The organism is Flavobacterium sharifuzzamanii, assembly GCF_003254585.1.
GTDB classification, from domain to species: Bacteria; Bacteroidota; Bacteroidia; order Flavobacteriales; family Flavobacteriaceae; genus Flavobacterium; species Flavobacterium sharifuzzamanii.
In genome coordinates this window covers 115,343-173,013 of the sequence record NZ_QJGZ01000036.1, presented here as the reverse complement: position 1 = coordinate 173,013, position 57,671 = coordinate 115,343, and the positions used below count along the sequence as shown (strand labels likewise).

Annotated in this window: 49 protein-coding genes and 2 pseudogenes (2 of these 51 running past the window's edge); 22 read left to right on the top strand and 29 right to left on the bottom strand. The window is 32.9% G+C overall.

All coding sequences use genetic code 11. From position 1 onward, the window contains the following. From DMA14_RS07380 to DMA14_RS07345, 8 genes are all read right to left on the bottom strand, one after another. Positions 1-1,097, bottom strand: the 5' portion of a protein-coding gene (locus DMA14_RS07380) for an SH3 domain-containing protein (protein WP_111424118.1). It extends 58 nt beyond the left edge of the window; 1,097 of the gene's 1,155 nt are visible here — the first part of the coding sequence; the start codon lies at positions 1,095-1,097; its stop codon lies beyond the left edge, outside the window. A gap of 98 nt (positions 1,098-1,195) precedes the next feature. Beyond that, positions 1,196-2,311: an SH3 domain-containing protein gene (locus DMA14_RS07375; protein WP_157957687.1), complete on the bottom strand. Its 1,116-nt coding sequence runs from the start codon at positions 2,309-2,311 to the stop codon at positions 1,196-1,198. After that, positions 2,298-4,976: a hypothetical protein gene (locus DMA14_RS07370; protein ID WP_111424116.1), complete on the bottom strand. Its 2,679-nt coding sequence runs from the start codon at positions 4,974-4,976 to the stop codon at positions 2,298-2,300. Before DMA14_RS07370 ends, DMA14_RS07375 begins: the two co-directional genes overlap by 14 nt. A gap of 11 nt (positions 4,977-4,987) precedes the next feature. Then, positions 4,988-5,482: a DUF4280 domain-containing protein gene (locus DMA14_RS07365; RefSeq protein WP_111424115.1), complete on the bottom strand. Its 495-nt coding sequence runs from the start codon at positions 5,480-5,482 to the stop codon at positions 4,988-4,990. A gap of 52 nt (positions 5,483-5,534) precedes the next feature. After that, positions 5,535-6,608, bottom strand: coding sequence for a LysM peptidoglycan-binding domain-containing protein (locus tag DMA14_RS07360; RefSeq protein ID WP_111424114.1), 1,074 nt, complete (start codon positions 6,606-6,608; stop codon positions 5,535-5,537). A gap of 16 nt (positions 6,609-6,624) precedes the next feature. Next, entirely contained in the window at positions 6,625-7,605 is a 981-nt protein-coding gene (locus DMA14_RS07355) for a TssN family type VI secretion system protein (protein WP_111424113.1), read from the bottom strand. 2 nt (positions 7,606-7,607) lie between these two features. Continuing rightward, positions 7,608-8,552 (bottom strand): type VI secretion system baseplate subunit TssG, encoded by a 945-nt coding sequence (locus DMA14_RS07350; protein ID WP_111424112.1) that lies wholly within the window; start codon positions 8,550-8,552, stop codon positions 7,608-7,610. Next, a complete protein-coding gene (locus DMA14_RS07345; RefSeq protein ID WP_238989928.1) occupies positions 8,536-9,177 on the bottom strand; it encodes a C40 family peptidase in 642 nt (213 codons plus the stop codon). The genes DMA14_RS07350 and DMA14_RS07345 overlap by 17 nt, the downstream gene beginning before the upstream one ends. Before the next feature lie 335 nt (positions 9,178-9,512). Between DMA14_RS07345 and DMA14_RS07340 the strand changes: the two genes are divergently transcribed. Beyond that, positions 9,513-10,565: a PKD domain-containing protein gene (locus tag DMA14_RS07340; RefSeq protein WP_111424110.1), complete on the top strand. Its 1,053-nt coding sequence runs from the start codon at positions 9,513-9,515 to the stop codon at positions 10,563-10,565. Between the two features lie 8 nt (positions 10,566-10,573). After that, complete coding sequence (locus tag DMA14_RS07335; protein ID WP_111424109.1) at positions 10,574-13,036, top strand: AAA family ATPase; 2,463 nt, start codon at positions 10,574-10,576, stop codon at positions 13,034-13,036. Positions 13,037-13,086: 50 nt separating this feature from the next. On the opposite strand, the gene DMA14_RS07330 is transcribed toward DMA14_RS07335, so the two are convergent. The 10 genes from DMA14_RS07330 to ychF all read right to left on the bottom strand — a co-directional run bounded on the left by DMA14_RS07330 (position 13,087) and on the right by ychF (position 25,526). Further along, positions 13,087-15,807: a DNA gyrase/topoisomerase IV subunit A gene (locus DMA14_RS07330; RefSeq protein WP_111424108.1), complete on the bottom strand. Its 2,721-nt coding sequence runs from the start codon at positions 15,805-15,807 to the stop codon at positions 13,087-13,089. A gap of 45 nt (positions 15,808-15,852) precedes the next feature. Next, positions 15,853-17,721: a DNA topoisomerase IV subunit B gene (locus DMA14_RS07325; protein ID WP_111424107.1), complete on the bottom strand. Its 1,869-nt coding sequence runs from the start codon at positions 17,719-17,721 to the stop codon at positions 15,853-15,855. 162 nt (positions 17,722-17,883) lie between these two features. Continuing rightward, positions 17,884-19,059, bottom strand: a complete 1,176-nt coding sequence (gene pncB / locus DMA14_RS07320) for a nicotinate phosphoribosyltransferase (RefSeq protein ID WP_111424106.1) — start codon at positions 19,057-19,059, stop codon at positions 17,884-17,886. Positions 19,060-19,143: 84 nt separating this feature from the next. Beyond that, the gene (locus DMA14_RS07315) at positions 19,144-20,115 is read right to left on the bottom strand and encodes a transglutaminase domain-containing protein (protein WP_111424105.1); all 972 of its coding nucleotides are present in this window, start codon (positions 20,113-20,115) and stop codon (positions 19,144-19,146) included. A 45-nt stretch (positions 20,116-20,160) separates the two neighbouring features. After that, positions 20,161-21,141, bottom strand: a complete 981-nt coding sequence (locus DMA14_RS07310) for a transglutaminase domain-containing protein (protein ID WP_111424104.1) — start codon at positions 21,139-21,141, stop codon at positions 20,161-20,163. Further along, on the bottom strand, positions 21,142-21,666 hold the full coding sequence (locus DMA14_RS07305) for an NADPH-dependent FMN reductase (protein WP_111424103.1): 525 nt from the start codon (positions 21,664-21,666) through the stop codon (positions 21,142-21,144). Between the two features lie 31 nt (positions 21,667-21,697). Continuing rightward, the gene (locus DMA14_RS07300; RefSeq protein WP_111424102.1) at positions 21,698-22,612 is read right to left on the bottom strand and encodes a YihY/virulence factor BrkB family protein; all 915 of its coding nucleotides are present in this window, start codon (positions 22,610-22,612) and stop codon (positions 21,698-21,700) included. Between the two features lie 74 nt (positions 22,613-22,686). Continuing rightward, positions 22,687-23,379: a hypothetical protein gene (locus DMA14_RS07295; RefSeq protein WP_111424101.1), complete on the bottom strand. Its 693-nt coding sequence runs from the start codon at positions 23,377-23,379 to the stop codon at positions 22,687-22,689. 8 nt (positions 23,380-23,387) lie between these two features. Beyond that, entirely contained in the window at positions 23,388-24,065 is a 678-nt protein-coding gene (locus DMA14_RS07290; RefSeq protein WP_111424100.1) for a TIGR02117 family protein, read from the bottom strand. Positions 24,066-24,431: 366 nt separating this feature from the next. Next, positions 24,432-25,526, bottom strand: coding sequence for a redox-regulated ATPase YchF (gene ychF, locus DMA14_RS07285; protein WP_111424099.1), 1,095 nt, complete (start codon positions 25,524-25,526; stop codon positions 24,432-24,434). A 294-nt stretch (positions 25,527-25,820) separates the two neighbouring features. On the opposite strand from ychF, the gene DMA14_RS07280 reads away from it, so the two are divergent. After that, positions 25,821-28,454, top strand: a complete 2,634-nt coding sequence (locus DMA14_RS07280) for a TonB-dependent receptor (RefSeq protein ID WP_111424313.1) — start codon at positions 25,821-25,823, stop codon at positions 28,452-28,454. 89 nt (positions 28,455-28,543) lie between these two features. Here DMA14_RS07280 and DMA14_RS07275 read toward each other — a convergent pair whose 3' ends face one another. Both DMA14_RS07275 and DMA14_RS07270 read right to left on the bottom strand, forming a co-directional pair. Further along, positions 28,544-29,707, bottom strand: a complete 1,164-nt coding sequence (locus tag DMA14_RS07275; RefSeq protein WP_203418272.1) for a hypothetical protein — start codon at positions 29,705-29,707, stop codon at positions 28,544-28,546. Positions 29,708-29,878: 171 nt separating this feature from the next. After that, positions 29,879-30,229: a 4Fe-4S dicluster domain-containing protein gene (locus DMA14_RS07270; protein ID WP_111366760.1), complete on the bottom strand. Its 351-nt coding sequence runs from the start codon at positions 30,227-30,229 to the stop codon at positions 29,879-29,881. A gap of 192 nt (positions 30,230-30,421) precedes the next feature. Here DMA14_RS07270 and DMA14_RS07265 point away from each other — a divergent pair, with 192 nt between their 5' ends. From DMA14_RS07265 to DMA14_RS07235, 7 genes are all read left to right on the top strand, one after another. After that, the gene (locus tag DMA14_RS07265; RefSeq protein WP_111424097.1) at positions 30,422-31,489 is read left to right on the top strand and encodes an acyl-CoA reductase; all 1,068 of its coding nucleotides are present in this window, start codon (positions 30,422-30,424) and stop codon (positions 31,487-31,489) included. Between the two features lie 93 nt (positions 31,490-31,582). Continuing rightward, positions 31,583-32,653, top strand: a complete 1,071-nt coding sequence (gene serC, locus DMA14_RS07260; RefSeq protein WP_111424096.1) for a 3-phosphoserine/phosphohydroxythreonine transaminase — start codon at positions 31,583-31,585, stop codon at positions 32,651-32,653. A gap of 153 nt (positions 32,654-32,806) precedes the next feature. After that, the gene (locus DMA14_RS07255; protein ID WP_111378598.1) at positions 32,807-33,757 is read left to right on the top strand and encodes a D-2-hydroxyacid dehydrogenase; all 951 of its coding nucleotides are present in this window, start codon (positions 32,807-32,809) and stop codon (positions 33,755-33,757) included. A 101-nt stretch (positions 33,758-33,858) separates the two neighbouring features. Further along, complete coding sequence (locus DMA14_RS07250; RefSeq protein WP_111424095.1) at positions 33,859-34,422, top strand: DUF937 domain-containing protein; 564 nt, start codon at positions 33,859-33,861, stop codon at positions 34,420-34,422. Positions 34,423-34,590: 168 nt separating this feature from the next. After that, positions 34,591-35,037 (top strand): DUF6146 family protein, encoded by a 447-nt coding sequence (locus tag DMA14_RS07245; RefSeq protein WP_111424312.1) that lies wholly within the window; start codon positions 34,591-34,593, stop codon positions 35,035-35,037. A 31-nt stretch (positions 35,038-35,068) separates the two neighbouring features. After that, positions 35,069-35,371: a DUF6787 family protein gene (locus DMA14_RS07240; RefSeq protein ID WP_111424094.1), complete on the top strand. Its 303-nt coding sequence runs from the start codon at positions 35,069-35,071 to the stop codon at positions 35,369-35,371. 360 nt (positions 35,372-35,731) lie between these two features. Then, entirely contained in the window at positions 35,732-38,512 is a 2,781-nt protein-coding gene (locus DMA14_RS07235; RefSeq protein ID WP_111424093.1) for a T9SS type A sorting domain-containing protein, read from the top strand. 36 nt (positions 38,513-38,548) lie between these two features. Here the strand turns inward: DMA14_RS07235 and DMA14_RS07230 are convergent, their stop codons facing one another. Then, positions 38,549-38,833, bottom strand: a complete 285-nt coding sequence (locus DMA14_RS07230) for a hypothetical protein (protein WP_111424092.1) — start codon at positions 38,831-38,833, stop codon at positions 38,549-38,551. Between the two features lie 198 nt (positions 38,834-39,031). Between DMA14_RS07230 and DMA14_RS23100 the strand changes: the two are divergent. The 3 genes and pseudogenes from DMA14_RS23100 to DMA14_RS07220 all read left to right on the top strand — a co-directional run. After that, positions 39,032-39,244 (top strand): annotated as a pseudogene (locus tag DMA14_RS23100) (ATP-binding cassette domain-containing protein); the annotation flags it as partial. A 216-nt stretch (positions 39,245-39,460) separates the two neighbouring features. Next, positions 39,461-39,910: pseudogene (locus DMA14_RS23095) on the top strand (ABC transporter ATP-binding protein); the annotation flags it as partial. 118 nt (positions 39,911-40,028) lie between these two features. Continuing rightward, the gene (locus DMA14_RS07220; RefSeq protein ID WP_111424090.1) at positions 40,029-40,793 is read left to right on the top strand and encodes a TIGR02757 family protein; all 765 of its coding nucleotides are present in this window, start codon (positions 40,029-40,031) and stop codon (positions 40,791-40,793) included. A gap of 17 nt (positions 40,794-40,810) precedes the next feature. Here the strand turns inward: DMA14_RS07220 and DMA14_RS07215 are convergent, their stop codons facing one another. Continuing rightward, positions 40,811-41,428 (bottom strand): hypothetical protein, encoded by a 618-nt coding sequence (locus DMA14_RS07215; RefSeq protein ID WP_111424089.1) that lies wholly within the window; start codon positions 41,426-41,428, stop codon positions 40,811-40,813. A 210-nt stretch (positions 41,429-41,638) separates the two neighbouring features. Between DMA14_RS07215 and DMA14_RS07210 the strand changes: the two genes are divergently transcribed. After that, positions 41,639-42,985: a DEAD/DEAH box helicase gene (locus DMA14_RS07210; protein ID WP_111424088.1), complete on the top strand. Its 1,347-nt coding sequence runs from the start codon at positions 41,639-41,641 to the stop codon at positions 42,983-42,985. 145 nt (positions 42,986-43,130) lie between these two features. Here DMA14_RS07210 and DMA14_RS07205 read toward each other — a convergent pair whose 3' ends face one another. Further along, a complete protein-coding gene (locus DMA14_RS07205; RefSeq protein ID WP_111424087.1) occupies positions 43,131-44,243 on the bottom strand; it encodes a lactonase family protein in 1,113 nt (370 codons plus the stop codon). 253 nt (positions 44,244-44,496) lie between these two features. Here DMA14_RS07205 and DMA14_RS07200 point away from each other — a divergent pair, with 253 nt between their 5' ends. The 5 genes from DMA14_RS07200 (at position 44,497) to DMA14_RS07180 (ending at position 49,524) form a co-directional block, all read left to right on the top strand. Then, the gene (locus tag DMA14_RS07200) at positions 44,497-46,425 is read left to right on the top strand and encodes a BatA domain-containing protein (RefSeq protein WP_111424086.1); all 1,929 of its coding nucleotides are present in this window, start codon (positions 44,497-44,499) and stop codon (positions 46,423-46,425) included. 157 nt (positions 46,426-46,582) lie between these two features. Further along, a complete protein-coding gene (locus DMA14_RS07195) occupies positions 46,583-47,833 on the top strand; it encodes a dihydroorotase (protein WP_111424085.1) in 1,251 nt (416 codons plus the stop codon). A 4-nt stretch (positions 47,834-47,837) separates the two neighbouring features. Beyond that, complete coding sequence (locus DMA14_RS07190; RefSeq protein ID WP_111424084.1) at positions 47,838-48,167, top strand: hypothetical protein; 330 nt, start codon at positions 47,838-47,840, stop codon at positions 48,165-48,167. 107 nt (positions 48,168-48,274) lie between these two features. Continuing rightward, positions 48,275-48,919, top strand: coding sequence for an alpha/beta hydrolase (locus tag DMA14_RS07185; protein ID WP_111424083.1), 645 nt, complete (start codon positions 48,275-48,277; stop codon positions 48,917-48,919). A gap of 35 nt (positions 48,920-48,954) precedes the next feature. Beyond that, positions 48,955-49,524 carry a cysteine hydrolase family protein gene (locus DMA14_RS07180; protein ID WP_111424082.1) on the top strand — a complete coding sequence of 190 codons (570 nt, stop codon included), beginning with the start codon at positions 48,955-48,957 and terminating at the stop codon, positions 49,522-49,524. A gap of 128 nt (positions 49,525-49,652) precedes the next feature. Here the strand turns inward: DMA14_RS07180 and DMA14_RS07175 are convergent, their stop codons facing one another. From DMA14_RS07175 to DMA14_RS07165, 3 genes are read right to left on the bottom strand one after another with little or no spacing between them, the layout of a single operon-like run. Then, entirely contained in the window at positions 49,653-50,081 is a 429-nt protein-coding gene (locus DMA14_RS07175) for a hypothetical protein (RefSeq protein ID WP_238989927.1), read from the bottom strand. A gap of 47 nt (positions 50,082-50,128) precedes the next feature. Then, positions 50,129-50,632, bottom strand: a complete 504-nt coding sequence (locus tag DMA14_RS07170; RefSeq protein ID WP_111424081.1) for a hypothetical protein — start codon at positions 50,630-50,632, stop codon at positions 50,129-50,131. 12 nt (positions 50,633-50,644) lie between these two features. After that, positions 50,645-51,409, bottom strand: coding sequence for an MBL fold metallo-hydrolase (locus DMA14_RS07165; protein ID WP_111424080.1), 765 nt, complete (start codon positions 51,407-51,409; stop codon positions 50,645-50,647). Positions 51,410-51,499: 90 nt separating this feature from the next. On the opposite strand from DMA14_RS07165, the gene DMA14_RS07160 reads away from it, so the two are divergent. Beyond that, positions 51,500-52,963 (top strand): TonB-dependent receptor, encoded by a 1,464-nt coding sequence (locus tag DMA14_RS07160; protein ID WP_111424079.1) that lies wholly within the window; start codon positions 51,500-51,502, stop codon positions 52,961-52,963. 306 nt (positions 52,964-53,269) lie between these two features. On the opposite strand, the gene bcp is transcribed toward DMA14_RS07160, so the two are convergent. Then, complete coding sequence (bcp, locus tag DMA14_RS07155) at positions 53,270-53,722, bottom strand: thioredoxin-dependent thiol peroxidase (RefSeq protein ID WP_111424078.1); 453 nt, start codon at positions 53,720-53,722, stop codon at positions 53,270-53,272. Between the two features lie 280 nt (positions 53,723-54,002). Between bcp and DMA14_RS07150 the strand changes: the two genes are divergently transcribed. Beyond that, positions 54,003-54,665 carry an endonuclease III domain-containing protein gene (locus DMA14_RS07150; protein ID WP_111424077.1) on the top strand — a complete coding sequence of 221 codons (663 nt, stop codon included), beginning with the start codon at positions 54,003-54,005 and terminating at the stop codon, positions 54,663-54,665. Between the two features lie 59 nt (positions 54,666-54,724). On the opposite strand, the gene DMA14_RS07145 is transcribed toward DMA14_RS07150, so the two are convergent. Both DMA14_RS07145 and DMA14_RS07140 read right to left on the bottom strand, forming a co-directional pair. After that, positions 54,725-55,789: a tetratricopeptide repeat protein gene (locus DMA14_RS07145; protein WP_111424076.1), complete on the bottom strand. Its 1,065-nt coding sequence runs from the start codon at positions 55,787-55,789 to the stop codon at positions 54,725-54,727. A gap of 744 nt (positions 55,790-56,533) precedes the next feature. Further along, positions 56,534-57,118, bottom strand: a complete 585-nt coding sequence (locus tag DMA14_RS07140) for an RNA polymerase sigma factor (RefSeq protein WP_111378620.1) — start codon at positions 57,116-57,118, stop codon at positions 56,534-56,536. Between the two features lie 524 nt (positions 57,119-57,642). Between DMA14_RS07140 and uvrA the strand changes: the two genes are divergently transcribed. After that, positions 57,643-57,671 carry the 5' end (the start) of an excinuclease ABC subunit UvrA gene (gene uvrA / locus DMA14_RS07135; RefSeq protein WP_111424075.1) on the top strand. The gene runs 2,767 nt beyond the window's last position, so only the first 29 of its 2,796 coding nucleotides appear in the window; it begins with the start codon at positions 57,643-57,645; its stop codon lies beyond the right edge, outside the window.

The following is a 57,671-nucleotide window of genomic DNA, read 5'->3' as shown; positions in this document are numbered from 1 at the left end:
ATCAGCCACCAATTACCTGAATTGTCTAATACTTCAACTTCAGTATTATTATTTATTTTTTGTAAAATTTCTGAAGAAGAATTTTTCTCTTTTCTAAGATTCGTAAATCCATCTGGATCTGAGATTTTAAAAATCGTACTTACTTCATCTGAATCTGAATCTCCTCCATAAACATTCTCAACATAATCCCTCAACCTCGTAAGATTAAAGTAATTATTTTCCTTTAAAAAAGTTTTATACTTTGAATTCTCACTCAAATTAGATTCTATATGACCGACTACACCAACTCTTAAATCTTTCTCATATAAGAAAGCAATGTATTTTTCGGCATCCAAATAATTGTTTGAGTTAGTTCTGATTTTTTCAATTATATCTGAAAAACTGTTATAACCATTACCTTCTTTTGCATCTGTATAGCCCTCAACTGTTCCTTTATAGACAATATTTTCAATATCATTTAGAATGTTTTCTCTTAAAATATTCTTTTTAGATTTTACATCGTACGTGAAAATTAAATCATGGAAAGAAACGCTATCATCAAAATCAAAATTTTTAAATACAAATCTCACTAACTCTTTATCAGAATCATAACCATATTGTACAACTAAGTCTATTAACTGCTGTTTATAACGAGACTTCAACCAATTAAATGCAATTTTATCCTCATAGAATACATAAGAATTATAATAAAGTTCAAGGTTTTCATTAATAGCATTTTCACTACCATCAGTTTCTTCATCTTCAATTAAGATAAATCTACTTTCTTTGATCGCAATTTCAGTAAACATTGCAGGTCTCAAAACAATAATATTGTTTTTATAATCGTACAAATTTATTTTAAGGACCTCTAAAGTTCTTTTTTTAAATGTCTGTTCATCTGGAAATTTAAAATTATTCTTTATGAGGCTTGTTTTCACCTTGTTAATATAATCTATAGACAAAGTATCATAATTAAACTTTTTACCATCTCCTAAATCTGTTAAATTATAAGGAGCATCTTTTGAATCATTAGAATTACCTAAATTATTTTTTTTGCTGTCTGTTTTTCCTGTACAGGAAATTAGCAATAGAACTAGTAAAGAAATTATATTTTTCATCTTTTTTCATTAATTCCCCAAGCTAGCAAAAGCGTAAAACTCCTGCTAGCTGGGGCTTTTCTTTTCAATATGTCAAGGAACCTTTTCTATATTTTCTTTTATTCAGATTTTATTTTCGTCTTGTAGACATATCCTTTATTACCCGATTTAGCTTGGATAAACCACCAATTTCCAGAATCATCCAATACGTCTATTTCTTCGCCAGATTTAATTTTTCCAACTATCTCTGAGTTACTATTTTTATCTTTTCTTATATTAGAGTAACCATCCGAATCTTGAATATAATATTTTTTTATTTCTGAATTTTGATCACTATTATTTTGTATAGTATGGAATACTTTTATAAAAAAAGCTAAATCTGCATGTCCGTAATAATTTATTCTTTCAAAAGAATTAATAATATTAGGATGAGACGTAAGAAGATTGTTTAAAAGTCTATATGACATATCATTATCTGTATCTATATCTTTATTTGATTTACCTTCAAGTCCAAGATTTAATAAGTAAGCAATAGCTTCATCAATTTTTTCTGTTGATAACTTATTGGCATTTATTATACTCTTTCTATTATCAGCTAAATAAAAAGTCAAGTGATATATAAGCTCTTGTTTTTTTGAAAGATATTTAAGGATTTTCTTTCTAATAGTACGATCTCTATTATAAAAGACCATTGATAATTTGAAATTATTTGAAAAATCATCCCAATCACCAATATTATCAGCAACTTTCTTTATTAAAGATTCATTTTTTTCGTAATTAAATAATACAACCACATCTCTTGCCAAATCAATATCCTTTAGACTAGTCCCTAAAGTAGAAGCCATATCATTTAAATATAGAATTTTATTTAAATTTATTAGAGATTTCATATATGGATAACTTATAAGCTCATCTTCTTTGATGTTATCTATATCTGGTAAAATGTCTTCTCCTATTTTAATATATTTCCCTTCCTTACATATTTGATAATCTATAGATTCACCAAGAATGTTAATCTCATTATAACCTTCTTTCAAATTACGAGTATCAATACCAATAATGTCTTTATTAACATTTTCAAAATTTTCGATGGTATTTTTGTAATTCGATTTATTTAAAACATTAGTAAACATCTGTATTTCTTTTTTTTCTATGTTATTTACTTTATTATCCTGACCTTGGCATGATAGATTTAAAAAAATCAATAAAATATAAGTATACTTACTGAGCGTCATTTTTTTTGTTTTTTCTATTAGTATTTGAATCTTTAGGATCTGCAATTGTTTCATAATCTGTGAATAATTGATTTAAGCTGTTAGGATTAACCTCTTCGACGTATACAAAAACTTTTTTGTTTGAACTTAAACAATTTGAAAAATGCTTTGTTATTTCTGGCATATCTGCATTATAAACTCTTATACATCCATGAGTAACCATAAGTGCCCCATTATCAGTTAATCCAGTCTTTCCGTCACCAATTGTATGTCCACAATGTATTAATATACCAGATCTAGCAGACGCTTTTAATGCATCTCCAGCTTTAGGAGAAAGTCTAATTACTCCATGATTACCAAATGATACTCCTACGTTAGCGGTTTTTAATTCTAATCCAGCGTTCCACAAACCATTAGGTACATTTCCAAAACCTCCATTGGTGTACCTGTCTTCACCTCCTGTTCCCAAAGCCAGTGCATAACATTTGAATAAAATACCCGAATCATCGAAAAAAACCAATAATCCTTCTTTTTTTCTATTAGAAGGGACTATTATGTTTATGTATGCAGTTTTATTATCTGCTGTGTAATTATTATCGTATGTAGAATACTTACCAACTACCTTTGGTTTAGACTCTTTTGTTCCCCATTTACACCCATCAATATTAAATTTTTTAGATGTTATATCATTAAAGCTTTTCTGTTTTTCATCATAATTTGTTGATATTTTCTTATTATTTTTATCTTTAATATCTACATTATTTCCTACTAAAGGACAAATGTCATTTTTTACATCCCTTGTCTTATTTGCTTTTATATTTATTTTCTTCCATAAAAAGAAGATCATTGATGTGAAAACAGCTAAATCTAAACGCTCACCAACTAAATGTGGGTTAGATAGAATATCTATTTTTTCATATTTTTGTAAGAACGAATTACAAAATGTATAAATTTCTCTACCAGTTATTTGTATTAGTCCTCTACCTCTAAAATTCCAACCGTCACTTCCTCCTTTATTTCCTAATTCCTTTCTATTACTATAAGCTGTATTTGCTATCATTTCTTTATTAGCACTTTGATATTGAAGCTTTGGCCTATTGTAATTGCTTTGGAGAGTCTTAATGTTATTTTTATCAATCCTTCCATATTTAAATGCTAAATCATTTGGAGGACCATAACGCTTTCCAGTTGTACTAAATGCAGAAAAAGTATCTGGTAAGGCTTGTACTGCAAAATTCATTAATTCTCCTGTCTTTAGCTCTAATGATTTCCCTCCTTCTACCATCGCTTGTGCAAAAAAGTGAGCTTTATTCCAACAAGTATCCATTCCTAAATCTTTCATATACTTAGTATAAGTGGATGCTACTTTTTCTAATTTTGTTGGATCTGCATTTGGAAAAATATCTTTTAATTGGTCAGCTGTTACTGGAGCAATACATTTTTGACAAGCTTCTTTACCTTTATCTTTCTTATCATCATTCGCATCACCAGTTTTCGCAACCTTATTAGTTTGTTCAACAGGATCCTGTTTAAAAACTTTAGCATCTACATCTACAACTTCACTCTTTTTTAGATCATTTGTCTGCAATACTTTAACTTCTGCAAACAGCTCCTGTTCTGCACCTTCAGTCCAAAAGTTTCCTCCAAGGCTTCTAGGAATTGTATCTAGAGGCACAACAATGGCATGCAAATCAGATTTTAGCGTAAATTCCTGCTGAAACAGTAAATCGTTGCTAGCTACATCTTCGTCATATAGTTTTAAGCTAACATCCTTTCCTTTTAACCCGGTTGAGTTGATCCAGACTTTAATCTGTTTTTCTCTAAATGTTCCTTTAATCTTATTTCCAGCTGTGTCAGTAAGATTCACTGAATTGATTCGGCCCTTTTCTTTTTTAGCATCTGATGCATCTTGCTTTGGAGAATCTTTCTTAGAAGGAATCGTTGGCTTTTCAGCTTCTTTTGGTGTTGTCTTTCCCTTATAGGGAGCTACAGGAGCTTCAATATCATTTACGTTTACATTGTTACTTGCAATTTTATTTTTGTTAAAATCAACGGTAACATAGTACTCATGAATTTTACCTTCCTCTGGACCATTTTGTTTTGCAATTTTCGCAAAACTTGGTCGCAGCAAAAAGTCAACATCTGCTTTACCGTTTGCAACAACTCCTGAGAGTGTTTGTATTAGATTCTTTTCGTTTGCTTTGTTATGTCCGGCACCAGCAGCATCATCTTCCCACAAGGTTACAGATACTTTGTGTTTTTCCATATGAAGACAGTGAAGCCTTGCTTTTAGAGTCTGTCCATATGAAAGCGGTTTTGCTGGTTTTTGTCCATTTTTATCAAGCAGTTCTATGCTTTCAATTTTTGGTTTTTCAGCGGGATGTGAAGTTACATTAAGACGTGCCACATCTTCTCCTCTTCTTGCCAGAATACGGATTCCTTTTCTTTCTAAACTTTTTTGAAGAAAGGTGTAAGAGATTCTTTTCCCAGTTTTATCATTTTCTTTTGTCTTGCGCCATCTTCCGTTTTCAAGAATGTATATTTCCCATTTTACTGGCTGTTCAAAACTATTATTAGAAGCTGGATTTTGAAAAGGCAGAACACTCGGTAAAAAAGTATTTACTGAGTAGAATTCTTCCTTACCTACAACAGGATCCGGATTTCCAATTATTTTAAAATCTGACATACTATTTTATTTTATTTACAAATAGAATCACTCTCTTCTAAGCTCTCCTGAAATTTTGCGGTATTCACCAAAGGATTTATTTGATTATTTACCTGCGGTTTTGCTTTTTTAGCATTTTGCTTACTCGCTTCTGCTTTTTGACCGTGTTTATCTATTTCTATACAATCTGGTCCACCAATAGGACAAGTTCCTTTACTGTCTTCTAGTAAAATCTTCCCTTGATTACTTAAGGTTACTTTTTCGTAAAAAGCGCTCCACTTCATAATTGTGGCCTGACATGGCAGATAATCTCCACTTCCGTTTGGCTGCATTTTACATTTACCAAAAGTATTTTTCTCTAATGTCTGCCCAATTTCTTTGTCGGTCGCAATGAGTTTTTTCTCTGCATCTTTATCATTAGCATAATGCTTGTCCTGCGATTTTACTTTTAATATATCTTTTTTTGGTTCTACGCTAAATTTGCATTTTAGTGAAGCTCCCTGAACTACTATATGTTTCTCACTCATTGCCTTTTCATTTATAAATATTACATTGACTTAACTACTCTTTTATAACTCTTTAACTTTGAGTTTCTTCATTCTTTAAAGATTCAATTTGCACGATCACTTTTATCGGCTCATCATACTCGATATTGCATTCTAAATTTATCTTTTCGATACAGTAACTATGTTCATCCAGAAAATACGAAGCGTTGAATTTTCCTTTCCACGGGTCAAATCCAAAACTGGCTTCACCTCCAGAATCTATATAATCACCTTTTTGTTCTACTTTAACCAAATTTGATTCATCTAAAATCGAATCTATCTTTTGCTGTACAGTAAACTTCGATTCTTCATCTTTTTCTAATGGAAAAAAGACTTCGTTCTGAAACGAATAATTTGATGTATAGCCAACATAAATACCACTAAAAAAAGCTCTTAAAAAATAATCTGAAGCAAGAGAATTAAGTAATGTTTCAGAATTTACTAAAGCATATTCTGTATGTTCAATATAATTTTCTGCAACCTCTCCTTCAAAATAATCCAGAACTTCTTCTTTAGTATCCTTCCATCGGCTTTCTATTTCATCATAATTATAAATATCAACCCACTTTCCAGATTGATCCACCACAATTTTTAAGGGATATAAAACAGCAGCAGTTTTAGCGGCCAGTTCATCCATAATGGTATCTGGAATACTATTATTGACATAAATAGATCCTTTATTTATCTCAAACAAATGATAATTATTTCTATCAGTAGCAAGCCATTTTACACTTGCTTTCATTTCTATTGTATCAACAGCATCTCCAAAAACAATGGTATAGCTAACTTGGTAATCATTATCAATTTTGTCTGCAACAAATGGCAATGTATAATTACTTGCTAAACTAACTTTTTGAGGCTTTTTTTCTGTTTGTTCTTTTTTAGCTTCAATAGCTTTTTCGGGTGCTAAAATCAAATACTCTAAGTAACTTTTAAAATCAGCTTCTATTAAGTCAGGAATCTCACAGTACATATTATGATACCATCTAAGCTCATCAGCCTCAACGCCAAGATCTCGAGCAACACTTTCGAGTGTATCCCCTTTCTTGATTTTATAAGTACGAAACTTGTCGTATGATGCCTTTTCAGGTTTATCTATGTAATACATAATATCTCAATAAACATTAAACTACTGCTTCTTTTTCCTTTTCTTTTTCTTTATTTTCAATCTTAGGCTCATACATAAACCCTTCTTTTTCCTTACCTTTTTTATTTACTTTGGTTTCTTCTTTTTTCTGTCTTTTACAAATAATCACTGAATTCTCAGTAATACCATTCATACCCAAAGTATATTTTGCATCTACATATTTGGCTGTTTGATACCATTTTGGCTGTAGAAAGAATACCCAGTTGCAATTTTCTCCATTTTGCTTTAAATCAATTTTACTTTCAGCATTATGTTCATTATATCCTGAAACTGTATGATAGAATAGCGCTCCAAAATCAATTCTTACGGGACCTTTAGATCTTATAGAAGTATATTTTGTATCACTTTCTTTTTTCTGGATTAATAATGTAATAAGCAGCAAATCTTTCATCTGAACATTTTCAATCTCTGGAAAAGGATCTTTTCTTTCTGGAATTTTCCATGTAACATATTCTTTAGGAGGAATCTGCATCATATAGTTAAAAACTGCGTAAACGCCTGTTGGAACAATAAATACCAAGAAATGTGAGCACATTAAAAATGTTAGTGCAATTCCGTTTAAGGCGGTATAAATAATCACAAACAATACACTAGAATAAAGCGTTATTAAAAATGAAAACAATAATTCGATACCCACAACACCTTTTAGGTTAAACTCGTTAAAGTACCATCGATACAAGTAAACATTAAGGATTCCAAATAGCAGTGACGCAATTTGATAAAATCGAAATTCGTCTGAAAGCTCTGTAAATAATTTATTGTAGCCTAAAAAACCAACGAGAGCATAAATCAATACAAATGAAAAAATATAGATGTAAAATTTTCTTTTATATTGTGTTGCAAATTCTTTTATTTTATCGCTGAATACCATAGTAAGTATAGCGCTTACTGCTATGATTACTACTAAAAATACAATAAGCCTAATATCAATAAGGGCTAATAAATGTTTTTTTACCATTACTAAATTCGTGTTGTATACCCTAACACAGGTTCTTTACTAAAATTAAACTCTTCTGTTTCTTTATCAATCAATAACACTGTTTTTACGTCAACTTCCATTGGAAAAAAATGCTCGCAAAAACAATCTATAAATATTTTTATATCGCCGTTTTTAAGATATTGCTGGTAAGGCTTATGAGTTATAGGGCCAATTTCTATCCTTACATTCATAGAATAATCCATGTAATCTTTTCCAGTAATAAAATCGACTCCCAATCTATTTTCTCCTAACCTGACCTGCTCTCCTTCTTCGCTATATTCTTTAGAACTTGTTGTTGTATAGGTTACCTTTTCTTCAATAATGCTTGATAAACAATGGCAAGCAAGTTCAATGTCTCCCACTATTTTGTACGCATAAGGCAGCAGCTGTATAAATTTTGAAACTAAAATTTCAGGGTAAATGTGTGACAATCCCCAAAAATCATAGAAAAAATCCAACGGTTTGCTTCCGTTCAGTTTGTATAAAAAATTCCTTTCAACACTTTCTACTTTAGTACGATAATGAAAAATTTCGTTTTCAAAAGGAGTAAAAAAAACACGAGCCTCGGCTTCTTGCTTTTTCTGATGTTTATGTTCCTTTATCATCTGTTTTACAGACTTATCAGAATTATTCTCAGTCAAACTATGCACAAAACCTTCTGGAAGCGCATCGTACATACTATCACGTGATAATCGTATATTTAAATATTCCTGTTTATCATAATTATCATCCTGAATTACTGCCTCCAAAATATCGCTTCTGTACGCACGAGAAAATTGTCCCTGATTAGAAACCGTAATTTCATCCTGCACGACAGCTCTGGACTCAAGAAGTTCATTAGCAATAACTTCAGCCCTAATGTCATACGAAATATTCTCAATTTCGAATGCAAGATCCTCAAGACTTTTTTTACTTCTTCTTTCCATCCTCGTTAATTCGTCCTGCGCCTATGTATCGTAACTGAAAATATTCATCATTGAAATTATATATTGCAAGACCTTTGTCTGTACAAGCCAGAATTCGGTCATTATGCAGGTACAAACCAACATCAGATATCGGGTGGTCTTTATCGTATCTAAAGAAAACCAGATCGCCTTCAGCAAGGAAACTGCGTCCTGTAAAAATTTGTATAGATTTAGACTTCCACATACCTGCAGGATCTTTTGGTAGGGTAACCTTGTAAACATCGCTGTATAAAGACTGGAGAAAATAAGAACAGTCAATTCCTTTTTTAGAAAAGCTTTTCTCTTTATATGGCGTATTAAGCCACGGATCTATGTAAGAGTATAATTTGTAGTTGGTAATTTTATTTGGCATTACAGCCAGAATAATGGAGTACTTTTCTTTTAAAGCAAGTATTTCGTCATTTAAATTCTCTGAATTATCATTGACGACGGTTTTATTTTTTAAACCGGTTTCATTCATTTGAGCCTGCTTTTTTAACAGCTCCAAAGAATAATCATATTTGAAGGGAATCTGCGAAATATATTTTTGAGCATGGCATTCCGTAAATAAATGCATCATAAGTATCATTATAACAAACTGCCTCATAAAAAATATTATTTAGTACTCTTTTTTTAGATAATTAAACATTATTTCGCAACCAAAATGGATCATTCTTAAATTTTAAGCAACATAAAAAACAAATTTTTCAACTTATTTTTATTTTTCAAACCTGAGAAAATTCTTCTTTTTGAACGTAACTCCTTTATAATGAATTTATTTACATTTTTAGACGTGGTGGTTACAAACCTAGCAAAATATTTTGTAAGAATACAAATAAAATTTGTAAAATTTATAGTATAAAAAATAAGTTTTTTAAAATAAATAAAACTACATTTGCTTCCAATTTTTGTTAAAATTATCTTACATAGTAAAATATTAAAATGAATCAAAAAAATATTGATATTAGGGTAGTATTTTTTTTTGCACTTCTCTTATTAGCTGGAATTATTGCATTTATCATACAATTTTTTAATCATGTCGATTGTGAAGATGCCAAGTTTTACATTTTCACAGATCATTCACAATCAGAAGAATCGATAGAATTTTATGACAAAACTCCCAATGCAAAATCGTGGATTTGGGACTTTGGAGACGGGTCAGAAAAAGATGTCAGAAAACATACTTTTCACATCTATAAAAATCCGGGAAAATACTATGTTACTTTAACAATAAATGGCAATTGTACCCATACAAAAGAAATCACTATAAAAGACAAATTTGCTGCTGATAAAATAGGCACGCCAAAAATTATTACACCCAAAACCATTACAGTGGGACAACCCGCGTACTTTAAATCAATTTCTGATGATGCGCGAACTTGGGAATGGGCGTTTGGCGAAAATAAAGGCATTGATGAAACCTCATCCAATCCTGTTTACACCTTTATAACACCAGGTGAAAAAACAATTACTTTAGTTATAAACGGAGATTTTAGCCGTGTGGCAAAAAAGATTATTTACGTACATCCAAGAGTCATTAAAAAGACTAATCCGCTGGACGTAAGTTCATACGAATTTGAGAAAAAAGCAGAGGCTTTTGCATTGCCCCGAGGCTCTGTAAAAAAAGATCCGCTTGAAGAAATGCTGCAATATGTTCCAGTTGCGCCAAAAACCAAAACAGTAAAAGACACTACCGCTGTAACAAAAAAAGCGCCCAAAATGTCTGAAGATCAGTTTGAAATTTTGTTCAAAAAAGTAGCAGAAGGCAGTAAAACAAAAGATGATTTTGCAGAATTTCTGTGTGATGACTTAGATGTTCCTGTGGTAAAAAATGATAACGATCTATTGACTTTTTCTCAATTATGTGCTTCTGTAAAAGGAAAAAAAATAAAGATTGAATCAATACGTTTAAACAAAGACAAACAAACTAACTGCATTAAAGGATTAAATATCAGCTATAAAGTAAAAAAATACCTGATATGGTCTAAAGATTAAATTTTGATATGGAAGAAGAAAAAAACGTTTTCAGTGCAGAATTATTAAGCGCATTAGAGATTGCTAAGAAAATTGCTAAAACCAATTCAAATAAATATTATTCAGCTTCCCATTTATTAAAAGCCATTTTAAACAGAGATTTATCACTTTTGAAACGGCTCGAAACTATGGGCAAAGATGTTTATTATCTTGATGAATGGGCAGAAGTTCGAATCGAAGAAGAGCCAAAAACCACTCATGTTCTTGATACTGAGCCAAGCGATTTGATCGACGATATCATAAAAGAGGCAGAATCAGTGCGAATTGCTTTGAATGAAGATGAAATTAGCCTCTATGCCATTATAACAGCATTAAGCTCTCCTGGCGTGGGGTTCAATTTTGATCAAATGAAATCCTACCCTATTTCAAGGAATGAATTGCTAGAAGATCAGATTGTTATCCCACAAGCTGAAAATGGTGTAAAACAAGAAGTAAAAAAAGGTTTTTTGAGCAAATATTGTGTCCATAAAAACCTTGAGAAAATTAAAAAAAGAGTATCTGCGATTGGGCGTGAATCTGAATTGAATGCCATAAAAGAAATACTCTGCCGGTTTTCTAAACCTAATGTTTTGCTTATTGGCGATCGTGGCATTGGGAAATCAATTTTAATTGATACTCTTATTCAAGATGTAATAGCCAACCAAGTTCCAGATGTTTTAAACAAAGTGCAGCTTTTTGAACTTGATCTGTCATCACTTATTGCTGGCGCTTCATACAAAGGAGAAATAGAAGATCGTTTAAAAAACTGTATTCAGGAGCTTAAACAATATCCGAAAGCTATTTTAATTATCGAAGAAATTCATATTTTACTTGATAAAAATGGAGGAGATTCAGGCGTTTCAAATGTTCTTAAAGGCGAGCTAGCAAAAGGGTTAAATATTATTGCCACTTCTACAATTGACGAATATTCCAAAAGAATTGAAAAAGAGCAAGGACTTGCTGGAATGTTTGAAATTGTAAAACTGGAAGAAGCTAACGACGAAACTCTGTTTCGAATGATTCGCGAGTCGATCAAAACTTATCAAGAGCATCATAAAATACAAATAGATGATGAAACGATTTCAGAATCTATTCGATTATCAAAAAGATACTTAAAGGAAAAAAGCCTTCCTGAGTCTGCCATTAATTTGATTGACCACACAATGTCGGTTTTAAAAACTTCTGGAGAAACTTTTCTTAACGAAAAACAATCTATTGCCAATAGATTAAATCTTCTAAAAGAAAACAAAGACAATTTATCTGAAAATCAATTAATAAAAGAATACAATTGGTTCTTGGTTGATTTAATGAACAAAACAGCATTTTTAATGGATCCCAATGAGCAAAATGAAATAAGAAATTTTGAATCATCAGAATCGATCCTGAATTATATTGAAAACCTCATTAATACGCTTGAAGAAAAAGCACTTGACAAACGTTCTCATATCGAGGCTTTTGATTTGTCTTTGATAATCGCTAAAAAAACGGGAATTCCTGCAGGAAAACTTAAAGAAGAAGAGAAACAGAAACTTAATAACATTGAGGAAGTTTTAGGCAGAAGAGTAATTGGTCAGGATCATTGTATTGAGACAGTTGCTGGCTCTATTTTAGAATCACGATCAGGTTTAAGCAAAGCAGGACAGCCAATTGCTTCATTCTTTTTTTTAGGCCCCACAGGAACAGGAAAAACAGAATTGGCAAAAAGTTTGGCTGAATTTCTTTTTCAAGATGAAAATGCTATTATCCGTTTTGATATGTCTGAGTTTAAAGAAGAGCATTCTGCTGCATTGTTATATGGTGCGCCTCCAGGATATGTTGGTTACGAAGAAGGTGGATTATTAGTCAACAAGATTAGACAAAAACCGTATTCTATTGTTTTATTTGACGAAATTGAAAAGGCGCATCCTTCCGTTTTTGATGTATTTCTTCAGATCATGGACGAAGGAAAATTGCATGATCGTTTAGGCAAAGAAGGTGATTTTTCTAATGCCATAATTCTCTTTACATCAAATATTGGTGCAGATCATATCGTTAATACATTTAATAATGGTGAAATTCCAGCATCTAGTTCGTTAATGGAAATCATGGCTAATTATTTCAGACCTGAATTTTTAGGGCGATTAACAGAAATTGTACCTTTTGCTCCAATCAATAAAGAAAATGCTTTAAAAATATTTGAAATCCATCTTAAAAAGGAATTCATTGATTTATTAAAGAACAATAAAATTACAGTAGAAATTCCTTTAGAAACTAAACTGTATTTAGCTGAAAATGGTTACAATGCCAAATATGGCGCAAGACCTATCAAAAACATTATTCGAACGCATTTAAGAAGACCTCTGGCGAAAAAGATAATTTCTGGAGAAGTTAAAGAGAATGACAACATTTCGGTAATTATTGAAAACAACGAAGTAAAATGGATTATAGCAGAATCTGTTTCGGTTGAAAATTAATTTAACTCTAAAAAAAAACGCTAAGAATTAAATCTTAGCGTTTCCTTTTTTTATTCTAAAACCAAACCAATCTGGCCATCATCATCTAATTCTGTCTCTACAGCATCATCTTCTGGAATTTCCGGTTTTTCAGGAACTTCTTCAACTGGCTCATCATAAGGAAGCGGTTCTAATAGATTTACTTGTCTTAATTTATCAGTTGTCAATTGATTCCCCAGAGCTTTGAAACCTTTTACAGCTATAAAGTCTTCTACATCTATATGTAAATCATCTTTTTGAACTCCTTTTACTTTTGCAAAAACCAATTGCGCTACAGGACGATAATCTGTCGAAACGATTTCCAATTGCGAATTCGGATGGTCTGTAATGAAACTTTCTTCTTTTCCTTCATTTTCAACCAGAAAACGTTTCAAGAAGTAACGCTCTTTTTCTCCATCATAATAAATTGCAGAAATTGGTTTTTTAGGTTTCCATTTCTCCAACACGATCATATCTTCGTCAAAATGCGTAGATAATTCTGGAATGAGCACTTTTAATTTACCAGACTGATTAATTACTAAGATTTTATCTGTTGGTTTAAACTCTCCTAATAACTCTCCTCTTGCATCAACATTTAAACGTTTTACAGTATCGTCAAACCATACCTTTCTTGGCAATAAAGTTGAAATTCCTTTTTCTTTTAATTCGATTTTTTTGATTGGGTATTTGGTCACTAAATTTCCTTTAGAACCACGGCCCTTAATTGCGAGTTTAGCAAAATCAATATCGAATTTCAGTTTTTTAATTGTTCCAACCTGACGCAATAAAATAGTTACAACCTCAGCTTCTCCATTTGGATTATGCGAGAAATAAACTACTTGCGAACCATTTGTCCCATTTGTCAAATCGTAAGCTTTATCACGCGTAACACCGGTAACATTGAAACGTTTGATATAAGACGGCCCTGATTTACCATCACGGTACATCATATTATAAATGGTGCGTTTATCATTTTTATCAAAAACGGCAGCATGTATAATGTCTTTTCCGATAAAAGTTTTGGCATCGACTTTTGTAATCATTAAGGTTCCGTCTCGTAAAAACACGATAACATCATCAATATCAGAACAATCACCAACGTATTCGTCTTTCTTTAAACTTGTTCCAACAAAACCTTCTTCACGGTTTACGTAAAGTTTTGTGTTTCTTAAAACTACTTTTGTTGCCTCAACGTTATCAAAAACACGAAGTTCTGTCTGACGTTCGCGTCCTTTTCCGTATTTCTCTTTTAATTTGGTAAAGTAAGCAATTGCAAAATCTGTAAGATGCTCCAAATTGTATTCTACCTCTTTCATTTCTTCTTCTAACCTTGAAATCAATTCATCGGCTTTATCAGAGTCGAAACGTGTAATACGAATCATTGGGATTTGAGTCAAACGCTGTAAATCATCGTCATTGATTTCTCTAACGAATGATTTCTTGAAAGGCTCAAAACGATCGTATAAATATTTGTAAAGTGATTCTCTGTCTCCGTATAATTTGAAGTCAATATACATTTCTTCACGAATGAAGATTTTTTCTAAAGTAGAGAAATGCCACTTATTCTTTAATTCTTCAAGCTGAATTTCAAGCTCTTGCTTTAGTAAATCAACTGTTCTTTCAGTTGAAATTTTCAACATTTGTGAAACTCCGATAAACAACGGCTTATTATCTTCAATAACACAACCTAGAGGCGCAACAGAAGTTTCGCAAGCTGTAAAGGCAAACAATGCATCAATTGTTTTATCTGGCGAAACACCTGGGAAAAGATGAATCAAAATCTCAACATCGGCTGCAGTATTGTCTTCAATTTTCTTGATTTTGATTTTACCTTTTTCATTGGCTTTCAAAATACTATCAATTAAACTCGATGTATTGGTCGAAAACGGAATCTGCGTAATCACCAATGTATTTTTGTCTAACTGCGAAATTTTAGCACGCACACGTACACGTCCGCCACGCATTCCGTCGTTATAGTTCGAAACGTCGGCAATACCCTGCGTCATAAAATCAGGATAAAGCGTAAACGGCTTTCCTTTTAAGATTTTAATCGAAGCATCAATTAATTCGTTGAAGTTATGAGGAAGCACTTTTGTAGAAAGTCCAACCGCAATACCTTCAGCTCCTTGTGCTAAAAGCAATGGAAATTTTACTGGAAGGTTAATTGGCTCAGCCTTTCTACCGTCATACGATAGTCCCCATTCTGTAATTTTTGGAGAATATAAAACCTCTAAAGCAAATTTAGATAAACGTGCCTCAATATAACGGGGTGCTGCTGCACCATCACCAGTTAAAATATTTCCCCAGTTTCCTTGGCAGTCAATCAATAAATCTTTTTGACCAATTTGCACCATTGCGTCACCAATACTTGCATCTCCGTGTGGGTGATACTGCATGGTGTGACCAACAACATTGGCAACTTTATTATAACGACCATCATCCAGCTCTTTTAAAGAGTGCATAATACGACGCTGAACAGGCTTGAATCCGTCCTCGATAGCAGGAACTGCACGCTCCAGAATTACGTACGAAGCATAATCCAGGAACCAGTCTTTGTACATTCCGGTTACTTTGGTAATAACGTCTTCGCCTTCTTCTTCCTGATTTTCGTAAAAATGCTGTCCTTCAAAATGCTTCGCATCTACGTCGATAATCTCATCGTCATCTCCATCCTGATTGTCATCCATCAGGTTTTCATCTTGATTATTCTCGTCGTCGTTTGGAATTATGTTATCGTCTTCTTCGTCTTTCATATATTTTGTTCAGTATAACTACTAAAAAATTCTTCTTCTTTAATTTTAAGCTTCCTCAAGCTCATCAATCTCAACCTTCAAGTTCTTGATAATAAACTCTTGTCTATCTGGCGTATTTTTACCCATATAGAAAGATAACAATTGTTCAATTGAAGTATGTTTATCCATCATAACAGGATCAAGGCGAATTGTATCTCCAATAAAGTTCTTGAACTCATCTGGCGAAATCTCTCCCAAACCTTTAAATCGGGTGATTTCTGGCTTTGGTTTCAGCTTTTCAATCGCGTCTTTTCTTTCTTCTTCAGAATAACAATAAATCGTTTCTTTTTTGTTTCGAACCCTGAAAAGTGGTGTTTGTAAAATGTACAAATGTCCTTCTTTAATTAACTCTGGAAAAAACTGTAAAAAGAAAGTAATCAACAATAAACGAATGTGCATTCCGTCGACATCGGCATCGGTTGCGATTACGATATTGTTGTAACGTAGCTTTTCTAATCCGTCTTCGATATCAAGCGCTGCTTGCAATAAGTTGAATTCTTCGTTTTCATACACAATCTTTTTAGACATTCCGTATGAATTCAGAGGTTTACCACGTAAACTGAAAACCGCTTGTGTATTTACGTCACGCGACTTTGTAATCGATCCAGAAGCCGAATCTCCCTCGGTAATAAAAAGCGTGCTTTCTAAGTTTCTAGGGTTTTTAGTATCTGGAAGATGCGCACGGCAATCTCTTAATTTTTTATTGTGAAGATTGGCTTTTTTAGCACGATCTGTCGCCAGTTTTCTAATTCCTGACAATTCTTTTCTTTCGCGTTCTGCTTGAAGAATTTTACGCAATAAAGCTTCCGCTGTCGGCGGGTTTTTATGCAGATAATTATCTAGTTTCGTTTTGATAAAATCGTTAACGAAAGTACGAACAGAAACTGCTGGTGTTCCGTCGTCAGAACCCATATCGGTAGAACCCAATTTTGTTTTGGTCTGAGACTCAAAAACCGGCTCCATCACTTTAATACTAATCGCACTCACAATCGATTTTCGAACATCAGATGCATCGAAATTCTTATTGTAAAACTCACGAATTGTTTTTACAACCGCTTCACGGTAAGCCGCTAAGTGCGTTCCTCCCTGTGTCGTATTCTGACCGTTTACGAAAGAGTGATATTCTTCGCTATACTGCGTTTTACTGTGTGTCAGCGCAACCTCAATATCGTGATCTTTCAAATGAATAATTGGGTATTCTAAATCCTCTTCATTAATAGTTTCCTCTAATAAATCACGAAGTCCATTTTCTGAATAGTATTTTTCTCCATTGAAAATAATCGTCAAACCATTGTTTAAGTAACAATAGTTTTTAACCATTTTGATAACGTATTCTAAACGGAATTTATAGTTTTTGAAAATCGTTTCGTCTGGCGTAAAAGTTACTTTTGTTCCTTTACGTTTTGTAGTATCGATTATATCTTCTTCTAAAACTAAATTTCCTGCAGAGAACTCTGCTCCTTTTTGTTTATCATCTCGAACCGATTCTACACGAAAAAAAGTAGAAAGCGCATTAACCGCTTTTGTTCCGACACCATTTAAACCAACTGATTTCTGGAAAGCTTTAGAATCGTATTTTCCTCCCGTGTTCATCTTCGACACTACATCGACCACCTTCCCTAACGGAATACCACGCCCGTAATCACGAACGGTAACCGTTTTTTCTTTGATACTTACCTCAATAGTTTTTCCTGAGCCCATTACGAACTCATCGATACAGTTATCTAAAACCTCTTTTAGAAGAATGTAAATACCATCATCTGGAGAAGAACCGTCTCCAAGCTTTCCGATATACATTCCAGGACGCATACGGATATGTTCTTTCCAATCAAGCGAACGAATATTATCTTCGGTATATTGATTTTGCTCTAGCATATATGATTTTAGGATTTTTTGCTAATGTACCATTTCTTAACAAAAAATGAAAGCGTATTTTCTTTTTGTTATGAATAATAACAGTTTAAAATCTATTTAAGCTGATTTTAAAATAAAACGAGTATCGAAGTTATAAAAAAATGCATTTTCGGCAAAAAAACACTATTTTATTCCAAGAACTTCTTTTGCCAAAGCAATCATTTCGGGCGTTCCCGTATTTTTGTTCTTTTCATCAGACAGTTTCACAACACCTTGCCAATGCAAATTATCGGGCTTTGTATCTGTTAGTTTAATTACCATATTCATTGCAGGAAGACCTACATCGTTGGTAAAGTTTGTTCCAATTCCAAATGACATTTTTATTTTGTCCTGACAGAAATCGACAATCTTTTTTACTTTATCATAATTGAGCGAATCTGAAAAAACAATGGCTTTTGATTTTGGATCAATTCCCATTTTGATGTAATGTGAAATCACTTTTTGAGCAAACTCAATTGGATCACCGCTATCATGTCTAACACCATCAAAAAGTTTTGAATATTTTTTATCAAACTGATTGAAAAATATTTCTGTAGTATATGTATCAGTTAAAGCGATTCCGAGATCTCCGCTATAAACTTGTGTCCAATGTTCCAGACTAATAGAATTTGCCATTTTAAAGCCATATTGCGCCGCATGAAACATAAACCATTCATGAGCGTGCGTACCTAAAGGTCTTCTGTTATTCATCATCGCAAAATGCACATTGCTTGTACCAATAAAGCTCTGTCCGCCATAAGTACGCAAAGTTTCATTTACAAGATTCTGCACATCATAAGAGTGGCGACGTCTTGTACCAAACTCTAAAATAGAAACACCAAGTTTATTGTAATTCTCTATTTTTTCTTTCGTAAGATTTTTTACAGCCTCATCGTTTAAACGAATTAAATGATTTGCTTTGTAAAAAAGTTCCGAAATTAAAGCCATTAAAGGCACTTCCCATAAAATGGTTCTATACCAAAAACCTTCAACTGTTACTGTTATTTCCGAACCTTCTTGACTAATCTGAACTTCAGACGGATCAAAACTATATCCTTGTAGAAAATCTAAATAAGTGGGATCGAGATAAGGACAATAATGAGCGAGATAATTCTTTTCTTCCTTTGTTAAACGTAAATCTGCCATTGCATCAACAGAATTTCGAAGTAAATCTGCAAAACCTTCAGGAAAAATATGTTTCCCGCGGTTTATAAATCCATAACGAACTTTTGCTTTTGGAAAAAGTTTAATTACAGCATGCTGCATTGTAAATTTGTAGAAATCATTATCTAAGATTGATTTCAGAAAAGTCGCTTCCATAGTGTTCAAATTCGGATCATTCTTGCTAAGATACGGCAATTTCGCCAAAACGAAAAAATTCAATCGAATAAAGCTTTATAAGCTTTACTTCGGAATTACCTTAAAAGCGGCAAAAGATTTTCCAAAAAGATAAAATTCAATAAAACGTCCCAGTTTTTTCTCATAAGTAAGTTGAAACTCCATTACCCCATCTTCTACTTTTGAATTTTTCACCTTTATTTTTTCATCTTTCTTACCTAGATAGTATAAGTCGTCTATTCTAGTAAGATTTTTAATTTTAAAAGTAATTTCGTCACCATCATTTGCATTAACTACTCCAGAAAAAGGCATTAAAACTTCGCAGTTTTCTTCTATAAAATCATTGTATATAAGAGGACCATTCAAAAACTCTGCTTTATTTCCAGTATTCCCTTTATACATTGCACTCTCTGCATAATGTTTAGCATTAAAATACTTTGGATCCATGTCAAAATAGATTGGAGTAAATTTTTTGACTACTATTTTTCGACGAGAATCATAACTTCCCTGTCCCCATGTAACATCAACTAAAATCCACTTTCCATCAACCTGAACCGAATTCCAAGCATGTTTTAAAATATAATTCCTTCTCCCTATATCTGTCAACTCAACTTTAGCATCACCATGTATTACCTGACATTTTAATCCCGTCAACAAGGCTAAATGTTGATATAACTGAGAAAATCCCTCGCAAACTGCCTTTCTTGATCGAAACGCTTTTTGTGTCGTTTTTGCATTTTGCAACTGTAATTGCTTTGCCCAATCAGAATCACTTTTTGAAATTTCTTTTGGTTTAGGAGGATCCAAAAATGTCTCCAAATCATATTCTATATTTAATGCAATCCAGCTATAAATCGCTCTTGCTTTATCATGTTCTGTTGTAAAATCATTTTTAATTCTTTCTGCTAATTTTTCAGTACTTCCAAAATCAGGATATTTTAAAACAATACTATCAATAGCACTATACTGCTGTGAATAAGATGAACTTATAAAAATAAGATTTAAAAGGAATGCGAAAACAGTTTTCTTTATTAACATTATGCTTATTAGGATTTAGAAATGGAAAAAATGGAATAATCTTTTTTATTTAGAAACAACTTTAAACGAAACAACACTATTACCATCCACAAAAACAGTAATATAATCTCCGATATTGTTATCAATGCCTATTTGGAATTCTAATCCCCCTCGTTTTTCTTTTGGATTTTGAACTTTAACTGCTTTATTGTATTTATTCAAATAAAAAACCTGATTAGATTTTGATAGATTTTTGATTTCAACTGTAATCTTATCGCCATTTCTCGCCTCAATTATTCCAGAATCAGGTGATTTAATTTTATAATCTTTTTCGATTGTAGTATTGTAAATTAAAGGTCCATTCAAAAAATCTTCTTTACTTAATCTGTTTCCCAAATAAGAACCTGAATCTGGAAAATGCTTCGCAAAGAAATAATCTGGATCTGTGTCAAAATAAGCCGGATTAAAATCATTGACCATTCTGCCTTTACTGCTGTCATAATAGCCTTGTCCCCATGTCACATCTAGCAGACGCCATTTTTTATCGATCAAAACCATATTCCAAGCATGATTAGAAGAAGTGTTTTTTCGACCAATATCTCTCACTGAAATCTTAGAATCGCCACGAACGATTTCGCATTTAATTCCCATTAAAGATGCCAAATGCTGATACAAAGCCGTAAAACCTTCGCAAACCGCTTTTTTAGATTTAAAAGCTTTCTGTATCAGGTTATCATTCAGTTGTTTTATTTTTCGCTGTTTTTCAGCTTCAGAAGAATAGCTGAAACCTTGTGTTCTCGGTGGATTCAAATACGCATTATAATCGTATCTTATATTGAAAGCAATCCAGCTGTAAATAGCACGCGCACGATCATAATCCGAATCAAAATCTTTTTCGATTCTGTCGGCTAATTTTTCGGTGCTATCAAAGCTTTTTGGGTATTTTGCAACTATTTTATCGACTTCACTGATCTTTTGAGCAAAAGTGAAATTGATGAAAATACTATTTAATAAAAGGAAAATAAGGGCAATCTTTTTTTGTGGCATTTAAAAATTTGATTTAATAATATCTTTCAGTTCTTGATCTAATTCAGAATTAGAGATTTTATTTTCTTGCAAATCAAAATTCGAGCCAAATGCTGGTAATGAGAAACTTCCTTTAATTTCCGCACCATAACGAGGGAAAAGATTCTGCGCAATTCCTAAAACAGATGCGCCTCCTCTACCGCCTGGAGAAGTTGCTAATAATAACATTGGTTTATGTTGGAAAACGTCTTTTTCGATTCTAGAACTCCAATCGAAAACATTTTTGAAAGCAACAGAATAATTTCCGTTATTTTCTGCCATTGAAACCACCAGAATATCAGCTTCTTTAAGTTTATTCAAGAATGCTTGCGCCACTTCATGCTGACCAATTTCTTTTTCTAGATCTACGCTAAAAACCGGCATTGCAAAATCGTTCAAATCTAAAACTTCTACATCTACATTTTCAAACAAGCTTGATGCATAGGTCGCAAAACGTTTGTTGATTGATTGCTTACTATTGCTTCCTCCAAAGGCTACTATTTTCATAATTGTGGTATTTGTTGTTCTATATTTAGGTTTAGGATTCTATCTCAAAAATCTCTTTTTGTATTTCTACAGAATAATCATTTGGTGAAATACTTCCGCCGAAAGCTTTTGCATAGACTTTAGTAAATTCTGCTCCAAAATATAAAATAATGGCCGAATAATATACCCAAACCAAAATTATAATTACAGAACCTGCTGCACCATAAACACTTGCAACAGTTGAATTTCCCAAGTACAATCCAATTGCAAATTTACCTATCATAAATAAAATTGCTGTGCAAGAAGCTCCTATAAAAGCATCTTTCCATCTTATAATACCGTCTGGTAAAGTTCGGAATATAATAGCAAAAAGCAATGTAATACTGGCAAAAACAATCACCAAATTAACCACATAAAAAAAGTAAACTGTTGTGTCTGGAAAATAGAGCTTTAAACGTGCATTTAAAACGTCAAGTGTAGCATTGACTATTAAACTGACCAGCATTAAAAATCCAACTGAAACAATCATAGAAAAAGACATCAATCTGTTTTGAATAAATTTTTTCAATCCTTTATTTGGTTTTGCACGAAGTCCCCAAATATAATTGATTGAACTCTGAATTTCGGCAAAAACTCCAGATGCACCAATTAAAAGCATCACAACTCCAAAAACAGTTACAAAAACATTACTGTCTGATAATTGAACATTTTTGATTGCCTCCTGAATCTGTACAGCAGCATTATTCCCGACCAATCGATTTATCTGACCGTATAACTGACCTGTGACTGCCTCTTCCCCAAAAAAGAAGCCACAAATGGTAATTATAATAATCAACAAAGGAGGCAAAGCAAAAATGGTATAATAAGATAACGCTGCGCTTAATTTTATAGCATTGTCATCGTTGAATTCTAAAAATGTTGTTTTTAATAAATACCAAGTTTTTGAAAAGATATTATGATTTTTCATTTGCTTATTTTTTGATATTCACTCAAATTTAAGCATTAATGAAAATTTTTGACTTCTTGGATTTTAGCAAGATTTTACATTTTTACCATGTTTTGGCTTGATACTTTTTTATATACTTGATCATAACCTAACTCTTTAATTTTTAGAACATTTTTAAATTCTTTTCTTGTTGGTTTTATCAAATAAGAAAGTGAATCGAGCATTTTTGCTTTTATAGTAGTCACCGAATCTAATTTCCTTAAATCTTGTGGCAGATAAATATTTTTAATTCTAAGAATATCCTTTTCTAATGTAATCGTTTTTATTTTCCAAAAAATAGAATCTCTTGTACTTAAAACCAACTGCCCGTTAATGCGTTTTAATTTCTGATTATATGACAATCTGAATAATGTATCTGTATCTCTTTGAGACAATTCAATCGAGTCTCCTTTTTTAAGTATATCAAATTTTTCTTTTTTATCCTTAGTAATTAATCTTCCATCAATAAGATCATATTCCGATTTTAAAGAATCTAATTTTTGCCGATGAACTCTAAATTTAAAAAAGTAATCTTGAAAAATCCCATTATCATCAATTCTTAAAAAAGTAGAATCTGAACTCATATATGTACCGTTAAATTTAGAAGGAAAGCTACTTAACTCAGAATCATTAATTGGCTGAGGGCTTTCAAATAAAAATGCCAAACCTCCAAATTCTACAGGTGCGTCTGCTTTTTTACAGGAAATAACAAATGATAATATTGCTAAAATTAAAATCAGCTTTTTCATGTCGCAAATTATTTATAATGACAAAAAATCCCTTTATCATAAACTGTCCATAAACTTGCTTTTTGGTTGGCTGCTTTTAGAGCATTATTTGCCCAAGTATTACAAGTATAAAAAAGACTGTAACTTCCTTTAGCTTCATAGAAAGCATCTTTCTTTCCATAGCTATGACCTTCAATCCATTGTGGATGAATTGGATCGCTAAAACTATTAGAGATATAATTGACTAAGTTTTGATAGTTTTCTCTTGAAATCAAAATGCGTTTGCAGTCATCTCCTTCTCTTAATTGATTGAAAAACGTCGCATGCACAGCAGATGAACTGATTCCGAATGCTGCTTTGAAAGCTGTACTTGCTTTTAAATCTGACCATTCTGGTGTTTCAAGATAAAAACCTTTATCTCCCCAGCCAAAAGCAATATAATTCATTAAAGAATCCTTTGATTGGGTTTGATTAAACTGAATTTCGTTTCGCCAGTCTTTGATTTCATTTTTTATCGGAACCACAATATCGGTATGCACTCCGTTTGAAAGAATATAAATGGGAACGGCATCTCGCTCTTCTACTTTTGCAATATCTGAATTGACTGTAATTCTAGAAATAATCAAAACAGATGAAATGTAAAGAGCTAGAAAACTAAAGATTCCGAAAAGTGTCCAGCCTAAAATTTTGAATGATTTTTTTAGCATTTTGATTGGTTGATTTTAGATTAGTAATTGGTTAATTTTTCTGTAACCAATTTTTAAGCCAAAAATTTTCAGTTGCTAAAATGGGACGCGGATTTTACAGATTCGCTTTCGCGAAAGCGCGGATTTAAACGGATTTTTTATTCTCTTTTTTTTGTCTTTTTTTGTCATCCTGAGGAACGAAGGATCACACTCGAATTTCCGTAATCTAAGTCGCCAATCTTTGTAGAGTTTCGTTTGCGATCCTTCGTTCCTCAGGATGACAAACTTTGTGACTGTATATTTTAAAGCACAAAAAAACTGCTGAATCTCTCCAGCAGTTTTAATCTATTATCTTTCTTCTTTACTCTTTTATCTCAAGAAAAAAAATTAAACGTTAAAACGGAAATGCATTACATCACCATCTTTCACGATATATTCTTTTCCTTCCACTCTGAATTTTCCAGCTTCTTTTGCTTTTGCCTCAGAACCGTACTGAACGTAATCGTCGTATGATATTACCTCTGCACGGATAAATCCTTTTTCAAAGTCGGTATGGATAACTCCTGCTGCTTGTGGTGCAGTTGCTCCAATATTGATTGTCCAAGCGCGAACCTCTTTTACACCAGCTGTAAAGTAAGTTTGCTGTTTTAATAATTTGTAAGCGGCACGAATTAAAACTGATGCTCCTGGCTCTTCTAATCCCATATCTTCAAGAAAAACTTGACGCTCTTCGTAGCTTTCTAATTCTGTGATATCAGCCTCTGCTCCTACTGAAAGTACAATAACTTCAGCTTCTTCATCTTTTACTAATTCACGAACTTGATCCACATATTTATTTCCGTTTACAGCTGAACTTTCGTCAACGTTACAAACGTATAAAACTGGTTTTGCAGTAATTAATTGGAAACTTTCCATAAGAACTTCTTCGTCATTATTTTGAGGAACGATTGTTCTTGCAGACTTTGCTTGCAATAAGGCTTCTCTAATTCTGTTTAATAAAGCTTCTTCTGTTTGAGCCTCTTTATTTCCTGTTTTTGCAGCACGTTTTACTTTCTCTAAACGTTTTTCGATTGTTTCTAAATCTTTTAACTGCAATTCGATATCGATAGTTTCTTTATCACGAATTGGATTTACGTTTCCGTCAACGTGTACAATATTATCATTGTCAAAACAACGCAAAACGTGAATGATAGCATTACACTCTCTAATGTTTCCTAAAAACTGGTTTCCAAGACCTTCACCTTTACTTGCTCCCTTTACTAAACCTGCAATATCAACGATATCTACAGTTGCCATTTGAACGCGTTCTGGTTTTACCAATTCTTCCAATTTGTTGATTCTTGGATCTGGAACGTTTACAACACCAATATTTGGCTCGATTGTACAAAACGGAAAGTTTGCACTCTGCGCTTTTGCATTAGATAAACAATTAAATAATGTTGATTTTCCAACATTTGGTAATCCTACAATTCCTGCTTTCATCTGTTTGTTTCTATTTATTTTATGCGGGTCTTCAAATTTAAACCCTTCTCATTAAACCTTGTGATTTAATGCCTTATGATTTACATGTTTTATCATTTTCTGCCAAAATGCTATTTTTTGGCTTTAAAATTTTGCAAATATAAGATTTAATAGCTCTTGCACGAAGTAAAAATGGCCAATAATATAATTTTAGATATACGCAATGAAATTTTTAAACATTTTATTAAATTTTTGTTAAAAAACATTACTTTTATAAAACTAATCAACAAAAAACAAACCAATAAACCAACAACTATGAAAAAGATTGCATTATTACTATTTCTGCTGAATTCAGCATTTCTTTTTGCGCAAAAAGAGGTCTCGGGTCTTGTAAAAGATAAAACTGGAAATCCGCTTCCAGGTGTTAATATTGTCGAAAAAGGAACCTCTAATGGTGTTTCTACCGATTTTGAGGGAAGCTTCAGAATAAAAGTTAAAGAAGGCGCAACTTTGGTTTTCAGTTATGTAGGATTCACAACAGTTGAAAAAACAGCTTCTGGAGATAAAATAAATGTTACTTTAAGTGAGAATGATGGCCAGGTTTTAAATGACGTTGTTGTGGTGGGTTCTAGAAATGCTAAGAGAACCGTTGTAAATTCTGCAGTTCCTATTGATGTAATCAATGTAAAGGATGTTACGACACAAAGCGGTAAAATCGAAATTAATCAGCTATTGCAATATGTCGCTCCCTCATTTAATGCCAATAAACAATCAGGGTCTGATGGTGCCGACCACGTTGATCCTGCTTCTTTGAGAGGTATGGGGCCAGATCAGACTTTGGTTTTGATTAACGGAAAAAGAAGGCATCAATCTTCTCTAATCAATTTATTTGGAACTCGCGGACGTGGAAACACAGGAACAGATTTGAATGCGATTCCCGCCGCATCTATTAAAAGAATTGAAATTCTACGCGATGGTGCTTCTGCTCAATATGGTTCTGATGCCATTGCAGGAGTTATTAATATTGTAACAAATGACAACGTTGACGAGTTAACAGGTTCTATTACGTATGGTGTTTTTAACACACATGCCAAAGGTGAATTCTTGCCAGGAACTCCAAACACAAAAGGATTTAGATTGGATCAGAATGGAAATGGAAACTCTTATGGAAAAGATCAGGATTTTGATGGAGGTTCTGTTAGAGTTGCTGCAAACTATGGAACCGGAATTGGCTCTAAAGGTGGTTATGTAAATGTTACAGGAGAATTTTTAAGCAAAAACAAAACGCTAAGACCTGCTTATGATTTTAGAAAAGGTTTTGGAGACGCTGAAATGACAGGTGTTAACTTATTCGCCAATTTAGCAATTCCTATTTCTGAGAAAACCGAATTTTATGCTTTTGGAGGAAGCAACTTCAGAGATACAGATGCTTATGCTTTTACTCGAAATGATGGCGAAAGAGTTGTAGAATCTGTTTATCCAGGAGGATATACTCCAAGAATTACTTCTAAAATTAATGATAATTCTATCGCAGCAGGAATTAGAACCGAATCTTCTGGCGGATGGAAATTTGATTTGAGCAATACTTTTGGTAAGAACAAATTCCAATACGATATTAAAGGAACTATAAATGCTTCTCTTGAAGAAAAATCCCCTCATGAATTTGATGCTGGAGGACACAGTTTACTTCAAAACACCACAAATTTTGATATTTCTAAAAATTATGGAGATGTTTTAAAAGGTTTAAATATTGCTTTTGGAGCAGAATTTAGAGTGGAACAATTTGAAATTTTTGCCGGTGAAGAAGGTTCATACGCAACTTATGACACAAACGGAAAACCTATTACTGATCCAACAACACAAAGCGCACCAATTGATCCTGTAACTGGAGAACCAAGACCTGGAGGTTCACAAGGTTTCCCTGGATACAGCCCTGCAAACGAAGTGAATAAAGACAGAACCAATTTCTCTCTTTATACTGATGCCGAATTGGATGTTACTGAAGCTTGGATGTTAAGCGGAGCTTTGCGTTTTGAAAATTATAGTGATTTCGGAAGTACATTAAACGGAAAATTAGCGTCGAGACTTAAAATTACAGATCATATCAATGCTAGAGGATCGATAAGTACAGGTTTCCGTGCGCCATCTTTAGCTCAAATTTACTATAATTTGCGTTTTACCAACTTTAACGCAAGCGGAGCAACAGAAGTTTTATTGGCTCCAAACGATAGTCCTGTAACAAGAGCGTTCGGAATTCAGAAATTAAATGAAGAAAAAGCCGTAAATGCTTCTTTAGGTTTCACTGCATCTTTTGGCGATTTTACAGCTACAGTTGACGGCTACTATATTCAGGTAAAAGACCGTATCGTTTTAACAGGATATTTTGATGCCAGTTCTTTAAATCTTGGTGTTTCCGAAGCTCAATTTTTCGTAAATGGAGTTGACACAAGCACACATGGTTTGGATTTGGTTTTCTCTTGGAAGAAAAATTTTGATTTCGGTCAGTTTGGTGCAACTTTAGTCGGAAACATCAACGACATGAAAATTGACAAAGTTAAAAATGGCACTCTTGACGAAGCTATTTTCTTCGGAAAACGTGAAAAAGCATTTTTACTAGCTTCTGCTCCAGACAATAAATTTGGTTTAAACCTTACTTATGCTAAAAACAAATTTGATGCTGGTTTAGCTTTTACTCGTTTCAGCAAAGTAGTTTTGGTTGATTATGCTGATGAAGATGATGTTTACAATCCGAGATTGATTACCGATTTAACTGTTGGCTATCAGTTTACAAAAAGCTTAAAACTGACTTTAGGAAGCAACAACTTATTTAATGTATACCCAACTAAACAAGACGAACAAGGAAATACAGAAGCTGGAGGTTATTGGGATGCTGTACAAATGGGTTTCAGCGGAGCTTATTACTATGCAAGACTTGGATTTAATTTTTAATTATTAAAAGAGAGCTTTGACTCCGTTCAACCTGACAAAACAAAAAAATCCTGAACATTATGTTCAGGATTTTTCATTTCTATTTATAATTACAATTTAAATTCTAAAGAAGCGATGATTGCTTTTTCTTCATCGGTTGCTGTAAATCCCGAAATATCCCAATAATTGGTTAGGATTTTGTTTTTCTTATTGAAAAGTGATTTTTCCTTAAAGACGTCACTTTCGTTATAAGTGAAATTTTGTTTATTGAAACCTGTTGTTACAAAACTATTTCTTACTTGAATATTTTTAGTTTTATCTTTCAAAACAAGATTATAGCCTATTTCTTCATTGGAGCTTAATAAGTAGTAATCAGTCCCATCCCATCTGTAATTGACCTTAACAAACGATTTTGTCATGTTTTTATCACCTTCCTTTGTCTTCTCTTCTACTTTATCAAGAGTTGCAGGTGTAACAGAAATAGTAAATTCTACAATAATCTTTTTTAAAGGATCATAAATGATTTCGAAATTATCAATTGCTTCTTTGGCTTTATCCAACGGAACAACCGACATTACATAATAATCTTTATTTTTAGAATGTCCTTTGGTTGTAAAATCATATTCCTTTTTCGCTTTTGAATCCAATAAAGGTTCTAAGTATTTAAAATTCGAATAATTCTCCATTATATTATTCAAATTATAGCCCTTTAAATCCGCGCTGACATCAGCTTCTAATAATCCGTAAGAACGATTTTGTTCAACCAGTAAAGTGGTTTCATTATTATTCTTATCAAATTGAAAATTTACCAATCCGTCATTATAATACGTATACTGATTGTCGAGCATAAAAAACTCTCTAACATATACTTTCTGTCTATGGGAAATACTAATTTTCTTTGTAGAATTGCTAACCAATTTCTGAAGTGTTTTTTCTGGAGATTCTTTAGACAAAACCACTTCATCTAATTTATTGTTTTTACTCTTTAAATAAACAACAAATTTTTGCTCTCCATTTAAAGAAGTCCAGCGTACGGTCAAATCTTCATAATTAGTTTCAGAAACCTGAACATTAGATCCACCAGTCAGCATAAAAGTAACTTTTCCTTCTTCATTGCTCAATAAAATCTGCTGGGTTTTCATTATTTTAACCGTAGCATTTTGTATTGGTTCCATGGTTTCTATATCCTTAACAATAATAGAATACTCTTCCTTTTGTGCAAAGACGCTTACATAATTAAGTAAAACGATAAATAAAAGTAGCAATTTCTTCATAGGCATTGTTATTTTTTCAACTAAAGTATTATTTTTCTAACAATAAAGCAACTGTCTAAAAATAAAACATTCGCTATCAAGAAACTAACTTTTACAAATACCTGAAATCAGGGGTAAAAAAAATCCTGAGTTTTTCAACTCAGGATTCTATATTAATTAAACAGCGTTTTTTTACTCATTATGTAAAAAAGCTTGTCTTTCTAACAAAGTTTCTTCGTCTTCAACGTGATTATCATCAGGCACACAACAGTCAACAGGACAAACAGCAGCACACTGCGGCTCATCGTGAAAACCTTTACATTCTGTACATTTTCCTGGTACGATATAATAAATTTCATCAGAAATTGGAGTTTGCGCATCATCAGCGTCAACTTCAGTTCCGTCAGGTAAAACTATTTTTCCAGAAAGACTTGTCCCGTCTTTATATCTCCAATCATCTGCTCCTTCATATATTGCTGTATTTGGGCACTCTGGTTCGCAGGCCCCACAATTGATGCATTCGTCAGTTATAATAATTGCCATCTTTTTAGTCTTAAAGTTTAAAAGTCATAAAGTCTAAAGTCATAAAATATGTCATAAAGTTTGAAAGTATTAAAGTTAAAAGTATAAAAGCCTTTTCAACTTTCGACTTTGCACTTTGGACTTTTGTCTTTCGACTTAATTATGCTTATTTTTGTGCAAAATTACAATCAAAACAATTCATAAACAAACATTATGACATTAGAAACAAAAAAAAGTGTTTTTGTTGAATTAGGAAAATTTTTAAGTCAGTTTTCTGAAGACGCTTCTGCGCAAAAATCTGACGTTTTATATAATGATATCTTTTTTGATGATTTCAACAACCTGATTCATTTATCGCAATCTCATAATGGATGGTATACTCCTGAACAAGTTTATTTCTCTATACAATCTTGGGCTGACGCTTTGACAAAAGAAAACATTGACAAATGGCTTTCGGCTTATAAAATTGATGAAAATAATGAAAATCCAAAAACCGTTGCTTTAATTTTAGCTGGAAACATTCCACTGGTTGGTTTTCATGATTTCTTATCGGTTTTAATTACAGGAAACAGAGCTTTAATCAAAACTTCGTCAAACGATCAGCATTTATTGCCATTTTTAGCTAAATATTTAATTGCTGTTGATGAAAATTTCAAAGATAAAATCACTTTCGTAGAAGGAAAACTTGAAAACTTTGATGCCGTAATTGCAACCGGAAGCAACAATACCGCTCGTTATTTTGAATATTATTTTAAAGATAAACCTTCAATTATTCGTAAAAACAGAAATTCGGCTGCGATTTTGACTGGAAAAGAAACTACTGAAGAATTGGAAGCACTTGGAGAAGATATTTTCAGATATTTTGGTTTAGGATGCCGAAATGTTTCTAAACTTTTTATTCCAAAAGACTACTCTTTTGAAGCATTTTTTCAGGCAATATTCAAATATCAAGATGTTATTCATTATGAAAAATACGCTAATAATTATGATTATAATAAAGCTGTATTTTTAATGAGTAATTTCAAATTATTAGACAACGGATTTTTGACTTTAAAAGAAGATTCGAGTTATGCTTCGCCTATTTCGAGTGTTTTTTATGAATACTACGAAAATCTTGAAGAATTAGAAAAACGCCTTCAGGAAGACACAGATCAAATTCAATGTATTGTTAGCACTAATTTAATTGCAAATAGTACAGCATTTGGCGAAACCCAAAAACCGCAATTGTGGGATTACGCAGACAATGTCGATACTATAACGTTTTTGTTAACAACAAAGTAATAAATTGTTTAATTATTTCGAATATTTTAACGCTTTTTCGGCTCTTATTGCCGAAATTTGCGTCTTTAAAATTTTCGACTATTAACAACAACCATGAAAAAACACAACTACAGCGCAGGACCAAGTATTTTACCTCAGGAAGTTTTTGAGAAGGCATCAAAAGCAATTTTAAATTTTAATGATTCAGGATTATCTATCCTTGAAATCTCGCACCGAAGCAAAGATTTCGTGGCAGTTATGGAGGAAGCTCGTTCCCTTGCTTTAGAATTATTAGGTCTTCAGGGAAAAGGTTATCAGGCTTTATTTTTACAAGGTGGTGCTAGTACAGCATTCTTAATGGCACCATACAACTTAATGAAAGAAAACGGGAAAGCTGCTTATTTAGATTCTGGAACGTGGGCAACTGCGGCGATCAAAGAAGCTAAACTTTTCGGTGAGACTGTTGTCGTAGCTTCTTCAAAAGAAGACAATTATACTTATGTTCCTAAAGGTTACGAAATTCCAGCTGATGCTGATTATTTCCACTGCACAAGTAACAATACCATCTTTGGAACTCAAATGAAAGAATTTCCAGCAACAAATGTTCCTGTTGTTTGCGATATGAGTTCTGATATTTTTTCACGCGAATTAGACTTTTCTAAATTTGACTTAATCTACGCTGGAGCTCAAAAAAATATGGGACCTGCTGGAACTACATTAGTAGTGGTTAAAGAAGAAATCTTAGGCAAAAATGGAAAAACTATTCCAAGCATGCTAGATTATGCTAAACACATTAAAGGAGAAAGTATGTACAATACTCCACCTGTATTTGCTGTTTACGTTTCTCTTTTAACATTACAATGGATTAAAGAAAAAGGCGGAATCGCTGCTGTTGAAAAATTAAACAACGCTAAAGCTGAATTACTTTACGCTGAAATCGACAGAAACCCATTATTCAAAGGTGCAGCTGCTGTAGAAGATCGTTCAAATATGAACGTAACTTTCTTACTGACAAATCCTGATCATACAGAAACTTTTGATGCTTTATGGAAAGCGGCAAATATTTCTGGATTGCCAGGACACCGTTCTGTTGGTGGTTACAGAGCTTCTATCTACAACGCTATGCCAATTGAAAGCGTTCAGGTTTTGGTTGACGTAATGAAAGCATTGGAAAGCAAAGTTTAATTTTTTTTCGGTTAATCGTTAATTTGTTTAACTGTTTAATCGTCAAAAAAAAATTGCTTTAAAATATCAAAAAAGAAAAATCAAATAATTGGTTTATCGATTAAACAAATAAACAGTTAAGCGATTAAACCAAATAAAAAAATAAACCCTGCAATGAAAGTATTAGCAAATGACGGAATTTCTAAAAGCGGAATTCTAGCCTTAGAAAAAGGCGGTTTTGAAGTTATCACTACAAAAGTAGCTCAAGAACAAGTAGCTAACTATATAAATGATAACAATATTGACGTAATTTTAGTTCGTAGTGCAACTAAAGTTCGTAAAGATATTATCGATTCTTGTCCTGGTATCAAAATCATCGGTCGTGGTGGTGTTGGTATGGATAATATCGATGTGGATTATGCAAAAAGCAAAGGGATCCATGTAATTAATACTCCTGCTTCGTCTTCAGAGTCTGTTGCAGAATTAGTATTCGGACACTTATTCTCTGGTGTGCGTTTTTTACATGATTCTAACAGAAATATGCCTCTTGAAGGAGATTCAAACTTTGACGGTTTGAAAAAAGCTTACGCTAACGGAACTGAATTGAGAGGAAAAACTTTAGGTATTGTTGGTATTGGTCGTATCGGACAAGCTACTGCAAAAATGGCTCTTGGTTTAGGTATGAAAGTTATCGCTGCTGATAGCTTTATTCCTGAAGTAGACGTAAAAGTTGAGTTTTTTGACGGACAGTCAATCACAACTAAAATCGTTTCTCAATCTTTAGAATCTTTATTTAAAGAATCGGATTTCATTACATTACACGTTCCTGCTCAAGATGGCTACATCATTGGAGAGAAAGAACTTGAAATCATGAAAGATGGTGTTGGAATCGTAAACTGTGCTCGTGGTGGTGTTATTGATGAAGTAGCTTTAGTAAAAGCTTTAGATTCAGGAAAAGTTGCTTTTGCTGGTTTAGACGTTTTCGAAAGTGAGCCAAAACCAGAAATGGCAATCTTAATGCACTCTAAAATCTCTTTGACTCCTCACATTGGAGCTGCAACTGGAGAAGCACAAGATAGAATTGGTACAGAATTAGCATCACAAATCATCACTTTGTTAAGCTAATTAACTATAATTAAATCACTTAAAGGGATTTATTAACATAGTTTAATAAATCCCTTTCTTTTTTTGTTTAAATTTGATTTATAATCTAAACCCTAAATATCATGTTTGAACAATTAACCCAATTAGTACAGCAATACGGAGGCGATGCTGTTGTAAACAATAAAGCTGTCCCAAATGAACATAATGACGCCGTAATTAGCGAAACAAGCAGTTCTATTTTTGAAGGATTAAAAAAGATTGTTTCTGAAGGAAACACAGATCAGATTGCAGGATTATTTAATGGAAATTCTCCAATAGATAGTTCTAATCCTGTTGTTCAGCAAATTCAACAGCAATTGAGCGGAAATCTTGGCGAGAAATTTGGTTTGAGCAGTGCCGATTCAAATGGAGTTGCTTCCAATTTGATTCCGCAGATTTTAGGTTCTTTAGTCAATAAAGCAAAAGATCCAAACGATAGCAGTTTTCAAATCTCAGATATTATAAATTCCATTTCAGGAAACAGCGGACAAGCTTCTGGAATAATGGATACTATTTCTAAATACGGAATGCAATTCGGACTTGACCAAAACAATGACGGAAAAGTTGACGTTGCAGATGTGCTTGTAGTTACCAAAAGTAAAGGAGGAATCGCAGGTTTTATAGGGAAACTATTTGGAAGTAAATAGCTCTTAAGGCGCAAAGTAACATAGGTTCAAAGCTACAAAGGCTTCTAAAAAAAACTCAAAAAAAGGATTACAAAATTGTAATCCTTTTTTATTAGTAAGAAGTTAAACCTTTGTTACTTTAAACCTTTGCCCCTCTGAACCTTAAAAAATTATCGTAACTTTATGGTTATGAAAAAATGCATTTCCATATTAATTGTTTTACTTACTATTATTGCTTGTTCTTCTGCTTCTCAGAATATTGCGAGCACAGATACTGCATCTTCATCTGCATCAAATAAAAAAATAAGCGACACAGTTAGAATTGCAAATGACTCACTAGAATACGAAGTAATTATAATTGATAATGGCTTTAGCAATTGGCTTGTTTCTAGAGCTTATCCTCGAAATTATCATTCATTAGAATATCTTGAAAACAAAAACAAACTGTACGTAACAGAATGGAATAATCGTGTTTTACAGCCACAGCGATATAACCCAAATTTGTATGAAATGTCTATTGACTATCGCCCTGACATTCATTATGGCTATGAAGTAAATTACCTAATTTACAATTACATGATTTATTTTCAAAATACTTACAAACAAAAGCTTTGGGGTTATGTTCCGTCAAGATAATATACTATATTTGTAATCATTACAAATAACAATGAATAGATTAAAAAAACGCTGGGGAATTACCTCCAATTTACAAGCCATAATTATACTTATCGTTTTTGCCATCACAGGATCGGCATCTGCTTGGCTGTCTAAACCCTTCTGCGTTTGGCTAGGAATTACTAAAGAAGATTTTGGTGGCTGGTTTACACTTATTCGCCTTATTATCATCTTCCCTATTTATCAGGTATTATTGGTTGCTATCGGAACTATTTTTGGGCAATTTAAATTCTTTTGGAACTTCGAAAAGAAAATGCTTAAAAACATGGGACTTGGATTTTTGTTTAAAGATTAGTTTTCCTCTTCCACTCTTTTAAATTTCAAGAACCGTTCTGGTTAAGATTTCCCTTCATTCTTATTTTTTAATTTCTTTTTCATCTTCTCCAATTAATTATATTTTATAAACTTTATTTGGATCAATCCCTGTATTTATCAGATATCGAGTATTAAAAAAATTAGCTTAAAAGAAGAGAATGCTATTGTTTTTTGCCTAGATTTTACAAGAACACATTAAGCAGAACAGCATTGTGCAGGATAGTTTTATTTTAAGTAATAATAAACTTTACAATAGTCGAATTAATCATTCACAACTGGCAATCAGTCCTTTAATTTCTTCGACTTACATTATTGCTTACTAACCAAACCACAATTTGACATGCTGAAAAATTACTTAAAACTCTCCGTAGTAGCGGCAGTAATCTGCCTAATTACCCCGGTAAACAAGATTTTTGCCCAAAATCCGATTGTAAAAATTGATTTTGATCAGTCAGGAAGACCTAAAGCAGAAGTAAACGACCCTGATTATACCACTTGGGTAATCGCTTCTGGTAACACCAGCACTTATACTGAAAATGGAGTTACATTTACCATTACTCGCGTTGGAAACAATGGAGATAACTTAGGAACCAACTGGTACAAAGCGGGAATTCAGGCTCCTTATTATGCCCGATTAGTGTCTGACGGACTTACCGTAAAGGGTACAACTGCAAATCTAGGTGCGCAAATCGAACTTAAAATAAGCGGTTTAGCAACTGGCGAGCATACATTATTAGCCTTTTTTAATAATGTCGATAGTCCGACAACCAATACCTTTAGCCCAATAGACATTTCTGTCGATGGAAATCTAGTAGTAGATAATTTAATTCCATCAGTTCGAGCAACTAAAACTGCTGATGCTAAATCTACTTATTTAAAATTTCAAGCAACGGCAGGAACTGATGTTGTGATTCTAATGGCAGCTGAAACTTCTGGAACAGAAAATGTCAAAAACTTCATTTTTAATGGTCTTGAATTAAATACGCCTAATATTTTTTATCAGGCTACAAATCCAAACCCAAAACAAAATGACGAACATGTCGAATTAACCTCTAGCGGAAAATTATTGCAATGGACGGCCGCTGCAAATGCTGTTTCTCATAATATATATTTCGGAACAGACCAAACAGCTGTTGACAATGCTACAACATCTTCTCCAGAATTTAAAGGAAACCAAGCTTTAGCCAGCAATTCTTATCAAGTAAACGGCTTATACACAGGCGAAACTTATTATTGGCGTATTGACGAAGTTTTAGCAAACGGAGTTGAAAAAGGAAATGTTTGGCGTTTCCGTCCCGCACAGCTTGCGTTTCCTGAAGCCGAAGGATATGGCCGTTTTGCGCGCGGAGGACGTGGAGGAAAAGTTGTCGCTGTAACTAATCTAAACGACAGCGGTCCTGGAAGTTTTCGCGAAGCTGTTACAAATGATGTCGGCCCAAGAACAATTGTTTTTAATACTTCTGGAGTAATTCAATTGCAATCTCGACTCGTTTTAAGCCAGCCTTATGTAACTGTAGCCGGACAAACAGCACCAGGGAAAGGAATTTGTATTCGTTCTGCTCCTTTTGGCGTGACAGGAAATGATGCCGTTGTGCAAAATCTAAGAGTTAGAATTGGCGCTGGACCTACTTATGACGGAATGGGACTTACTGGTGCAGATAACAGCATCATTGATCATTGCTCTATTAGTTGGACTATTGACGAATCTTTCAGTTCAAGATCTGGAAAAAACATTACTCTTCAGAGAACACTTATTTCTGAAGCCCTAAATGCAGCAAATCACCAAAATTACCCAGCAGGAACAGAACACGGTTATGCTGCCACAATTGGCGGTGATATTGGAAGTTTTCATCATAACCTATTAGCGCATTGTTATGGCAGAAACTGGAGTCTTGGTGGCGGATTAGACGGCAGTGGTGCTTATACTGGAAGAATGGATATTACCAATAATGTGGTTTACAACTGGGGAGGAAGAACAACTGACGGAGGAACAAAAGAAGTTAACTTCGTAAACAACTATTATAAACCGGGTGCTGGATCAAAAATATTTGTCGCTTTCAATCAGCAAAATGAAGGTGTTGGAACAGGAATGCAGCGATGCTATTTTAACGGAAATGTAATGCCTGGCTATTTCGATGAAAGCAATCAGACTCTTGGAAGAAAAGCTTCGGGTAACACGGTTCCTTATGATAACTTTGTAGACACGCCATTTTTTCCTTCTTATGTAACGACTCAATCTGCAAAAAATGCTTATAAAATTGTTCTTTCTGATGTTGGATGCACACAGCCTGAATTTGACGATCATGATCAGCGAATCATCTCAGAAACATTAAACGGAACATATTCTGCAGTTGGAAGCGTAACAGGAAAACCTGGATTCCCTGATAACGAAGCTGATGTTGGCGGTTTTGAAAGTTATCCAACAGAAGTTAGAGATTCAAATTGGGACTCCGATCAGGACGGACTGCCAAATTGGTGGGAAAACATCATCGGAACAAATGCAAACTCTGCAATTGGAGATTTCTCAGACGCTAACGCAGATCCTGATTTAGATGGTTATACTAATCTGGACAAATATTTACAATGGATGTCTTTGCCTCATTACGAATCTCCAAACGGAAACAAAATAGACATCAATATTCAAAAATTATCTAGAGGTTTTACAAATGGAGTTTCTTATGCAATTTCAAATGTAATAAACGGAAACGCAACTCTTAATACTGATGTTGTTGCCTTTACTCCTGCTTCAAACGGATTATGCTCTTTTGAATTTACTGTAACCGATTCTGAAGGAGGAACTATGAAAAGAAAAGTAAATGTTATTAGCGGACAAAGTTTAACTTTAGGAACAGACGATATTATTAAAGAAAATAAAAATAATGCGTTTAATGTTTGGCCAATTCCAAGTAAAGGAACTTTTTCGGTACTCATTGAGAGCGAAGAAACAGAAGTTTCAGATTTAAAAATCTATGATGTTTTTGGAAAAGAGTTGTTAAAGCAAAAAATAAGAGGAAACACACAAGAAAACATTCAATTGCACTCAAAAGGAGTTTTCTTGATCAAAGTCGTAAATCCTCAAACAAAGAAAACACAATACGTGAAGAAAATAATTGTGCAATAGCAACATACAGAAAAAGACGGCTACAAGCCGTCTTTTCTATTTTTTCTGAAAAAAATAAGTATAAATCCATGTTAAGGTAAAGGAAGGAATAACATCTGTAAAAGGAATAATCTCTTCCAGAAAAGTCAAAACCCCAGCAACTTTACCTACTCTTCCTTTATACATTCTTGCCATAATTATTGCCGCGATTGGCGCCCAGATAACATCTGAAAACTCCCCAAGAAACGGAATCGAAAAAGAAATCATACCAATTCCGTCCAAAACCAATCCAATTAGCAGTTTTGACATTCTATCATCTTCTGTAACTTCTAAATCTTGCATAACACATTCTCTTTTAAGTTAATCGAATTTAAAGATAATTCATGAAATTATATTATTTCTTATCTAAATTTAATTTCCAATATTCCCATATCAATTTATGTACCGATTTGGAATTTGGAATTTCATTTTTTGGAATTTAAATATTCTGATTTGATTTTGACCATAATCTTCGTTTCTTTGTAAAAACAGTTTCAGTACATGATACACGCAAAAAACATACATAAATTCTACGACAAACTTGAAGTTTTAAAAGGAGTCGATCTACATATAAAAAAAGGTGAAATTGTTTCTATAGTTGGCGCTTCGGGTGCTGGTAAAACAACATTATTACAGATTTTAGGAACTTTAGACAAACCCGACCATAATCCAGAATCATCTTTAACTATTAATGGCAGAAATGTTTTGGAGTTACAAAACATTAAAAACGAAAGCTCAAATCAAGAAAAAGCATTTAAAATCATTACTTGGTTAGGAGCCCTTTATTTCATTTTATTGGCAGTATTTGTATTGTTTTTTAGAAGTAAAATAGAAAACGATATTTTTGGATATGGAACATGGGCAATAGTACTTGCACCTACTCTATTATTGCTTTTTTACTATAATCGCTATTTCAAAAAGAAAAGCAAACAAGACAAAGTTTTATCCGATTTCAGAAACTTAAATTTAGGTTTCATTTTTCAATTTCACCAGCTTTTACCTGAGTTTACTGCTTTAGAAAACGTTTGTATTCCAGCCCATATTGCAGGTAAAAAAACAGCAGAAACAGAAGAAGAAGCAAAAAAACTCCTTTCTTACCTCGGACTTTCGCATAGAATCAATCATAAACCTAGCGAACTTTCGGGCGGAGAACAGCAGCGTGTTGCCGTTGCGAGAGCTTTAATAAATAAACCAGATGTCATTTTTGCCGATGAGCCTTCTGGAAACTTAGATACACATTCTGCCGAAAACCTTCATCAATTATTTTTTCAGCTTCGAGACGAGTTTGGGCAGACTTTTGTCATTGTAACGCACAACGAAGAATTGGCAAACATGGCTGATAGAAAACTAGTAATGGTCGACGGACAGATTAGCAATTAAAATAATCAGGAGCTAATTCCTGCTGTCCGCTATATCTTTTGTGGCGAACCCCGCCACAAAAGGATGCCGCTCCCATCAGGGCTAGGGCACTCAAATCTATAAGAAGATTTCATTTAAAATGAACCAAAAAGAACTCAAAGAATTTCTAGACGAAAAAGTCATTCAATATAACAATCAGGACTTTATAGAAAGTGATCCTGTTCAGATTCCGCATCTCTTTACCCAAAAAGAAGATATCGAGATCGCAGGTTTTCTGAGCGCTTCTATTGCTTGGGGAAACCGTAAAATGATTATTAAGAATTCGCATAAAATGATGGAATTAATGGGCAACACGCCTTACGATTTTGTCATGTCACATTCTGATGAAGATTTGGCAAAACTGGAAACTTTTGTACACAGAACTTTCAACGGACATGATTTTGCAGGCTTTATAAAAGGCTTAAAACATATCTACCAAAACCACAACGGACTAGAAGCTGTTTTTGCTAAAAATCAGGAAAAAGACAGTTTGCAGAAAAGCATCAGCGAGTTCAAAAAGATATTCTTCGAAACAGATCATTTAGCTCGAACTCAAAAACACATTTCAGATCCGCTAAACAATTCAGCAGCTAAGAGAATCAATATGTACCTTCGTTGGATGGTGCGCCAAGATGCAAAAGGTGTCGATTTAGGAATCTGGAAAAGCATTTCACCTTCCGTTTTATCTTGTCCGTTAGATGTTCATTCTGGAAATGTTGCGCGCAAACTTGGCATTCTTTCGCGAAAGCAAAATGATGCAAAAGCTTTATTAGAATTGGACACCAAATTAAGAGAAATGGATGCAAAAGATCCTGTAAAATATGATTTTGCTTTGTTTGGATTAGGGGTTTTTGAAGGGTTTTAAATTTTGAAATAACTAATCTATTTCAAGTACTCTAAATGCAAATAGTTCCAGTCTAAAAAAACTTCTTTCCCTGAATCAGCTTTCCAGCCTTCAGAGTTTAGATATTTATATATAAAATCATATTCAATCCATAGAGTTTCATCTCCTAATTTCGAATTTTTAAGTTCTTCAATGGTCGAAGTAGAGACTCCAAAATTGTCGGCTACATAATTAGACTTCCTTATAAGTACATTATTTTCAATAACTCCTTCATAAAAATATTTTTCGTAGTAAGACAATTCTAGTTGCCCATTTTTAAATTTCGCCAATCTTCCTTCACCAACAGTGGACTGATAATAAACTAACAAAACCTCAGTTTTCAGATTTTTTGAAATTCGTTTTAATATCTCATCAAAAAAATATAATCCGTTCTGAAAGTCTAGCTCCACTTCAACCCAATCTTTGGTTAGATTTTGGGAAACTATTAATGTTAGGTTTTGACCTTCAAAAGAATTTTCTTCATGCGGTAGGTTATAAAACCACCATTTATTAGTTTCAAGCCATATTTCTCTACCAATTGGCAAGTATTTCTTTAATTCTTGTACTATAACTTCAATATTATCACACTTAATACTTGTTTGTGAAAATGTTCCCATCTTATTTATTTCGTATTCGTCTTTTACTTTCTTTTCAAAAATATTAAAAAATCCCGCTACCCTTTTAGTTTATCCGATGCTTTTAAGCACAAATAAAAACATTTTAAAAACTGAAAATCAAACAATTAAACAAACAAAATTTTAGATGATTCGAAAAATCTTGTGTTCTAACCATCATTTTAACGTACATTTGCACAAAATTTAAAGCAAATGAGTACTTTCGAAAAATTTAATCTTCCAAAATCATTACAAAAAGCTGTTGACGAATTAGGATTTGTTACGCCTACTCCTATTCAAGAAAAATCTTTTTCTGTAATCATGTCTGGACGTGATATGATGGGAATTGCACAAACCGGAACCGGTAAAACATTTGCTTATTTACTGCCTCTTTTAAAGCTTTATAAATTTACTCATACCAATACGCCAAAAATTGTAATTCTTGTTCCAACACGTGAATTAGTAGTTCAGGTGGTTGAAGAAGTAGAAAAATTAACCACATATATGTCGGTTAAAACTTTAGGAATTTATGGTGGTGTAAACATCAATACACAAAAGAAAGCCGTTTACGAAGGTGTAGACATTTTAGTTGGAACTCCTGGACGTACAATGGATTTAGCGCTTGACGCTGTTGTTCGTTTTGACGAAACACAAAAACTGGTTATTGACGAGTTTGACGAAATGCTGAATTTAGGTTTCAGACCACAGCTTACTTCGCTTTTTGCAATGATGAAAACCAAACGTCAAAATATTCTATTCTCGGCAACGATGACAGATGAAGTTGATGATTTATTGAATGATTATTTTGATTTTCCTGAAGAAGTGACATTAGCACCATCGGGAACTCCTCTTGAGAAAATTACTCAGATTACTTATAATGTTCCGAATTTCAATACCAAAGTAAATCTTTTAAAACACTTACTAGAAACGGACGAAAGCATGAGTCGTATTCTAGTTTTCGTAAACAACAAAAAGATTTCAGATATGCTTTTCAATCGTATTGATGAACTTTTTGATGGACAATTTGGTGTAATTCACTCGAATAAATCTCAGAATTACCGTTTGAGTACGATGGCTGAGTTTCAGGAAGGAAATCTTCGCGGTTTAATTACAACCGACGTTATGGCAAGAGGTTTGGATATTTCTAACATTACTCACGTAATTAACTTTGAACTTCCAGAAGAACCAGAATTGTATATGCACAGAATTGGACGTACAGGTCGTGCAGATGCAACAGGAACTGCAATTAGTTTTGTTACTCCAAGAGAAGAAGAATTCAAAATTGCAACAGAACTTTTAATGGATCAAGAGCTTGAAGTAGCTGATTTTCCTGAAGAAGTTGAAATCTCAGAAAAACTTATTGAAGCTGAAAAAGATAGATTGCCAAGAAAGTTTTTATTGAAAAAACCAAAACTAGAAGGTGACGGCGCTTTTCACGAAAAATCTAAAAAGAATCAGAAAATCAATCTTGGTGGGCCTTCAAAAACAAAAAAGAAAACTCATGGTTCTGTCAACAGAAATATGTTGAAGACGAGAAATGAGAAGAAAAAGAAAAAATAACTTTTTTTTTTTAGATGCTAAGCTACTAAGTTGCTAAGGTTCTAATTTTTTATATGACATTAAAAAAGGGTAAAGATTCTTTTGAATCTTTACCCTTTTTTTAACCTTAGAAGCTTAGCATCTCAGCACCTTAGAACCTTTTTAACTAAATTTTCGTAAACAAAAGCCCCACTGGCGAACACATCTGAATTCTTCTGCCAGTATCTATCAATTTTCCTGTTGTGATATCTCGTTTAAAAATAACTATATCATTAGTATATTGATGTCCTACTAAAAGGTAATTTCCTGTTGGATCAATTGCAAAATCACGTGGGCCTTTTCCTAAAGTGCTTTGCTGTTCTACCAATTCCAAACTACCTGTTTTAGAAATTTTGTAAACTGAAATAGCATTAGCATCTACACGATCAGTAACATACAAAAAGTTTCCATCTGGCGAAAGTTTGATTGCCGCTGCTCCTGTTCCTCCTTTAAAATCTTTCGGAAGAATACTCGTTTCAGCAACTATTTTTAAACTTCCAGTTTTATCCCAGCTTAAAGTTGTTAAAGTTCCATCCAATTCCTGAACCAAATACACAAATTTTCCATCTTTACTGAAAGTCAAGTGTCTTGGTCCGCTTCCTGGTTTTACATCAACACTTCCTTTTAAAGTCAAAATTTCATTTTTTGCAGTTGGATTGTATTTGTAAATAAACACTTTATCCAAACCTAAATCATTTGACAATACAAACTTTTTGTCTGGAGAAAACATAACCATGTGCACGTGCGCCTTTTCCTGACGTGCCACATTTGGTCCCTTTCCTTCATGCTGAACCAGCTGCTGCGCCTCAGTAATGCTTCCATCTGGATTTTTCTTAAAAACAGCAATACTTCCGCCAGAATAATTGGCAGCAATTACATTTTTATCATCATTTATTAAATGGCAAGGATCAGCTCCTAAAGCATCATTTTTATTTAAAAGACTAATTTTTCCAGATTGCGAATCATACGAAAAAGAACTTACTGTACTTTGCGTCCCGTTTTCGTTTACAGCATAGATAAATTTATTATCTGCAGAAACCGATAAATAACTCGGACTGACAACACTCTCTGATGATTTTTTTAACTTATAATCGCCTGTAGAAGCATCAAATTCATATACATAAATACCGTTGCTCTGGCAAGTATTAGTATAAGTTCCTACCAGTAAATTGAATTTGTTTTGAGCTTTAACCGCGGTTAATGATAAAGCTGAAAATAATACTAGGTATATTTTTTTCATAGTTTATTTTTGTTTTTTGAATTAGCTAAAATAAGTAATAATATCTGTTTGAAGGAGCTTCTAAGTTACAAAGAAATTACAAAAGTTACATTTTTTTGATATTCTTTCACTACCTGATTGCCCATTAATACATTTTCAATTTATAATTTACAATTCATAATTCTCCTACTTATATGGTTTAATAATTTTAATTTGTATTTTTGACCAGCATCTTCGCGAAAAACAAAACGTAGTGAAGTAAATCGAAGCCAGAATGCATTTTAAACATCCCGAAATTCTATACTTTCTGTTTTTATTGATCGTTCCAATTTTGGTTCACTTATTTCAATTAAGACGATTTAAAACTTCCTATTTTACCAACGTTCGATTTTTAAAAGAGCTTGCTATTCAGACTCGTAAAAGTTCTAAAATTAAAAAACGTCTATTATTAGCGACACGTTTATTATTGCTTACCTGTGCTATTATTGCCTTTGCACAACCTTTTTTTGAAGCCGCCGACAGTAAGAACGCGTCAAATGAGATGTATATTGTATTGGACAATTCTTTCAGTATGCAAGCAAAAGGCAAAAAAGGAGAATTACTGAAAAGAGCCGTTCAGGAATTGCTCGAAAACACTCCCGAAAACACTCAATTTTCACTTTTAACCAACACCGAAAACTATTGGAATACCGATATTAAATCATCTAAAAGTGCTTTACAAAACTTAAAATACAGCGCTTCTCCTTTTGATCTTTCGGCAATTACAGCCAAAATAAAAGCACACAAATCGGCTCATAAAAAAGATATTGTCATTATTACTGATGCTGTTGGTTTGAAAGAGGCAGCTATTAAAAGTTTAGATTTTGAAGAAAAACCATACTTTATCGTTCCAGAAGCAGAACAGAAAAATAATGTTTCAATTGACAGCGTTTACATCAATCAGACTTTAGAAAACTTCTACGAAATTGGCATTAATTTATCAGCTTATGGTGAAGATTTCAAACCTGTCTCAACGGCTCTTTACAATCAAAACAAATTGATTGCGAAGACCATTGTTAATTTTGACACGAAGAAAAAGACAATCAATTTTACTATTCCAAAAGAAGCTTTCCATGGATATGTAACAATTGAAGATAATGGACTGACTTACGACAACAAATTGTTTTTCAGTATTTCAAAAAACAAAAAAACAAACGTTATCAGCATTGGCGAACCTGAAAAAAGCAATTTCTTATCGAGAATTTATACTTCAGCAGAATTCAACTATAACAATTACCCAATCGGTTCTTTGGATTATAATAGTTTAGAAAAACAAAATACTATTATCTTAAATGAATTGGTTGATATTCCGCAAGCACTGCAAACCACTTTGAAAGCTTTTGTTTCTAAAGGCGGAAATTTAGTTGTCATTCCGTCTGAGAAAACTTCTCTTTCTAGCTTAAATGCATTATTGGGGAATTTCGGAAAAATTCAATTTGGAAATTTAGAAACCAACAGTAAATTAATCACTAAAATTAATTTTGATCATCCTTTATTTTCGGGCGTCTTTGAAAACAAAATAACCAACTTTCAATATCCAAAAGTAAATAGTTCATTTGCCGTTTCAAGTTCTTATCCTGCCGTTCTTTCGTTTGAAGATCAGACTGCTTTTGTAACCGCTGTTCAAAATCAGGTTTCTGGAATAACGGTTTTTACAGCACCTATCAATAGTGCAAACTCTAATTTTCAGCAATCACCTTTAATCGTTCCATTATTTTACAAAATTGCTCAAAACAATCAGAAAACTGGTGTAAACGCTTTAACAATTGGAAACAATCAGCCTTATTTTGTTGATGTTCTTTTGACTAAAGATGCTATTTTGGAAGTGAAAGGAACAGACGATTCGTTTATTCCAATTCAGCAGATTTTGAACAACAAAGTCAAATTAACGTTTAATGATTTTCCTGAAACAGCTGGAAATTACAGCATTTTTGACAAAAAAGAATGGGTTGAAAATATCAGTTTTAACTACAAAAGAACCGAAAGCGATTTGAGTCAAGTAAACACGAATATAGTTTCAGATTTCAAAACTGCCGACACAATTTCGACCATTTTCAATACGTTACAAACAGAAAGAACAGACAGCCAAATTTGGAAATGGTTTGTTATCTTTGCACTGTTATTTTTAGCATTAGAAATGGCAATTATAAAATTTGTAAAATGATTTTTTTTCACCATTAAGGCGTTAAGATTATTAAGTTTTTCCTTTATGATCTTATTCTAAATGCCCAGAAAATTAAGTTTCTCGCTTTATGAACTTAATTTCTTAATGGTAGTAAATAAAAAACATTTAATGTTTTAATAAAATAAATATCCAAAATATGAAACTAATCATCAAAAGCGCCAAAATTATCGACTCAAAAAGTCCGTTTCACAATCAGACCGTTGATCTTTTAATTGCAGATGGTGTAATAGAAAAAATAGGAGTTTCTCTTCCAAATGATGATGCAGAAGTAGTACGATTTGAAAATCTTCATGTTTCTCAAGGCTGGTTTGACAGCAGTGTCTCACTGGGCGAGCCAGGCTATGAAGACAGAGAAACTATCGCAAACGGACTGAACGTGGCAGCAAAAAGCGGATTCACAGCAATCGCATTACAGCCGAATTCGTTGCCAATTATTGACAATCAATCTCAGGTGAATTTTGTAAAAAACAAAGCAAATGGTTCTGCTACAGAAATTTTCCCAATCGGTGCTTTAACTAAAGCTAGTGAAGGAAAAGATATGGCAGAGCTTTTTGACATGAAAAACTCAGGAGCAATCGCTTTTGGAGATTATAACAAAAGCATCGACAACGCTAACATCCTGAAAATTGCTTTACAGTATGTACAAGATTTTGACGGATTGGTAATTGCCTACTCTCAAGATCCAAACATTAAAGGAAATGGAGTTGCTAATGAAGGCATTGTTTCTACAAGATTAGGTTTGAAAGGAATTCCGAACTTAGCCGAAGAACTTCAAATTTCTAGAAACTTATTTTTATTGGAATACACTGGCGGAAAACTTCATATTCCGACAATTTCTACTGCAAAATCGGTTGAATTAATCAGAGAAGCTAAAGCAAAAGGTTTAAATGTTACTGCAAGTGTTTCGATTCATCATTTAGTTTTAACGGATGAAAAACTAGACGGATTTGACACTCGTTTTAAAGTTACACCTCCATTAAGAACAGAAGTTGACAGACAAGCTTTACTAAACGGAATTGCAGACGGAACTATCGACATGATTACTTCTGACCACAATCCTATTGATATTGAATTCAAAAAAATGGAATTTGATACAGCTAAAAATGGAACAATTGGTTTAGAAAGTGCTTTCGGAGCTTTATTAACGGTTTTACCTGTTGAAACCGTTGTTTCTAAATTAACGGCTGCCAGAAATGTTTTTGGTTTAGAAAGCAATATTATTGAAGAAGGTGCAAAAGCAAACCTAACTTTGTTTACAACAGAAGGAAAATCAACTTTTACAAAAGAAAACATTCTTTCAAAATCTAAAAATTCTGCTTTCTTAGGAACTGAACTTAAAGGTTCTGTGTACGGAATTTTAAATCAAAATCAATTAGTTACAAAATAACACAATGAATAATAATTCAGTCGAAGAAGGAAAACCAATTGCTATTACGAGTTACATTCTTATTATTGGTGTTTTAATCGCCATGAGCATGAACTCTGAGAACAAAAACAGTTTTGCTTCTTTTCATATCCGTCAATCTCTAGGGTTATCTCTAACCTTCATTTCTTTCGGAGCTATCATCAGCAATTTTGACAGCTTTTTTATCACTTTCCCAATGTGGATTTGCATTTCAATTCTTTGGACTTTTGGAATTTTTAATGCTATTCAAGGGCAAATGAGACCAATTCCTTTAGTTGGGGATTTGTTTCAAAAATGGTTTAAAAAAATTGGTTAATTTTTAAAATTCCAAGTTTTAAAATCCAAATTCAAAAACGAGAAGTCTCAAAACTTTGACAAAGCTCAAGCTGAACACTAGAAATCTGAACACTGAACACTAAAAAAATGAATCTATCTTTAGAATATAAAATAAGAGAACCAAAAGTAATTTTAGATAAAAATCCGTTGTTGCTTTTATTGCATGGATATGGCAGCAATGAAGCCGATTTATTCTCTTTTGCTTCTGAACTTCCAGATAACTATTATATCATTTCTGCAAGAGCGCCTTACGATTTACAATATGGTGCTTATGCTTGGTATGCTATCAATTTTGATGCAGATCAAAACAAATTTTCAGACAATGAACAAGCTAAAACTTCAAGAGATGTAATTGCTACTTTTATTGATGAATTAGCAGCAAATTATCCAATTGATACTAATGATGTCACTTTAATTGGATTTAGCCAAGGATCTATTTTAAGTTATGCAACCGCGCTTTCTTATCCTGAAAAAATTCAGAGAGTTGTGGCAATGAGTGGTTATTTTAATGAAGAAATCATCAAAGAAGGTTTTGAAAACAATAATTTCAAAAACTTAAAATTTTTCGCATCACACGGAACTGTAGACCAAGTTATTCCAATTGAATGGGCAAGAAAAACACCCGCTGCTTTAGAAAAATTAAATATTCCGCTTACTTATAAAGAATATCCTGTTGGGCATGGAGTTGCTCCTCAGAATTTCTTTGATTTTAGGAATTGGTTGCTTAGTTAGTTTTCAGTCGCAGTTTACACTAAATCCTTTATAAAATGAGCATTTCAAAACTTGATAATCCCGCTTTAATTTTAATTGATATCCAAAAAGGTTTTCATGACGTTGCTTACTGGGGCGGAGATCGAAATAATGTTGATGCAGAGCAAAAATCTGGCGAACTTTTGGAAATTTGGAGAGCCAAAAAACTGCCTATTTTTCACGTTCAGCACTGTTCTTCAAATCCAAATTCGATTTTAAACGAAACAAATCCTGGAAATGAATTTCAAGATGTAGTAAAACCTCTTGAAGGAGAAACAGTAATCAAAAAGAATGTCAATAGCGCTTTTATTGGAACAAATTTAAAAGAGCTTCTTGACAATGCCAAAATTACTGATTTGGTAATTGTTGGTTTAACAACAGATCATTGTGTTTCTACCACAACTAGAATGGCTGGAAATTTCGGTTACAATGTTTATCTGGTTTCTGATGCTACAGCTACTTTCAATAAAAAAGGCTTAAACGGAGAAGATTTCTCTGCCGAATTAATACATCAAACTGCTTTAGCAAGTTTAAACGAAGAATTTGCTCAGATTGTAGATTCTGAGTTTATTAAAGAGATTATTTAGTATTCAGTCGCAGTCGCAGTTTTCAGTCTTGAATCATGAAAAAAACTTGGTCAAAGTTTGAAACTTTGACAAAGTTCTAAACTGAAAACTGGAACTGAATACTGCGACTGAACACTAAATACTGAACACTATTCTCCCGTATAAAGTATCTTCCCTGATTTTTTCAGAACATAGCCTTTCCAAGGAATTAACTGCCAATCGCCGTTAACCCAAGAATCACCTTCTGATTTTCTTTCAAGAATAATGGATTCCTTTTGAGTATCTAAAAAAAGTTCTGCTTTATTTCCATCAAAAATTACATAGGAAACAGTAGAGTACTTTTTTCCATCTTCAGCGTGATTTAGCCTTGTGCTATTTTCAAAAACTCGGATACATTCTTTTTTCAGAACTGACCAAGTGTAGCCTGCTGAAGCTTTACAGCCATGAGAATCAGAATCTCCTCCTACAACAGCTTCTTTTTTAGGTTCTTTTGGAGTTGTGCTGGTATTTTCTTGAGAAATTTTCTTTCCGCAAGAAATTGCACTTGCCATAATCAAAAACAAAAATATCTTTTTCATAATCCTAAATTTATTTAAAGGTCAAAAAAAAATAGGATTATAAAATCCTATTTTTGATATAACCAAGTTTGATTTACTTCAAAGGTAATATTATCGTCGTTATCAACAAAGTATTTTAACAAGACTTCTCCCCATAATTCACCATTACTATAATCTGCAATGATCCAACGGTGGTTTAAAATTTTTACTTTATTGATGATAAATTTATTCGGTCCAATCTGATCTTGTCCCGTATAAGGATTCCCTTTTGGATTTGAATTGAAATCTAGTAGTTTTTCAGTCACAACTGGAATCAATTTTTCATACAAAATCACTTTCCCGCCAGAAGCACTGTTATCAAAGTAGTTTTGTGCATTTTCGTTATGTTCTAAAGAAAAATAATCTGCTTCTGCCAACTTATTTTTCATAAGACTAATGCTGTCTCTTAGTTTCTTAGTTGTTTTATCATATCTATTTTCTGCAAATTTCACCTCTCCGCTATAAAACGAATATGTGAAGACATTCATTAAAATGGCAAGAATAAAAAGATAAAGCATTAAGGATTTTTTCATTGTGTGGTATAATTAAATTGTAATTTCTAAATTGTCGTATGCCAGAAAAACATTTGCCGGAAGTTGTTTCTGCACTTCTTCATGAAAGCCTAAAACATGACTTATATGGGTTAAATAAGCTCTTTCAGGTTTAACTAGATCAATAAAATCAAGCGCTTCTTGAAGATTAAAATGAGTATCGTGAGGTTCAACTCGCAAAGCATTTACAACCAAAACTTTTATTCCTTTCAGTTTTTCAACTTCAGCTTGTTCGATCGTTTTTACATCGGTTAAATAGGCAAAATCCTCTATTCTGTATCCAAAAACCTGTAAATCGCCATGCATAGCATTTATCGGAATTGCCATTTTATCTCCAACAGCAAAAGGCGCATTGTTTTGCACTTCGATTGTTTTTACACTTGGAGCTCCCGGGTATTTATTTACTGTTTCAAAAACGTAATCAAAACGGCGTCTCAGATTATCTAAAACACGTTTGTGTCCATAAATAGGAATTTCTCCTTGTCTGAAATTAAACGGACGAATATCATCTAAACCAGCAGTGTGATCGGAATGTTCGTGTGTAAAAAGAATCGCATCGAGTTTTCGGCATCCGCATGAAAGCATCTGCTGCCTGAAATCAGGACCGCAGTCAATGACGTAAGAGTACTCGTCCCATGTTATCCAAATGGATACACGAAGCCTTTTATCCTTAGCATCAGTGCTTTTACAAACTGGATGATCGATTCCGATAATTGGAATACCTTGAGAAGTACCTGTACCTAAAAAATAAACCTTCAATTGAACTTAATTTTTTTACAAAAATAGGATTATTTCTCTTTCATTAGACTCCTAATTTACTAACTTTGTAACAAATCTATTTAAAACAAAATGGGTACAGAAATAAAACTCAAAGGTGACAAGGTCATCGAACAGATTCCTTCTATAAAAGACAAAGCGTTACGCATTAATTTAAACGAAAACATTTACGGAACATTTGCTGAGATTGGCGCTGGACAAGAGACAGTTAGGCATTTTTTTAGATCCGGAGGTTCTTCAGGAACTATTGCAAAAGCGATGTCTGCCTACGATAAAGATTTTAGCGACGCCGTTTATGGTGCTGAAACTGATGGAAGATATGTTACCGAAGAGCGTTTAAAAAAAATGCTTACCCATGAAAGCCAGATTATTGAAGAGCGTTTAAGCAGAGAAAAACACCCAACAAAACTTTTCTTTAGTTACGCTAACACTGTAGCAACTATAGATTTCGCCAAACAGTTTAAAGGTCACGGATGGGTTGGAATTCGTTACCAAATTGAGCCAGATGAAGCTTATAATGAAATTATACTTCATATTCGTTTTAAAGAGACAGATGCAAGATTACAACAAGAGACACTTGGTATTTTAGGAGTTAACTTAATTTACGGTGCTTTTTACAAATACAACGATCCAAAACGATTACTTCGCTACTTATACGATCACTTAGACAAAGATCAATTAGAGATCGATACCATTAACTTTTCTGGACCTCGTTTTGCTGATGTAGACAATCGTTTGATGAGTTTACAATTGGTTAAAAACGGAATGACAGATGCCGTAATGTTTAACCCAGAAGGGAAAAATATTCTTCCGGCTGCTATCTTGTACAAAAAGAACCTTTTGGCTTTAAGAGGAAGTTTCCGTCCTGTTACTAAAGTAAATATGGACATGTACGAGAAATCTTTGGAAATGTTTCTCAAAGAAAATAAGGTTGAAAAAAATAATACGCTAGTAATTTTTGAAATTACACTTTCGAATTTAAGGTCAGATGGGGAAATTGACGAGAGAGACTTTATGGATAGAGCTGAATTGCTTTGTTCTCTTGGTCAAACGGTAATGATTTCGAATTTCCAAGAATACTATAAAGTAGTAGAGTATTTTGCTAATTACACCAAAGCTCGTATGGGATTAGCAATGGGTGTAAATAACCTTGTTGATATTTTTGACGAAAAATACTATCGCCACTTAAGTGGAGGAATCTTAGAGGCTTTCGGAAAATTATTCTATCGTGACATGAAAGTATTCTTATATCCAATGTTAGACGAAGATGGCTCATTGATGAATTCGAACAATTTAAAAGTTCATCCTAGAATGAAAGAATTATACAAATTCTTTAAATTCAATGGAAAAGTGGTTGATATTGAAGATTATGATCCAAATATTCTAGATGTTTTCTCTAGGGAAATTCTAAAAATGATCAATCAAGGTAAAACTGGCTGGGAACCAATGCTTCCTCCTGGTATTCCAGAAATCATAAAAGAACATCATCTTTTTGGGTATCATCCGCAGAAAGAATTAGAACAAAATAAACAATAAAAAAAGTCCCTAAAAAGGGACTTTTTTTTTGTTTCATATTTCAGGTTTTGAACTGATTTTTTTTTCTAACGCAAAGCTCGCAAAGTTTTTTCGCAAAGCTCGCAGAGAAATTATATAGAGCATTGTAAAAGTTTTTTAAGTCCTCAAAGTAGTATTACCTCTATGCTTTGAGGACTTAAAAAAACTTTAATTCAAATTGTAAACCTTTGCGAAACTTTGCAAAAAAACTTTGCGAGCTTTGCGTTAAAATTTTTATTCAGCCCAAAACTTCAAACAAAGAAAACTTGAAACTTGAAACAAAAAAACTTATTTCAAAATCTGAGAAGCGTGTTCTTTTGTTTTTACTTTCTCGATTACTTCTTCGATAATTCCTTTTTCGTTGATTACAAAAGTAGTCCTATGAATTCCGTCGTATTCTCTTCCCATGAATTTCTTTGGTCCCCAAACTCCAAATGCATTAATAACCGATTTATCTTCGTCTGCAATTAGCGGGAAAGGCAATTCGTATTTATCTTTAAACTTAATTTGTGCTTTTGCACTGTCAGCACTAACACCAAGAAGTTCATAATTATTTGCTTGAAAACGGTGAAAATTATCTCTCAAATCACAGGCCTCAGCTGTGCATCCAGGTGTGCTTGCCTTTGGGTAAAAGAAAACAACCAGTTTCTTTCCTGCGTAATCTGCCAGTTTATGTGCTTTTCCGTCTTGATCTGTTCCTGAAAAATTGGGTGCTTTATCTCCTGCTTTTAATGTTGTCATATATTTTTATTTTGCATTGCTGATTTTAGATTATTGACAAAGATAACTTTTAACTCACAACTCTTAACTCATAACTTATAATTCATAACTCTTTTATGCCCCAGATTGAAGTGAAAACCCGGAATTATGATAGCTTAAATTTTTTGTATTTAAAAAGCGACCAACGGAAGCTCTTTTAAATACTTAAAAATGTTGCTAGCATAATGAGGAGTTGAAACGGAAAGCTGGATTAGGCACATCATTAAAATTATACTATTTTTACAGTATTAAAAACACGGAAATGAATAAAGAAGCTCGCGTACAATTTGTTATCGACACCTTAAAAGAACTCTACCCTACTATACCTGTTCCACTTGACCATAAAGATCCTTATACGCTTTTGATAGCTGTTTTATTATCTGCTCAATGTACAGATGTTCGTGTGAATCAGATTACACCGTTGCTTTTTGCAAAAGCTGATAATCCGTATGATATGGTTAAAATGTCGGTGGAGGAAATCAAAGAAATTATTCGTCCGTGCGGTTTATCTCCAATGAAATCAAAAGGGATTCATGGTTTGTCTGAAATTTTAATTGAAAAGCATAATGGCGAAGTTCCTCAAAGTTTTGAAGCTCTTGAGGCTTTACCAGCGGTTGGACATAAAACGGCAAGCGTTGTAATGTCGCAGGCTTTTGGCGTTCCTGCTTTTCCTGTTGACACACATATTCATAGATTGATGTACCGATGGAATTTATCTAACGGTAAAAATGTAGCGCAAACCGAGAAAGATGCTAAAAGATTATTTCCAAGAGAATTATGGAATGACTTGCATTTGCAGATTATTTGGTACGGACGAGAATATTCTCCCGCGCGCGGATGGAATCTTGAAAAAGACATTATTACTAAGACTGTCGGAAAGAAATCTCTAATTGAAGAACTAGAAAAAACAGTTTCAAAAAAATAAGGCACAAAGAAAAACTCTGTGCCTCTGCATCTTTGCAACTTTGTCTCTTTTAACAGAAACTACATTCCCGCTTTTAAAGCATTATATTCAGCTGTCATATCAAGCGATCTATAAACACCTAGCAATGTTTTTGTTGCATCTGGATTTTTCGGTTCTAGTGTAAGCACTTTTTTCAGATATGGAATTGCGCTTCTTGTAATATCATCTTTTCTAGCATTGAGCTTATCGTACTTCTGCATCTCAGCTGGAGTAGTTCCCAATGAAGATATTTCGTCGGCCAAGTCTTTCTTCATTTGCAACTTTAAGTAAGCCAGATTAATATAGGCGTCTACATAATTTGGATTCAATTCTAAAACATAATTATATACCGTTTCGGCTTTAGAATAATCTTTTCGTTCAAGGTACGCATAAGCAAGATTATTATTTACTTCTATTTTTTTAGAAGGCACAGATTCTGTTCTTGGTTTTTCATAGAATCCCTGCTGAATCGCTGATTCTCTAGCTTTTGGCGAAACGAAAGCGTCTTCTTCTTTTGTTTTCTTGTTTGTAGCATAATACAAAACTCCTTTTCCAGAGAAATTAATCTTTTTCAAAAGTTCGTAATAGGTAACGGCTGCGTTGAAATCTTTTGCATTTATAGACGAAGATGCTGCATTATACAAGTTGATAGTATCTTTCTTATCGAATAAATACACTTTATAGCTTTTCTCGGCACTTTCTTTAAATTTTCCGGCATTAAAATCAGCCATTGCTCCATTTACAAGACTGGCTTTCATGTCTTTTAAAGCCATATTAGCTTTAATTGTCCATTTAAATTTACCAGATTCGTTCTCATACAAGAATACATCTTGATATGATTGCGATGCCAACGTAAAATTATTAGCTGCATCTACATTTTTTACAGCCAAATCTTTTAGGACATTTCCTTTTAAGTAGTAATAATCAGATTTGTCTTCATCTGATGCGTTAAGAATAAGGTATTCTGTTTTGGTTAAAATTGCCAAAGCGTCTTGGCTATTTCCTTTATCAAACAAAGACTGTGCTTCTTTAATTTTGTCTTTCTGAGCAAATGCGCCAATACTTATCATTAATAAGCATGACAACATTTTAATGTTCTCTTTCATTTTGCGGTTAAGTTTTGGTGATTAAATGATTTTCTTAGCTTGTTTTGAGGTACAGTAAAAGAGATAATTAAACTGGTTCAAAAATTATCTTTTATTACCATTTTATGAGTAACATTTGCTGGTCCAAATAGTCTCTCAAAAAATCAGATGAACATCAAACTTAACAAAATAAAGCAGGGTAGTTTTTCTTCATAAACAATCTGTTTTGGGGTTAAATATTTAATTTTTAATGTATTATTTTTATAATTCTTAGCTAAAACCAATCTTTCAATACGAATAACACTTGATAAATGCATTTACAACGACTAAAAAACTAGTTTTTTAACTAAAATAGAATTAAAAACTAAACAAACCCATAAAATCCAATCAAAATATTAAATTTTAACAAATAGAGAGAAAAATGCTGTAAAAAACTTATATTTTTTACACAAAATCACAAACAAAAAAAACTCACAACTTGTATAAAATATACAAACTGTGAGTTCTTAAACCAAAACGACCATTTGGTTTGTTTTTTTTTATAAACATCCGACAGGAGCAGTGGGCTGTTTAATTAGCTATAATCTCAAAATTTTTATCGTCAATCTTAACAACAGTTAAGGCTTTCGAATAATTAAGTAAAAAAGAAACGACTTCTTTTTTAGGTTTAAGATTTTTAGAAGCTTGTGCTTTTTTTGAGTAAATTTTCCCCATACTATCAAGAATGTTTTATACTAGTATAACGGGCTAATTATCAAAATAGTATTAGTTGGTTAAAATAATTTGATGTTTATCTATTATTTTTCTCAAATTCATCAGTGCATAACGCATTCTTCCAAGTGCTGTATTGATGCTTACGCCTGTTACTTCTGAGATTTCTTTAAAGCTCATATCTTGGTACATACGCATTACAAGTACCTCTTTTTGATCTTCAGGAAGTTCTTCAATTAGCTTTTTTAAATCAAGTTCTACCTGATCTACAATCATTTTGCCTTCAATTGTAAGCGCATCGTCTGACATTATAGAGAAGATAGAAAATTCTTCTGTTTCTCTATACATTGGCATTTTTTTGGTTTTACGAAAATGATCAACGATTAAGTTATGAGAAATACGCATTACCCAAGGCAAAAATTTACCTTCTTCGTTGTACGAATTGCTTTTTAAAGTTTTAATAACTTTAATAAATGTGTCTTGAAAAATATCATTTGAAATATCTCTATCAGCTATCTTAGAATATATGAATCCATATATCTTAGACTCGTGCCTTTTTATTAATGTTGCTAGAGCAGCTTCACTGCCGTCAACATAATTTTTTACTAATAGAGCGTCTGGAGTATGCAGATCAGCCATAATAACTACTTTTTTTAGTTTTATTTTAAAATTTGGAGTATTTTCTAAAAAGTAGTTTTTTTATATAGGCGTATCTTTTTTGGTTATGTTAATATTGCGACCAAATTTAACAAATTTTACTTTTAAAAAGCAAATAAAATCATTAATTATTATTAGTAAAACTTTTATTAATGTACAATAAACATAAAATTTACCTAAAAAGAGCTAAAAATCCGTAAAACAAAAGCTCTCAAAAAATGTTAAAAAACAAACATAAATAACTTACAATTAGCAAGATAAATTTTAATTACTACATTAAATCTGAATTTAAATTACAATTTTTCCTCTAATAAATAAACAAATACTCGACAATTTTCTAAAAAAAACTTTAAACTGCATCTTTTCACCTTTTAAAAACTGATTTTTTTCTGACAAAAGAGATCCATCAGGAAGCTTTTTTTATGATAAAATAGTTAAGATTTGGAACTAAATCCTTAACTAAATCCAATTCAAAATTGATTACTTTTGTAAAAATTGACTTTTTTATGCAAATTGACCTTTCTAAAATAGATCC

Excerpts from the sequence above, each read along its gene's own strand:
- DMA14_RS07350 (WP_111424112.1), bottom strand. The coding sequence starts at position 8,552 with ATGGAAAGAAGAAGTAAAAAAAGTCTTGAGGATCTTGCATTCGAAATT.
- DMA14_RS07175 (WP_238989927.1), bottom strand. The coding sequence starts at position 50,081 with ATGAAAAAGATATTTTTGTTTTTGATTATGGCAAGTGCAATTTCTTGC.
- DMA14_RS07305 (WP_111424103.1), bottom strand. The coding sequence starts at position 21,666 with ATGAAAATAGTAGCCTTTGGAGGAAGCAATAGTAAGCAATCAATCAAC.
- DMA14_RS07230 (WP_111424092.1), bottom strand. The coding sequence starts at position 38,833 with ATGCAAGATTTAGAAGTTACAGAAGATGATAGAATGTCAAAACTGCTA.
- DMA14_RS07360 (WP_111424114.1), bottom strand. The coding sequence starts at position 6,608 with ATGTATTACATAGATAAACCTGAAAAGGCATCATACGACAAGTTTCGT.
- DMA14_RS07340 (WP_111424110.1), top strand. The coding sequence starts at position 9,513 with ATGAATCAAAAAAATATTGATATTAGGGTAGTATTTTTTTTTGCACTT.
- DMA14_RS07345 (WP_238989928.1), bottom strand. The coding sequence starts at position 9,177 with ATGAGGCAGTTTGTTATAATGATACTTATGATGCATTTATTTACGGAA.
- DMA14_RS07315 (WP_111424105.1), bottom strand. The coding sequence starts at position 20,115 with ATGTTAATAAAGAAAACTGTTTTCGCATTCCTTTTAAATCTTATTTTT.
- DMA14_RS07145 (WP_111424076.1), bottom strand. The coding sequence starts at position 55,789 with ATGAAAGAGAACATTAAAATGTTGTCATGCTTATTAATGATAAGTATT.
- DMA14_RS07240 (WP_111424094.1), top strand. The coding sequence starts at position 35,069 with ATGAATAGATTAAAAAAACGCTGGGGAATTACCTCCAATTTACAAGCC.
- DMA14_RS07185 (WP_111424083.1), top strand. The coding sequence starts at position 48,275 with ATGAATCTATCTTTAGAATATAAAATAAGAGAACCAAAAGTAATTTTA.
- DMA14_RS07310 (WP_111424104.1), bottom strand. The coding sequence starts at position 21,141 with ATGCCACAAAAAAAGATTGCCCTTATTTTCCTTTTATTAAATAGTATT.
- DMA14_RS07190 (WP_111424084.1), top strand. The coding sequence starts at position 47,838 with ATGAATAATAATTCAGTCGAAGAAGGAAAACCAATTGCTATTACGAGT.
- DMA14_RS07210 (WP_111424088.1), top strand. The coding sequence starts at position 41,639 with ATGAGTACTTTCGAAAAATTTAATCTTCCAAAATCATTACAAAAAGCT.
- DMA14_RS07325 (WP_111424107.1), bottom strand. The coding sequence starts at position 17,721 with ATGCTAGAGCAAAATCAATATACCGAAGATAATATTCGTTCGCTTGAT.
- DMA14_RS07180 (WP_111424082.1), top strand. The coding sequence starts at position 48,955 with ATGAGCATTTCAAAACTTGATAATCCCGCTTTAATTTTAATTGATATC.
- DMA14_RS07375 (WP_157957687.1), bottom strand. The coding sequence starts at position 2,311 with ATGACGCTCAGTAAGTATACTTATATTTTATTGATTTTTTTAAATCTA.
- DMA14_RS07220 (WP_111424090.1), top strand. The coding sequence starts at position 40,029 with ATGAACCAAAAAGAACTCAAAGAATTTCTAGACGAAAAAGTCATTCAA.
- DMA14_RS07295 (WP_111424101.1), bottom strand. The coding sequence starts at position 23,379 with ATGAAAAAGCTGATTTTAATTTTAGCAATATTATCATTTGTTATTTCC.
- DMA14_RS07250 (WP_111424095.1), top strand. The coding sequence starts at position 33,859 with ATGTTTGAACAATTAACCCAATTAGTACAGCAATACGGAGGCGATGCT.
- DMA14_RS07330 (WP_111424108.1), bottom strand. The coding sequence starts at position 15,807 with ATGAAAGACGAAGAAGACGATAACATAATTCCAAACGACGACGAGAAT.
- DMA14_RS07160 (WP_111424079.1), top strand. The coding sequence starts at position 51,500 with ATGGGTACAGAAATAAAACTCAAAGGTGACAAGGTCATCGAACAGATT.
- DMA14_RS07150 (WP_111424077.1), top strand. The coding sequence starts at position 54,003 with ATGAATAAAGAAGCTCGCGTACAATTTGTTATCGACACCTTAAAAGAA.
- DMA14_RS07355 (WP_111424113.1), bottom strand. The coding sequence starts at position 7,605 with ATGGTAAAAAAACATTTATTAGCCCTTATTGATATTAGGCTTATTGTA.
- bcp (WP_111424078.1), bottom strand. The coding sequence starts at position 53,722 with ATGACAACATTAAAAGCAGGAGATAAAGCACCCAATTTTTCAGGAACA.
- DMA14_RS07365 (WP_111424115.1), bottom strand. The coding sequence starts at position 5,482 with ATGAGTGAGAAACATATAGTAGTTCAGGGAGCTTCACTAAAATGCAAA.
- DMA14_RS07205 (WP_111424087.1), bottom strand. The coding sequence starts at position 44,243 with ATGAAAAAAATATACCTAGTATTATTTTCAGCTTTATCATTAACCGCG.
- DMA14_RS07280 (WP_111424313.1), top strand. The coding sequence starts at position 25,821 with ATGAAAAAGATTGCATTATTACTATTTCTGCTGAATTCAGCATTTCTT.
- DMA14_RS07370 (WP_111424116.1), bottom strand. The coding sequence starts at position 4,976 with ATGTCAGATTTTAAAATAATTGGAAATCCGGATCCTGTTGTAGGTAAG.
- DMA14_RS07140 (WP_111378620.1), bottom strand. The coding sequence starts at position 57,118 with ATGGCTGATCTGCATACTCCAGACGCTCTATTAGTAAAAAATTATGTT.
- ychF (WP_111424099.1), bottom strand. The coding sequence starts at position 25,526 with ATGAAAGCAGGAATTGTAGGATTACCAAATGTTGGAAAATCAACATTA.
- DMA14_RS07235 (WP_111424093.1), top strand. The coding sequence starts at position 35,732 with ATGCTGAAAAATTACTTAAAACTCTCCGTAGTAGCGGCAGTAATCTGC.
- DMA14_RS07275 (WP_203418272.1), bottom strand. The coding sequence starts at position 29,707 with ATGAAGAAATTGCTACTTTTATTTATCGTTTTACTTAATTATGTAAGC.
- DMA14_RS07265 (WP_111424097.1), top strand. The coding sequence starts at position 30,422 with ATGACATTAGAAACAAAAAAAAGTGTTTTTGTTGAATTAGGAAAATTT.
- DMA14_RS07200 (WP_111424086.1), top strand. The coding sequence starts at position 44,497 with ATGCATTTTAAACATCCCGAAATTCTATACTTTCTGTTTTTATTGATC.
- DMA14_RS07270 (WP_111366760.1), bottom strand. The coding sequence starts at position 30,229 with ATGGCAATTATTATAACTGACGAATGCATCAATTGTGGGGCCTGCGAA.
- DMA14_RS07290 (WP_111424100.1), bottom strand. The coding sequence starts at position 24,065 with ATGCTAAAAAAATCATTCAAAATTTTAGGCTGGACACTTTTCGGAATC.
- DMA14_RS07170 (WP_111424081.1), bottom strand. The coding sequence starts at position 50,632 with ATGAAAAAATCCTTAATGCTTTATCTTTTTATTCTTGCCATTTTAATG.
- DMA14_RS07255 (WP_111378598.1), top strand. The coding sequence starts at position 32,807 with ATGAAAGTATTAGCAAATGACGGAATTTCTAAAAGCGGAATTCTAGCC.
- DMA14_RS07195 (WP_111424085.1), top strand. The coding sequence starts at position 46,583 with ATGAAACTAATCATCAAAAGCGCCAAAATTATCGACTCAAAAAGTCCG.
- DMA14_RS07335 (WP_111424109.1), top strand. The coding sequence starts at position 10,574 with ATGGAAGAAGAAAAAAACGTTTTCAGTGCAGAATTATTAAGCGCATTA.
- serC (WP_111424096.1), top strand. The coding sequence starts at position 31,583 with ATGAAAAAACACAACTACAGCGCAGGACCAAGTATTTTACCTCAGGAA.
- DMA14_RS07245 (WP_111424312.1), top strand. The coding sequence starts at position 34,591 with ATGAAAAAATGCATTTCCATATTAATTGTTTTACTTACTATTATTGCT.
- pncB (WP_111424106.1), bottom strand. The coding sequence starts at position 19,059 with ATGGAAGCGACTTTTCTGAAATCAATCTTAGATAATGATTTCTACAAA.
- DMA14_RS07300 (WP_111424102.1), bottom strand. The coding sequence starts at position 22,612 with ATGAAAAATCATAATATCTTTTCAAAAACTTGGTATTTATTAAAAACA.
- DMA14_RS07215 (WP_111424089.1), bottom strand. The coding sequence starts at position 41,428 with ATGGGAACATTTTCACAAACAAGTATTAAGTGTGATAATATTGAAGTT.